Origin of the sequence: Algoriphagus sp. A40 (assembly GCF_002002735.1) — a bacterium.
Classification (GTDB): Bacteria; Bacteroidota; Bacteroidia; order Cytophagales; family Cyclobacteriaceae; genus Algoriphagus.
In genome coordinates, this window is record NZ_MUNY01000042.1 from 230686 (window position 1) to 288356 (window position 57671).

General features: G+C 44.2%; 51 protein-coding genes (2 of these 51 only partly in view). 20 read left to right on the plus strand and 31 right to left on the minus strand.

Features of this window, described 5'->3' with window-relative positions:
* Positions 1 to 140 carry the start of a hypothetical protein gene (locus tag B0E43_RS27330; protein WP_077347720.1) on the minus strand. 382 nt of this gene lie to the left of the window's left edge, so only the first 140 of its 522 coding nucleotides appear in the window; it begins with the start codon at positions 138 to 140; its stop codon lies beyond the left edge, outside the window.
* Positions 141 to 238: 98 nt separating this feature from the next.
* Positions 239 to 760 carry a gamma carbonic anhydrase family protein gene (locus tag B0E43_RS27335; RefSeq protein WP_077347722.1) on the minus strand — a complete coding sequence of 174 codons (522 nt, stop codon included), beginning with the start codon at positions 758 to 760 and terminating at the stop codon, positions 239 to 241.
* A gap of 133 nt (positions 761 to 893) precedes the next feature.
* Between B0E43_RS27335 and B0E43_RS27340 the strand changes: the two genes are divergently transcribed.
* The 8 genes from B0E43_RS27340 (at position 894) to secG (ending at position 8594) form a co-directional block, all read left to right on the plus strand.
* Positions 894 to 1616, plus strand: coding sequence for a YceI family protein (locus tag B0E43_RS27340; RefSeq protein WP_077347724.1), 723 nt, complete (start codon positions 894 to 896; stop codon positions 1614 to 1616).
* A gap of 61 nt (positions 1617 to 1677) precedes the next feature.
* Positions 1678 to 2928, plus strand: coding sequence for an anthranilate synthase component I family protein (locus B0E43_RS27345; RefSeq protein WP_077347726.1), 1251 nt, complete (start codon positions 1678 to 1680; stop codon positions 2926 to 2928).
* On the plus strand, positions 2918 to 4021 hold the full coding sequence (gene dinB, locus B0E43_RS27350; protein WP_077347728.1) for a DNA polymerase IV: 1104 nt from the start codon (positions 2918 to 2920) through the stop codon (positions 4019 to 4021). Before B0E43_RS27345 ends, dinB begins: the two co-directional genes overlap by 11 nt.
* Before the next feature lie 147 nt (positions 4022 to 4168).
* Positions 4169 to 5644 carry a tRNA (N6-isopentenyl adenosine(37)-C2)-methylthiotransferase MiaB gene (miaB, locus tag B0E43_RS27355; protein ID WP_077347730.1) on the plus strand — a complete coding sequence of 492 codons (1476 nt, stop codon included), beginning with the start codon at positions 4169 to 4171 and terminating at the stop codon, positions 5642 to 5644.
* Entirely contained in the window at positions 5641 to 6924 is a 1284-nt protein-coding gene (locus B0E43_RS27360; protein ID WP_077347732.1) for a sigma-54-dependent Fis family transcriptional regulator, read from the plus strand. The genes miaB and B0E43_RS27360 overlap by 4 nt, the downstream gene beginning before the upstream one ends.
* Positions 6911 to 7447: an LPS assembly lipoprotein LptE gene (lptE, locus tag B0E43_RS27365; RefSeq protein WP_077347734.1), complete on the plus strand. Its 537-nt coding sequence runs from the start codon at positions 6911 to 6913 to the stop codon at positions 7445 to 7447. Before B0E43_RS27360 ends, lptE begins: the two co-directional genes overlap by 14 nt.
* A 30-nt stretch (positions 7448 to 7477) precedes the next feature.
* Positions 7478 to 8224, plus strand: coding sequence for a hypothetical protein (locus tag B0E43_RS27370; protein WP_077347736.1), 747 nt, complete (start codon positions 7478 to 7480; stop codon positions 8222 to 8224).
* Between the two features lie 10 nt (positions 8225 to 8234).
* Complete coding sequence (gene secG / locus B0E43_RS27375) at positions 8235 to 8594, plus strand: preprotein translocase subunit SecG (RefSeq protein WP_077347738.1); 360 nt, start codon at positions 8235 to 8237, stop codon at positions 8592 to 8594.
* A 49-nt stretch (positions 8595 to 8643) separates the two neighbouring features.
* On the opposite strand, the gene B0E43_RS27380 is transcribed toward secG, so the two are convergent.
* The gene (locus B0E43_RS27380) at positions 8644 to 9351 is read right to left on the minus strand and encodes a hypothetical protein (protein WP_077347740.1); all 708 of its coding nucleotides are present in this window, start codon (positions 9349 to 9351) and stop codon (positions 8644 to 8646) included.
* 224 nt (positions 9352 to 9575) lie between these two features.
* Between B0E43_RS27380 and groES the strand changes: the two genes are divergently transcribed.
* From groES to B0E43_RS27395, 3 genes are all read left to right on the plus strand, one after another.
* Positions 9576 to 9854, plus strand: coding sequence for a co-chaperone GroES (gene groES / locus B0E43_RS27385; RefSeq protein ID WP_077347742.1), 279 nt, complete (start codon positions 9576 to 9578; stop codon positions 9852 to 9854).
* A 39-nt stretch (positions 9855 to 9893) separates the two neighbouring features.
* Positions 9894 to 11525 carry a chaperonin GroEL gene (groL, locus tag B0E43_RS27390; RefSeq protein WP_077347744.1) on the plus strand — a complete coding sequence of 544 codons (1632 nt, stop codon included), beginning with the start codon at positions 9894 to 9896 and terminating at the stop codon, positions 11523 to 11525.
* A gap of 172 nt (positions 11526 to 11697) precedes the next feature.
* Positions 11698 to 12084 (plus strand): response regulator, encoded by a 387-nt coding sequence (locus B0E43_RS27395; protein WP_077347746.1) that lies wholly within the window; start codon positions 11698 to 11700, stop codon positions 12082 to 12084.
* A gap of 6 nt (positions 12085 to 12090) precedes the next feature.
* On the opposite strand, the gene B0E43_RS27400 is transcribed toward B0E43_RS27395, so the two are convergent.
* The 9 genes from B0E43_RS27400 to B0E43_RS27440 all read right to left on the minus strand — a co-directional run bounded on the left by B0E43_RS27400 (position 12091) and on the right by B0E43_RS27440 (position 21590).
* On the minus strand, positions 12091 to 13215 hold the full coding sequence (locus tag B0E43_RS27400; RefSeq protein ID WP_077347748.1) for a serine hydrolase: 1125 nt from the start codon (positions 13213 to 13215) through the stop codon (positions 12091 to 12093).
* 3 nt (positions 13216 to 13218) lie between these two features.
* Positions 13219 to 14727: a S10 family peptidase gene (locus B0E43_RS27405; protein WP_077347750.1), complete on the minus strand. Its 1509-nt coding sequence runs from the start codon at positions 14725 to 14727 to the stop codon at positions 13219 to 13221.
* 126 nt (positions 14728 to 14853) lie between these two features.
* A complete protein-coding gene (locus B0E43_RS27410) occupies positions 14854 to 16131 on the minus strand; it encodes an amidohydrolase family protein (RefSeq protein ID WP_077347752.1) in 1278 nt (425 codons plus the stop codon).
* Positions 16132 to 16267: 136 nt separating this feature from the next.
* Entirely contained in the window at positions 16268 to 16675 is a 408-nt protein-coding gene (locus B0E43_RS27415) for a GNAT family N-acetyltransferase (RefSeq protein WP_077347754.1), read from the minus strand.
* A 37-nt stretch (positions 16676 to 16712) separates the two neighbouring features.
* Positions 16713 to 16994 (minus strand): GNAT family N-acetyltransferase, encoded by a 282-nt coding sequence (locus B0E43_RS27420; RefSeq protein WP_077347756.1) that lies wholly within the window; start codon positions 16992 to 16994, stop codon positions 16713 to 16715.
* Positions 16995 to 17071: 77 nt separating this feature from the next.
* Positions 17072 to 17491 carry a VOC family protein gene (locus tag B0E43_RS27425; RefSeq protein ID WP_077347758.1) on the minus strand — a complete coding sequence of 140 codons (420 nt, stop codon included), beginning with the start codon at positions 17489 to 17491 and terminating at the stop codon, positions 17072 to 17074.
* Between the two features lie 12 nt (positions 17492 to 17503).
* Positions 17504 to 18229, minus strand: a complete 726-nt coding sequence (gene kdsB, locus B0E43_RS27430; RefSeq protein ID WP_077347760.1) for a 3-deoxy-manno-octulosonate cytidylyltransferase — start codon at positions 18227 to 18229, stop codon at positions 17504 to 17506.
* 76 nt (positions 18230 to 18305) lie between these two features.
* The gene (locus B0E43_RS27435) at positions 18306 to 20768 is read right to left on the minus strand and encodes a polysaccharide biosynthesis tyrosine autokinase (RefSeq protein WP_077347762.1); all 2463 of its coding nucleotides are present in this window, start codon (positions 20766 to 20768) and stop codon (positions 18306 to 18308) included.
* A 3-nt stretch (positions 20769 to 20771) separates the two neighbouring features.
* Positions 20772 to 21590 carry a polysaccharide biosynthesis/export family protein gene (locus tag B0E43_RS27440; protein ID WP_077347764.1) on the minus strand — a complete coding sequence of 273 codons (819 nt, stop codon included), beginning with the start codon at positions 21588 to 21590 and terminating at the stop codon, positions 20772 to 20774.
* A gap of 288 nt (positions 21591 to 21878) precedes the next feature.
* On the opposite strand from B0E43_RS27440, the gene B0E43_RS27445 reads away from it, so the two are divergent.
* On the plus strand, positions 21879 to 22814 hold the full coding sequence (locus B0E43_RS27445) for a GNAT family N-acetyltransferase (RefSeq protein ID WP_077347766.1): 936 nt from the start codon (positions 21879 to 21881) through the stop codon (positions 22812 to 22814).
* A gap of 140 nt (positions 22815 to 22954) precedes the next feature.
* Here the strand turns inward: B0E43_RS27445 and B0E43_RS27450 are convergent, their stop codons facing one another.
* The 11 genes from B0E43_RS27450 to B0E43_RS27500 form a co-directional block, all read right to left on the minus strand.
* Positions 22955 to 24913 (minus strand): hypothetical protein, encoded by a 1959-nt coding sequence (locus tag B0E43_RS27450; RefSeq protein ID WP_254423370.1) that lies wholly within the window; start codon positions 24911 to 24913, stop codon positions 22955 to 22957.
* 4 nt (positions 24914 to 24917) lie between these two features.
* Entirely contained in the window at positions 24918 to 25982 is a 1065-nt protein-coding gene (locus B0E43_RS27455) for a dihydrodipicolinate synthase family protein (RefSeq protein WP_077347768.1), read from the minus strand.
* Positions 25982 to 26998 carry an NAD(P)-dependent oxidoreductase gene (locus B0E43_RS27460; RefSeq protein WP_174567128.1) on the minus strand — a complete coding sequence of 339 codons (1017 nt, stop codon included), beginning with the start codon at positions 26996 to 26998 and terminating at the stop codon, positions 25982 to 25984. The genes B0E43_RS27455 and B0E43_RS27460 overlap by 1 nt, the downstream gene beginning before the upstream one ends.
* Before the next feature lie 25 nt (positions 26999 to 27023).
* Positions 27024 to 28229, minus strand: a complete 1206-nt coding sequence (locus tag B0E43_RS27465; protein ID WP_077347772.1) for an Nramp family divalent metal transporter — start codon at positions 28227 to 28229, stop codon at positions 27024 to 27026.
* Between the two features lies 1 nt (position 28230).
* Positions 28231 to 29703 (minus strand): PQQ-dependent sugar dehydrogenase, encoded by a 1473-nt coding sequence (locus tag B0E43_RS27470; RefSeq protein ID WP_077347774.1) that lies wholly within the window; start codon positions 29701 to 29703, stop codon positions 28231 to 28233.
* On the minus strand, positions 29703 to 31169 hold the full coding sequence (locus tag B0E43_RS27475) for a BNR-4 repeat-containing protein (RefSeq protein ID WP_077347776.1): 1467 nt from the start codon (positions 31167 to 31169) through the stop codon (positions 29703 to 29705). The genes B0E43_RS27470 and B0E43_RS27475 overlap by 1 nt, the downstream gene beginning before the upstream one ends.
* Before the next feature lie 117 nt (positions 31170 to 31286).
* On the minus strand, positions 31287 to 32750 hold the full coding sequence (locus B0E43_RS27480) for a RagB/SusD family nutrient uptake outer membrane protein (RefSeq protein WP_077347778.1): 1464 nt from the start codon (positions 32748 to 32750) through the stop codon (positions 31287 to 31289).
* A gap of 12 nt (positions 32751 to 32762) precedes the next feature.
* A complete protein-coding gene (locus tag B0E43_RS27485) occupies positions 32763 to 36221 on the minus strand; it encodes a TonB-dependent receptor (protein WP_254423371.1) in 3459 nt (1152 codons plus the stop codon).
* A gap of 178 nt (positions 36222 to 36399) precedes the next feature.
* The gene (locus tag B0E43_RS27490) at positions 36400 to 37419 is read right to left on the minus strand and encodes a FecR family protein (protein WP_077347782.1); all 1020 of its coding nucleotides are present in this window, start codon (positions 37417 to 37419) and stop codon (positions 36400 to 36402) included.
* A gap of 107 nt (positions 37420 to 37526) precedes the next feature.
* Complete coding sequence (locus tag B0E43_RS27495) at positions 37527 to 38147, minus strand: RNA polymerase sigma factor (RefSeq protein ID WP_077347784.1); 621 nt, start codon at positions 38145 to 38147, stop codon at positions 37527 to 37529.
* Positions 38148 to 38323: 176 nt separating this feature from the next.
* Positions 38324 to 39337, minus strand: coding sequence for an LLM class flavin-dependent oxidoreductase (locus B0E43_RS27500; protein ID WP_077347786.1), 1014 nt, complete (start codon positions 39335 to 39337; stop codon positions 38324 to 38326).
* A gap of 195 nt (positions 39338 to 39532) precedes the next feature.
* Between B0E43_RS27500 and B0E43_RS27505 the strand changes: the two genes are divergently transcribed.
* Entirely contained in the window at positions 39533 to 39976 is a 444-nt protein-coding gene (locus B0E43_RS27505) for a DoxX family protein (protein WP_077347790.1), read from the plus strand.
* A gap of 141 nt (positions 39977 to 40117) precedes the next feature.
* On the opposite strand, the gene B0E43_RS27510 is transcribed toward B0E43_RS27505, so the two are convergent.
* From B0E43_RS27510 to B0E43_RS27540, 7 genes are all read right to left on the minus strand, one after another.
* Complete coding sequence (locus B0E43_RS27510) at positions 40118 to 42520, minus strand: ABC transporter permease (protein WP_077347792.1); 2403 nt, start codon at positions 42518 to 42520, stop codon at positions 40118 to 40120.
* Between the two features lie 340 nt (positions 42521 to 42860).
* Positions 42861 to 44672, minus strand: a complete 1812-nt coding sequence (locus tag B0E43_RS27515) for a serine hydrolase (RefSeq protein WP_077347794.1) — start codon at positions 44670 to 44672, stop codon at positions 42861 to 42863.
* A 132-nt stretch (positions 44673 to 44804) separates the two neighbouring features.
* Positions 44805 to 45548: a CPBP family intramembrane glutamic endopeptidase gene (locus tag B0E43_RS27520; protein ID WP_077347922.1), complete on the minus strand. Its 744-nt coding sequence runs from the start codon at positions 45546 to 45548 to the stop codon at positions 44805 to 44807.
* Between the two features lie 221 nt (positions 45549 to 45769).
* Positions 45770 to 46165, minus strand: coding sequence for a hypothetical protein (locus B0E43_RS27525; protein WP_077347796.1), 396 nt, complete (start codon positions 46163 to 46165; stop codon positions 45770 to 45772).
* 127 nt (positions 46166 to 46292) lie between these two features.
* Positions 46293 to 48299: a glycogen-debranching protein gene (locus tag B0E43_RS27530; protein WP_077347798.1), complete on the minus strand. Its 2007-nt coding sequence runs from the start codon at positions 48297 to 48299 to the stop codon at positions 46293 to 46295.
* A gap of 103 nt (positions 48300 to 48402) precedes the next feature.
* The gene (locus B0E43_RS27535) at positions 48403 to 50553 is read right to left on the minus strand and encodes an acylase (protein ID WP_077347800.1); all 2151 of its coding nucleotides are present in this window, start codon (positions 50551 to 50553) and stop codon (positions 48403 to 48405) included.
* A 210-nt stretch (positions 50554 to 50763) separates the two neighbouring features.
* Positions 50764 to 51651, minus strand: a complete 888-nt coding sequence (locus B0E43_RS27540) for an aldo/keto reductase (protein WP_077347802.1) — start codon at positions 51649 to 51651, stop codon at positions 50764 to 50766.
* A gap of 150 nt (positions 51652 to 51801) precedes the next feature.
* On the opposite strand from B0E43_RS27540, the gene pfkA reads away from it, so the two are divergent.
* Positions 51802 to 52779: a 6-phosphofructokinase gene (gene pfkA / locus B0E43_RS27545; RefSeq protein WP_077347804.1), complete on the plus strand. Its 978-nt coding sequence runs from the start codon at positions 51802 to 51804 to the stop codon at positions 52777 to 52779.
* A 1-nt stretch (position 52780) separates the two neighbouring features.
* Complete coding sequence (locus tag B0E43_RS27550; RefSeq protein ID WP_077347805.1) at positions 52781 to 53116, plus strand: hypothetical protein; 336 nt, start codon at positions 52781 to 52783, stop codon at positions 53114 to 53116.
* On the opposite strand, the gene miaA is transcribed toward B0E43_RS27550, so the two are convergent.
* A complete protein-coding gene (gene miaA, locus B0E43_RS27555) occupies positions 53104 to 54012 on the minus strand; it encodes a tRNA (adenosine(37)-N6)-dimethylallyltransferase MiaA (protein ID WP_077347924.1) in 909 nt (302 codons plus the stop codon). The two genes, B0E43_RS27550 and miaA, sit on opposite strands and share 13 nt — an antisense overlap.
* Positions 54013 to 54053: 41 nt before the next feature.
* Between miaA and B0E43_RS27560 the strand changes: the two genes are divergently transcribed.
* The 5 genes in view from B0E43_RS27560 to B0E43_RS27580 are tightly spaced (each overlapping or abutting the next) and all read left to right on the plus strand, a layout consistent with a single transcriptional unit that may run on beyond the window.
* Entirely contained in the window at positions 54054 to 54806 is a 753-nt protein-coding gene (locus tag B0E43_RS27560) for a response regulator (protein ID WP_077347807.1), read from the plus strand.
* Positions 54803 to 55180: a response regulator gene (locus B0E43_RS27565; RefSeq protein ID WP_077347809.1), complete on the plus strand. Its 378-nt coding sequence runs from the start codon at positions 54803 to 54805 to the stop codon at positions 55178 to 55180. The genes B0E43_RS27560 and B0E43_RS27565 overlap by 4 nt, the downstream gene beginning before the upstream one ends.
* Positions 55180 to 55458: a hypothetical protein gene (locus B0E43_RS27570; protein WP_077347811.1), complete on the plus strand. Its 279-nt coding sequence runs from the start codon at positions 55180 to 55182 to the stop codon at positions 55456 to 55458. Before B0E43_RS27565 ends, B0E43_RS27570 begins: the two co-directional genes overlap by 1 nt.
* Positions 55455 to 56219 (plus strand): MBL fold metallo-hydrolase, encoded by a 765-nt coding sequence (locus tag B0E43_RS27575; protein WP_077347813.1) that lies wholly within the window; start codon positions 55455 to 55457, stop codon positions 56217 to 56219. Before B0E43_RS27570 ends, B0E43_RS27575 begins: the two co-directional genes overlap by 4 nt.
* Positions 56219 to 57671: the 5' portion of an NFACT RNA binding domain-containing protein gene (locus tag B0E43_RS27580; protein ID WP_077347815.1), read on the plus strand. It continues 131 nt past the right edge of the window; only the first 1453 of its 1584 coding nucleotides appear in the window; it begins with the start codon at positions 56219 to 56221; the stop codon falls past the right edge of the window. Before B0E43_RS27575 ends, B0E43_RS27580 begins: the two co-directional genes overlap by 1 nt.

A 57671-nucleotide genomic window follows, 5' to 3' on the forward strand; every position in this document is an offset into this window, starting at 1 on the left:
TCCACCGAATAGGCGAATTTCAAATCCAATGCATATTCTTTGGGCATGAATGAGCTCAAAAGAATGTTGAACAAAAGAAAAAGACAAAACAGCAAAACGAGATTCTTCCCTTTGCTGAGAAATTGAAAAAGTAATTTCATATTTAAAAATTTCAGCTGCCCAAAAGTAACCACTAAGAAAAAAATGACAAAGGTTCCGGCCTTTTTATTTTTATTTTTTTAATGAAAAAATCCTAAAATCATTTTTCTAAATCAGTATACCACTCGGAATACATGGGATAATTTCTAGCCGTTCTAAGAATCACTTCCCTCATCTCAGGTCCGATCTCTTTCAGTTTTTTGGCTGGCATACCTCCATAGATAGAATTGGACTCGATGATTGTGCCTGCTAAAACTACAGCTCCTGCTGCAATGACCGAATCAGAATGCACCACCGCACCGTCCATCACTATGGCACCCATCCCGATTAATACCCGGTCATGAATCGTACATCCATGCACGATGGCATTGTGTGCGATTGATACCTGATTGCCAATATGAGTTGGAGCTTTTTGATAGGTACAATGGATCACAGCTCCATCCTGAATGTTTGTGTCATTGCCAATTCTGATTTCATGGACATCTCCCCGCACCACAGCATTAAACCAAACGGTACAGTTTTCCCCCATTACCACATCCCCTACCACAGTGGCATTGGGTGCCAGCCAGCATTTTTGTCCAAATTCCGGAGACTTGTCTCCCACCTTCATGATCAGTGCCATCGGCTGCTTTTTTTGTTGATTGAAAAAAATGTTTCCGAAAAGTAGAAATTTTAATTCTGACTTGAACTTTTTGAAACAGTTTCAGTTTACATGTATATACACACAATAATTCCATTCAATCCATCACAACAAAATGAAACTAACCAAACAAATCGGTCTCTTTGTGGCCGTTACAATGATTGCCTTCGCATGTGGGGCACCAAGTGGAACCGTAGAAACCTCTGAAGCACAAGAAGTGGCAGCAGGAGAAGGAAAAACACTTTCCCTGAAGACCGGTTCTTCAACTATCGGATGGAGGGGCTACAAGCCCGGTGGCGAGCATTTTGGCAAGATCCCTGCCACACAAGGCACGGTGACAGTAGCAGGAAATGAAATTATAGGCGGAACTTTCACCTTCGACATCACCGGATTGAAGATCGAGGATTTACCTGCAGAGGACGAAAACTACGGCAAACTTTACGGTCACCTTCAGTCTCCGGATTTCTTCGATGCTGCAAATCATCCAACTGCAACATTCGAAATAACCGCAGTAGAGCCATTTAAGGCTGGAGATAGTATCGCTGACAAAGAAGAATTTTCTTCGGAGCATACTCCAAAGCACGACTCTGAACTGACTCCAGCAAATCCTACCCATTGGGTAAGCGGAAACCTTACCATGAGAGGCACCACCAAAAACATCAAGTTTCCGGCCGCTATCAACTTGGCTAATGGATCAGTGACTGCCAAAGCAGGATTTAACATCGACAGAACCGCTTGGGGCCTGATGTATGGTGATGAATCAGGTGCTGCCGACAAAGCCAAAGACCAGTTCATCTACAATACCGTTTCTCTGGTATTGGATGTCAATGCCGAATAAAAATTAACTACCCGATGATTAAAGAGGGATTCTAAGGAATTCCTCTTTTTTTTGTTCTCAAATGAAAAACTACTCCCATTTTTATTCCTTCCCCAAAGCAAAACTACTCCCCCTTTTGCTACACTGGGGAGCTGGGAAATTTGACTTTTTGGCCTATTTCGAAGGGAATAGTCACGCCTATCCACGGGACCCGTTTGACAATTTGTTTTTTGCTGGGAATAAAGGGTTGCTGGAAAATGAATTGTTTGAAAACTCACTCCACAAAGAAAAAGTCGGTATTATAGGCTACGATTTCAAAAATCAGATTGAAAAGCTTGAAAGCAAAAACCCGGAGTTTTTTACGCTACCTGATCTTTGTTTCTTCGAACCAGAAATAGCATTTCAACTAACGGAATCCGGATTTTTCTCAAAAAACGGACTGCCCGATTCTTTACTTAAGGAACTTGAAACTTTTGAAATTCCCGAAAAAGGAAATCCCATTTGTTCAGTTTCACCACAAATCCCAAGGGAAATTTATCTGGAAAAAATCAAAATCATCCAGAATGAGATCCGGGAAGGCAATACTTACGAAGCCAATTTTTGCCAGGCTTTTTCTGGTGAATTTGAGTCCTGGGATCCCATCTCTGCCTATCTCAGGCTTAATGAGTTGTCCAAAATGCCATTTTCGGGACTATTTAAAGCAAAAAACAAATGGCTGGTTTCGGCCTCACCTGAGCGGTTTTTGAAAAAATCAGGTCAGCAGCTCATCGCCCAACCGATCAAAGGAACCGTTCAAAGAGGCAGAAATGAGGAGGAGGATACGGCCAATCGAGAAATCCTCTTATCGAGTGAAAAGGAACGAGCCGAAAACCTAATGATCACTGATCTCACCCGTAATGATTTGGCTAGGGTTTCAAAAACCGGATCAGTCAGGGTGGAGGAACTTTTCGGGATTTATCCTCTACCAAGGGTTTTTCAGATGATCAGTACGGTAAGTTCGGAGGTCAAACCCGATATCACCTTTCGCGAAATCATCCAGGCCTCTTTCCCGATGGGCAGTATGACCGGAGCACCAAAGATCAGCACCATGGAAATTATCGAACGAGAGGAAAGTTTTCGTAGAGGATGGTTTTCTGGTGCATTCGGCTGGATCGATGAAGATGGGAATTTTGATTTTTCCGTGGTGATTCGATCCATCATTGCTGATTTGGAGGCAAAAAAGCTCTATTTTGGAGTGGGCAGCGCGATTACAATAGACGCCTCAGCTGAGCAGGAATACGAGGAATGCGCGCTGAAAGCCCAAGCCATTTTGGAATTGCTCAGTGGAAAATAACCAGGAAAACTCTCCTCCCATTCGAAAAATCATCCACGTGGATATGGATGCATTTTATGCTTCGGTAGAGCAGCTGGATCATCCGGAATGGCGGGGAAAACCCCTGGTTGTCGGAGGGAATGAAGCCCGTGGAGTGATTGCTGCAGCAAGCTATGAAGCCAGAAAGTATGGGATTTATTCGGCAATGTCCTCGGCGCTTGCTGCTAAGAAATACCCTCAATTGATTTTTGCCAGACCGAGATTTGAGCGATACAAGGAAATTTCACTTCAGATCAGGGAGATTTTTTATGAATACACTGACTTGGTCGAACCGCTTTCTTTGGATGAAGCATTTCTGGATGTGACCGAAAACAAAGCCGGAATTAAGTCTGCCATCCTGATTGCCAAGCAAATCCGGGCCAAGATCAAAGAGAAAACAGGACTCAATGCCTCGGCCGGTGTCAGCTACAATAAGTTTTTGGCAAAAACCGCCTCAGACTTAAATAAGCCAAACGGTCAGGCGGTGATTTTGCCTGAGGATGCGGAAGTATTTTTGGAAAAGCTGCCCATCGGGAAATTTTTCGGGATCGGAAAGGTGACTGCTGAAAAAATGCAAAAGCTAGGTATTCATACCGGAAAGGATCTGAAAGAATATTCCTTGCAGTTTCTCACCAAGAAATTCGGAAAATCCGGCTTACACTACTTCAATATTGTGCGGGGAATCCACCTGTCTGAAGTCCAACCACATCGAGCCAGAAAGTCGCTCAGCGCAGAAAACACCTTTGAAAAAGACCTGATCACACTTCCAGAAATGGAAGAAAATCTCTTTCCCATTTTTGAGGAGGTGATTCGAAGGATCGAAAAAAGTGGAATAAAAGGCCGGACAGTGACTTTGAAAATTAAACATTCTGACTTTACACTTCAGACCCGCAGCAGAACTCTTGAACAGTATCCTGATAAAGATACTTTTTGGGAAATAGCCCTAGAATTACTCCATCAAGAAGAAATTCTGAAACCCGTTCGACTATTGGGGCTTGGGTTGTCCAACCTGAATATTACCGAAGAACAGGTTCATTTTGGAGAGCAGTTGAAGATTCCTTTTGAACTAGAGTAGGTCCTTTTCCATTTTCCGGAATAATTCCAACCGGTTTTCTGCCATTTTGTCCGCATTTTCGTAATTTTGCAACCTCATTGAATCCTTTTGGGTTTGTTAGACTTCAAACCTGAGTGATTACCCCAATAGACAAGAAAATTCCAGTTCATGGATCTGATTAAAGATATTGACATTATTACTGCAGAGGAGGCCCAAGCCTGTGATTTCAAAACAACTGCTGACGAAAACACCGGTAAATCCAAAAAACTATACATCGAAAGCTACGGCTGTCAGATGAATTTTTCCGACTCGGAAATTGTCGCTTCCATCATGAAGGAAAGTGGTTTTGATACGACTTCCGACTTTGAGCAAGCCGACGTGATCTTTTTGAATACCTGCTCAATCCGGGAGAAAGCAGAGCAAACCGTCAGAAAACGCCTCAGCCAATTTCAAACAGCCAAAAAGAATAAGCCTGAGCTGACCATCGGCGTGCTCGGCTGTATGGCGGAGCGATTGAAAGAGAATCTTTTGACTGAAGAAAAAATCGTGGACGTGGTCGTAGGACCGGATGCCTATCGTGACTTGCCAAACTTGATTTCTGCAGCAGAAGAAGGTGAAAAAGGTGTCAATACTTTCCTTTCCCGTGAAGAAACTTACGCAGACATTGCTCCTGTGAGGTTGAACTCTAACGGGGTTACTGCCTTCATCTCGATTATGCGAGGTTGCGACAACATGTGTTCGTTTTGTGTGGTGCCTTTTACCCGTGGCCGTGAAAGAAGTCGTGATCCTCATTCCATCTTGGCAGAAGCTCAGGATTTGTTTGCAAAAGGATACAAAGAAGTGACACTTCTGGGTCAAAACGTGGATAGCTACAAGTGGTCTCCCGAGGAAAACAACAAAGCCCGGCTGAATAAAAAAGAAGACGAAGTCACTGAGGTAGTCAACTTTGCCAATCTTTTGGAAATGGTCGCTCAAGTCAGCCCTTACCTAAGAGTTCGCTTTTCTACTTCGCACCCCAAGGACATCACAGATGAAGTTTTGTACACGATCAAAAAGTACGATAACATCTGCAACTACATTCATCTTCCAGTCCAAAGCGGCAACAGTCGGGTTTTGGACCTGATGAACCGAACCTATGATCGGGAATGGTACCTCAACCGCGTAAAAGCTATCCGCGAAATCCTCGGTGAGGAATGCGGGATTTCTTCTGATATGATTACTGGATTCTGCACCGAAACTGAAGAAGAGCATCAGGACACCCTGTCTTTGATGGAGATCGTGAAATACGATTTCTCATACATGTTCTTCTATTCGGAGCGTCCTGGAACTTTGGCTGCAAAGAAATTTGAAGACGATATTCCCCTTGAAACCAAAAAAAGAAGACTCGCCGAAATCATCGCCAAGCAGGGCGAATTGTCCTTTGAAAGAAACAAACTCGACCTCTATCAGGAACAACTCATTCTGATCGAAGGAACAGCGAAGAAATCCGATCAACAGCTGAAGGGTCGAAATTCAGCCAATAAAGTGGTCATCATCCCTGCTGACAAAGCAAAAAAAGGCGATTATGTGCGAGTGCGAATTTCGGAAGTATCTCAGGCTACTTTATTCGGTGAGGTATTGGAAGTTAATCCGGTCTTGGCATGATTACACCCCAGGAAATTCAAAGCGTCAAGCAGCGATTCGGAATCATTGGAAATAGTCCCCTGCTCAACCAGGCCATTTTGGTTGCAATGCAAGCCTCTCCTACCGACATGACGGTGCTAATTACTGGGGAAAGCGGAAGCGGAAAGGAAAGTTTTTCCAAGATTATTCACTCTCTTTCTCTAAGAAAGCATGGGAAATTCATCGCGATCAACTGCGGTGCCATCCCCGAAGGAACGATAGATTCGGAGCTTTTTGGTCACGAAAAAGGATCTTTTACAGGTGCTCACGAAGCCCGAAAAGGTTACTTTGAGGTGACGGACGGAGGTTCCATATTTCTTGATGAAATCGGTGAGATGCCACTGGGAACTCAAGCCCGCTTGCTCCGCGTCCTTGAAAATGGAGAATTCATTAAAGTAGGTTCCTCGAAAGTTCAAAAGACAAATGTTCGGGTCATCACCGCGACCAACGTCAATTTGCTCAAGGCTGTGGAAAAAGGAAAGTTTCGGGAAGATCTCTATTACCGACTGAATACGGTGCCAATTTATGTTCCCCCATTGCGTGAGCGCGGTGAAGATGTAGTGCTGTTGTTCCGCAAATTCACCGGGGATTTTTCGGAAAAGTATAAAGTCAGACCTATCAGTCTTGACTCTGAAGCACAAACAGCTTTGATGCGCTATGCCTTTCCGGGCAATATCCGCCAGCTAAAAAATATTGCAGAGCAGATTTCCCTGTTGGAAGAAAACAGGGAAGTTAATGCTCCGACCTTGGCCAAGTATCTCCCTGCGGATGCTGCCAGACTCCCGATGGCTTTGGGTTCAGGAGGATCGGATCATTCTGAATTTTCTGAACGGGATTTACTTTACAAAGTCCTTTTCGATATGAAAAAGGACATGAATGACCTCAAAAAACTGGTTCTGGAATCCTACCAAAACGGAGGAATCAATTCCAATATTATGCAGAAACATCAAGGGCTTTTCGAAGACCTTGATTCAGGTTTTTCCCAAAAAGAAGCAGTGGAAAGTGGATCATCTTTCCAGGTTCCTTTGGTTTTGGAAGCCCAGAAAAATGCTTCCATGAACAATGAAGATTACGAAGAGGACGTTATTGAGGACATTGTTCACGAAGAAGATGACAATTCGCTTTCTCTGGAAAAAAAGGAAAAAGAGATGATCCTCAAAGCCCTCCGAAAGCACAATAACAAAAGAAAATACGCGGCAAGTGATTTGGGGATTTCTGAGCGGACGCTTTATCGAAAGATCAAACAGTATGAAATTGAATAGGCGTTTTGTTTCATTACTGACTTTGGTTTTGCTGGGTTTGCAGGCCTGTTCGGTCAAGTACAGCTTCACCGGTACCAACATCAATTACGAATTGGTGAAGACGTTTTCGGTCGAAAACTTCTTCAACGATTCCGGTGGAGGTCCTGCCAACATGGAGCAGCGATTTACAGAAGCCATCAAAGAGTATTATCAACGGAACACCCAGCTTGAACTGGTCCGGACAAATGGCGATTTGCAGTTTGCGGGTGCAATCAGCAGGTATTCTCTGACGCCACAAGCGGCAGTTTCCAGCGGTGACCCTAATCTTCCTGATCGAGCCGGCCAAATGCGGCTGACTATTTCCGTTGATGTGGATTACATCAACCTTAGCAATGAAGAGGAAAATAAAAAGCAGACCTTTTCCTTCTTCAAAGACTACGATCCACGCAACGTCACCTTGCTGGATGTGGAAAATCAGCTGGTAGAGGAAATTTTCGAAGTAATCATCCAGGATATTTTCACCGCTACAGTAGCCAACTGGTAATTTTGCTATATTCAATCCAAAACCCGGAAAGTGAACGCAACCCAATTCCTTGACTTAATCCAAAAGGCTGACAGGCTTGAAAAAGCCGATTTTCTTCAGCTCAAGAAAGTGCAGGAGAATTTCCCCTACTTCCAGATTCCGCATGTGTTAGCTGCGCGGTATGAATTTTTGAAAAGTGATGGAAAAAAGAGTCAGTTGCTGGCGCAGGCTGCAATTACAAGCCCGAATAGGATTTGGCTGAAAAAACTGATTGAAAAGCCGGTTTCCGAGGGTTTTCATACTTCCCAAATCAAGGTAGACTTTCTTCCGGAGGATACTGAAAACGGCCAAAATCCTGCAAAACGCACCGAATCCCTCAAGAATCTGGGGATGCAACTTAAAGGTTTGACTCCGGAAAATGATGAACCAAAAACCGAACCCGCCAAGCGAAAAAAACGCCCCGTTCACAAAGATGATCTGATCGAAACCATCAAGCGGAGAGAAAAGCGAGTAATCGTGGACACTAAGCAAAAAGAGCAGATCGATATGATCAAAGCTTTCAGCAAAAAGGAATTCAAACTGGCCACGATAAAAGAAATCGAAGCCAATCAAAATACCGAAAACCTGGCTGAGTCCAGCACCAAACTCCACGACAACCTTATGTCAGAGTCATTTGCCAGGATTTTGATCAATCAGGGAAAAAAAACCATGGCCCAGGAAATTTATGAGAAGTTGATTTTGAAGTTTCCGGAGAAAAGGGCTTACTTTGCGGACTTAATTGAAAAACTGAAAGAATAATTAACCTCATATGTTTACAGTATTGATTACTATTATTTTGATTTTGGCAGTGTTGCTGATCCTGGTGATCTTGGGCCAAAATTCAAAAGGCGGTGCCGGCGCGGCATTTGGAGGCAGTGCTTCCCAGATTATGGGAGTGACCCGTACAGGAAATGTCCTGGAAAAGGCCACCTGGGTTTTGGCAGTGTCTATTCTGGTTTTGTCTTTGGCATCTTCAGCGTTCTACACCAGCAGCCAACCAAACCAGTTTTCTTCTCCAAACATTGAAAGCGCGAAGCAGCAGGTAGTTGCTCCGGCATTCGGAGAGCCAAGCCTTCAGCCTGCCACAGACACCACTTCAACTCCAGAAGCAGATACCACAGGAAATTAATCCTTCTATTAAATCCAAAGAAAAAAATCCCGCCGAAAGCGGGATTTTTTCATTTTATCTGCTGCAAAACCAAGCGCTTGGATATAGGAATCAAGGTTTCTTCAATAGGAACACAATGGGGACTATGAAGCCTCCAAGTAGCCGGATTGGGCAGTTCTTTGACCTCACGGATCAGTTGCATTTTTAGCTTTTCAAGGGTATTCACCAAAGTCTTCTGAAAAATCCCGACCAGCCAAAAACTGATACTCCGGAATTTTTCACCAGCCATCTGAAGGAAATTTGATTTGTACCGAAATGCATGAATATCAGAACGGGATTCCTGAGTAATCAGGATATATCCTTCCCGATTGTAGATCGGCTGGATTCCCACCGGTTCAAATTCAACTTGCTCCTCCACAAAATTGTAAATGGATTTTCCATCCTCAATCTGAGAGGCAATTCTAGGCAAAGCATATTCAGTGATTTGGGAAATTTCCTTCATTATCTCCCCGTCTTCTACCTTAGGTTCGAATTGGAGTTGAGCATTTTGAAGGTCAATTCCATTGAGAGCTTTGGGAAACAACTTGCTCAATTCGGTTTTGCCTGAAATCAATTCATGCAAAACCCGATGATGATCGATCAGGTCTGACAGCATTGGATACAATTTGACAGCCTGAAACTCCCTATCGGCTTCCTGCAAATAAGCCAGCAATTGATACTTCTTGTACTCGAAATCGATCAGCCCTTCGGTGATCCAGTTCTTTGGTAATGTTTTCATAGGTGAAAATGGTTTGACATAAAATACGGAATTCTGACATTTTTTACATGTTTATGAGAAAATTTGACAGGCTTTTTTGACAAAAATGTAAGCCAGTGACGGAAAAATGCAGAGCAATTACAGCCGATTTGTCAGCCTTTTTGGCAAAAAGACCCTTGGCACAGGAAGTGCTAATAGGGCAATAGCGTTTTAATCTAAAATCTAACCTTAAACAATTTAATACTATGTCAAACGTAAGCATCAAACCTCTTGCAGACCGAGTTTTGGTACAACCAGCTGCAGCAGAAGAGAAAACTGCTTCGGGACTTTATATCCCGGACACTGCCAAAGAAAAACCTCAAAAAGGAACTGTAGTAGCAGTAGGCAACGGTAAAAAAGATGAGCCCTTGACTGTAAAAGTGGGAGACACTGTTTTGTACGGAAAATATTCCGGTACCGAACTTAGCGTAGAAGGTAAAGATTTCTTGATCATGAGAGAGTCTGACATCTTCGCTATTCTTTAATCAACCAATCAAAATCAACAACTGAAAACTTAAAATACCATGGCAAAACAATTGTTTTTCGATACTGATGCTAGAGACCGTCTGAAAAAAGGCGTGGATGCATTGGCAGACGCAGTAAAAGTAACTTTGGGACCTAAAGGTCGAAATGTCATCATTGACAAAAAATTCGGAGCTCCTATGATCACCAAAGATGGTGTGTCCGTAGCTAAAGAGATCGAATTGTCTGAGCCAATCGAAAACATGGGCGCCCAGCTTGTGAAAGAAGTAGCTTCTAAAACCGCAGATAATGCAGGTGACGGAACTACTACTGCCACAGTTTTGGCTCAGTCTATTTTCAACGTTGGAATCAAAAACGTAGCTGCCGGTGCAAACCCAATGGACCTCAAAAGAGGTATTGACAAGGCTGTAGCTGCAGTTGTAGCCAGATTGAAGGAAAACTCCCAACCAATCACTACTTCTAAAGAGATCGCTCAAGTTGCCACTGTATCTGCCAACAACGATGAAGAAATCGGTAAGATGATTTCTGACGCGATGGACAAAGTAGGAAAAGACGGTGTCATCACTGTTGAAGAAGCAAAAGGAACTGAAACTGACGTAAAAACTGTAGAAGGTATGCAGTTTGACAGAGGTTACCTTTCTCCATACTTTGTGACCAACACTGAGAAAATGGAAGCAGAATTGGATCAGCCTTTCATTTTGATCTACGACAAGAAGATTTCTTCTATGAAGGAATTGCTTCCAGTTCTTGAGCCAGTAGCACAGTCAGGCAAGCCATTGTTGATCATCTCCGAAGATGTAGACGGCGAAGCTTTGGCGACATTGGTTGTGAACAAAATCAGAGGTGCTTTGAAAGTAGCTGCTGTAAAAGCTCCGGGCTTCGGAGACAGAAGAAAAGCAATGTTGGAAGACATCGCTATTTTGACTGGCGGAACAGTAATTTCTGAAGAAAGAGGTTTCAAATTGGAGAATGCTACTCCAGACATGCTTGGAAGAGCAGAGAAAATCAACATCGATAAGGACAACACGACCATCGTAAATGGTGCCGGTGATCCAGCTGCAATCAAAGGCAGAATTGCTGAGATTAAAGCCCAAATCGACAAAACTACCTCTGACTATGACAGAGAAAAACTTCAGGAAAGACTTGCCAAATTGTCTGGCGGTGTAGCAATCCTTTACATTGGTGCTGCTACTGAAGTAGAGATGAAAGAGAAGAAAGATCGTGTAGATGATGCATTGCACGCTACAAGAGCTGCCGTACAAGAAGGAGTTGTTGTAGGTGGTGGTGTTGCTCTGGTAAGAGCTGCTGACGCACTTGCAACACTTAAAGGCGAGAATGAAGATCAGGACACTGGTATCAACATCATCCGTCTGGCGATCGAATCTCCATTGAGAACTATCGTTTCCAACGCTGGTGGCGAGCCTTCTGTAGTGATAAACAAGATCAGAGAAAACAAAGGAAACTACGGTTACAACGCTAGAACAGATGTCTATGAAGATCTGTTTAAGGCAGGGGTTATCGATCCAACTAAAGTGACTCGATTGGCTCTTGAAAATGCCGCTTCTATCGCAGCGTTGTTGTTGACTACCGAATGTGTAGTTGCAGACGTGAAAGAAGACTCACCATCTATGCCTGCCATGGGTGGCGGACATGGAATGGGTGGCATGATGTAATCCAAATTCCATCAAAATTGAAAGGAGGTCCAATGGGCCTCCTTTTTTATTTACCTGATTTATAGGGTTTGTATGGTTACCAAAATAAAAACAGCGCAAAACCTTTCTTAGGCAATTGGAATAATTGTATTTTGGTATAATTGCACGACTTAACACCCGATATCAAATTTTAATGGTTCGCTTTGATGCTGTTTTTTTAGTAGACGATGACCCCATCAATAACCTGATCAATAGGCGACTCTTGGGCAAAACTGGCATTAGTGATCGGATTGAGGAGTTTTTGGGGGGAGAAGATGCACTTGAAAAAATCAATGAGCTAAAACCGGAGGACAGCCTGATTATTTTTTTGGACATCAATATGCCTGTATTAAATGGCTGGGAATTTTTAAACAAATATCTGGATACCTATTCACATCGGAATGATAAAATAATTATCCTTTCGAGCTCCATCGACTTTCTGGACAGACAAAAAGCAAATGGATATCCAATCGTTTCTGGTTTCCTGGAGAAGCCTTTGACTCTGGAAAAGATCAGCAGTCAAATGGAACAGTATACCTGAGTTACATTAGTCCATTACCTTATCCAGCCGCTGCCAGATATCCCTCATCATCAAAAATGGCACAAGCGCATCGCCCCCTGAACTTCCCATTCTGACTATTACGAGATTCTGGGAAGGAATAACCATCAAAAACTGTCCGTTTTTTCCCATCGCCTGATACATATCAGCCGGGGCTTGAGGAATTAAAGAACCGGGAATTACAGTCTGAGGTCCTGGAACCATATAAGAAGCTTTACCATTCAGCCAGGTCAGGTATCCATAGCTCAGATTTAAATTCTGGGAAGTTTGGGACATTTTTTCAAAAAAATCCCCTGACCAAATGGCTGTTCCATTCCAGTTTCCCTCTGCAAGCATCAGCAATCCAAACCGTGCAAAAGATCTTGCATCAGAATAGAAGACATTGTTCAATCCGGTTTGTTGCCAAAAACCCTTCATTCCAATTTTGTCACCCAATTTTTCTTTGAAATAGCTTTGATAATCCTTGCCTGTCGCCTTGACTACCACCTTCTCCAGCAAAGTGTATGTAGCATTGTGGTAACTCCAGCGGGTACTAGGCTTTGCAAGGTATTTCAGATTTTCAGGAGCTGGATCATCCAGATTTTCAACCTTATCGTCAATTCCAGTTGTCAAATTGATGTGATGAATCAAGCGGATATCTCGTTCCTGATTTAAAGACATTGAAGTCCAGCCTTCTCCTAAATACTTTTGGGTTCGGTCATCGATGTCCAGCAGCTTTTCCTGTTGTGCAATCCCGACCAAAGTCGCTGTGAGGGTTTTTCCAGCGGAGGCCCAATACCAATAGGAGTTTTGGTCCATCTCTCCTACTCCAGTCAACTTGGCACCCCAATATTCCTCCACCACAATTTTCCCGTCTTTCAAAATGATAAAAGCCCGCGTGTCCTGAGTAGGCAACCAGGCAAGCAATTCAGCCAGTTCGGTCTGATTCCATCCCAATTCAGCTATTGGCTTTTCCTCCCAAACAGAGGATTCATTTGGAGGAAAATAAAGATCGGACGCTGGGTTTGGTGCGGGCTTTTGTGCCTCTGCGCAACTGAAAGCAAGAAAAGCCCAGCATCCAAGTACTATTTTGAACAAAGTGAAAAGTCGAAAGAAAGGAAGGCCGGACTTCATGGATTATTTTCTTAGAGTGCCTTCAATGAATTTCTTCAAATCCTCACGGAAAAGTTTTGCCGAAGGCAAATGGGTGTACATCATGTGACCTGCCTCGTAATACGTCATGATGATCCGATCAGTGGCGGACTTGGGCAGGTCAATATGAGAAATCGAGTGCTCGACCCCATGAAAAACAGTAGCCAAATCATAATACCCATTCATAATCAGAATTTTGACATTCGGGTCTTTACTCAAGGCATCAGTCATTTCCGGAACGGTGGTCACCGCGGCATCGGCTCCCCAGTAGTTGTTGCCCTGATGCTTCCAGTCCCACTTAAATCCCTCTTTTGAATAGGCCGAAGTGGCATAAAGCAAGTCCTTGCTTACCCCCAGGCTACCGTGAAAGTAGTCCAAAAAGCCCATCGTGTAAGCTGGTGAAATTGCATCACTTTGAGGATCTGTGAATGAATTCATAGACATAGGATCAATATTGATCCCCTTGTATCTGGAATCCAACCGGCCTACAGTCTCGCCACCGGAGCGAAGAAGCTCCTGAAAGTACTCTCCCGAATTGAGTTTGAGGTCTGCTCTTTTCCAAACTTCCAAGGAAATCCCGGTGTAATCCTGAAGCTTTTGTGCCACTGCATTTTTCTCTTCTTCCGAAATTCTGTTTCCTTTATAGAGGGCGGGAGCATAATGATTTTCAGTAAAGTTTCTCACTTCCTGAACAAAAGTCGGCAAGTCTGAACTCTTATTTGCCAATTTATCATGGTACCAGCTTGTAGCCGCCATGGTCGGCAGGTAAACGATGTAAGGCAAGTCTTCGTTCGGAGCAAAAAAGAGGGTACGCAAATCAAACACCGCCGAAACCATAATTACTCCATTGAGCGCATAGCCATTTCCAAGTAGGTAGCTCATCACTCCCGCATTTCTAAAAGTTCCGTAGCTTTCACCGAGAATGTATTTTGGGGAATTCAGACGGTCGTGGGCCTTCAGAAACTGCATAATAAACAAGCTAATGCTTCTGATATCCTGATCTACGCCCCAAAAATCAGCTCCTTTTGCCTCCCCTATCGGAACACTTAATCCAGTCCCCACTGGATCCATCATTACAACATCTGCTACATCCAGGATCGAAAATTCATTGTTCACCAACTCATAAGGTGCCGCTTGATTGTAATTTGGGTCGTCAACTACAATTCGTTTGGGGCCCATGATTCCCATGTGAAGCCAATAGGAGGAGGAACCCGGACCTCCATTGTATGCAAAAACTATGGGACGGTTTTTCTCTGGGTTTTCTTTGAAATAAGCCGTAAAACCAAACAGCGCGATAGGCTTGTTGTTTTCGTCTTTGAGCTCCATCGTTCCTGCTTTTGCGTTGAGGCTGATGGTCTTCCCATCAATCGTGACAGACTGCTTGGATTCAAAAACCTGGGCTGTCGGCTGAGGGGCCGGAGTCTGCTCTTTTTTCTCCTGAGCCATCGAAACACTTCCTAAAAATAGGAAAACAAGTAAAAATCGGACTTTCATACTGCTGAGATTTTTGGTGGTTGGATTGAATTAACTGGTTGCAAGATTATCGAGTTGTCAGGCTGAGCGAAGTCAAAGCCGGACTAAGCGGGCTTCGACTCCGCTCAGCCTGACTCATAAACCTGCCTACTGCTTATAGATTTTCCCTTCTTTCATTACAAAAGTCACGTCTTTCATGGCTTTGATATCCTCGTCTGGATTTCCGGATACGGCAATGATATCGGCAATTTTCCCAGTCTCGATGGTTCCTAGTTTTTCCTCAATGCCCAAAAGTTGAGCGGCATTTAGCGTGGCAGATTGAATGGCCTCGAGATTTGGCATCCCAACCTCGGTCATGTAAATGAACTCCCGGTAATTTTCCCCGTGGGGAAAAACCCCAGCATCCGTTCCAAATGCGATTTTCACACCTTTTTTATAAGCTTTGGCAAAAGTTTGCTGGATCTGTGCCCCGATTTGCATGGCTTTGTCCCGAACGACCGGAGGGTAATACCCCGGAATTTTGGCGTATTCAGCCGCTGACATTCCTGCTGTCACGGTGGGAACATACCAAGTCCCGGCGGATTTCATCATTTCCATGGTCTCCTCGGTCATCATCGTACCGTGTTCGATGGAATGGATTCCAGCTTTAACTGCTCTTTTCATTCCTTCATCTCCATGTGCATGGGCTGCCACATGAATTCCAAAATCCTTGGCAGTCCGAACCACAGCATCGAGCTCATCCTGTTGAAACTGTGGTGCTGAACCGTCTCTGGCCACTGATAACACTCCCCCGGTTGCAGTCACCTTGATCACGTCTGAACCGTACTTTACAGCTTGACGAACTGCCTTTCGGGCATCAGCTTCTCCGTTGATCACCCCTTCATCCGGTCCCGGATCCCGCATCAGATCCCTTCGGACTCCATTGGTCGGATCAGCATGACCACCTGTTGGAGCAATGGATTTTCCTGCTGTATAGATTCTCGGACCCACAACCAAACCGCTGTTGATGGCATTACGCAAAGCAATATTCACCCCCGATCCGCCGAGATCCCGAACGGTCGTAAAACCAGACATTAAAGTTATATGCGCATAAGGCAAAGCCTTGTAGGCAACATCTGCTTCATTGTCCCGGAAACCATCCAGATAGCGGGTTGGGCTGGTTTGACTTTCGATATGCACGTGCATGTCCATCAGACCAGGCATAACGGTGGCATTTTTGAGATCAACCGTTTTGTCTTCAGTTCCTCCGCTTTGGTAACCGGACGATACCGAAAGAATCTTATCTCCTTCCACCACAATCGTCTGTTCGTTCAGGACTTTCTTGGTTTTCACATCGATCAAACGACCTGCATGGATGTAAGTTTTTTGGGCAAAAACTGAAAGGGAAAGCATCAGGACAACGCCTGAGAGTAAAATTTTCTTCATGGGTAATAGGATTGGTGGTTGTGCTAAGTAAGATAAACCAATATTCGAGGATTGAAAAACCGTGCAAAAAAATGAAGCAGGTGAAAAGACGGAAGACTGTATCGGGAGACCTTTTTAAACTTTACCCTTTAAATTCTTAATTCAATTCCTCTCCAGGTTTCAACTGGTAGCAGCGCTCATGAAGCTGAAAGCCCAACTTTTGGTAAAAAGGTTCTGCATCTTCAGCGGCAAAAAGGAACAACCTTGCTTCGGGGGCCAAATCTCTGGCAAACAGCAGGATTTTTCTGCCGACTCCTTTTCCCTGATAGTTTTTCGCAACTGCTAGATCCGCGATGAAACACCGGTAGCAGTGATCTGTCAATCCTCTTAAAAATCCGACAAGATTTCCTTTTTCACGGGCCGTCACGATCAGATTTGACCCTTCGATCATTCGCCAAAGGTGGCCTGGATCATCCATAGGCCTTCGTTTTCCCAGACCAGAATCTTGGAGAATAAAAACATATTCCTCTAAGTTGATGCTCGACTCTACCTGAATTGTCACCATAGGATTGTCGGTAATTTCAACAATGAATTATCTGAAACTAATTTAAGACATCCTGCAAATCTTGCCGCTTTTTGAATGTGGCATTTGCAAAAGGACAAAGCGGAATGACTTTGATCCCTTCTTTTCGCACAAAATCTACCAAGGCTTCCAACAATTTCTCACCTACCTTTTTTCCTTTTAGGATTTCGTTTACTTCGGTATGCTCGATAATCATCTTTTTTGGCCCAGCCATCACATAGACCATTTCGGCTATGCGTTTTTCGCCTTCGGCAACAAAAAAAGAGCCTCTTCGGCCGTCAGATTGATGCTGAATTTCCATTTTGAAGAGTTAAGGGTTAATCGTTAAAGGTTAAGGGGTGAGAGTTAATCGATAATGGAAGTTCCTGGTTCTTAAAATCAGCTCTTCGTTCTTCCTTCCACAATTCCATCATACTCCTCATCTATAGGTTCCCAGAGTTCGATGCTATGACCATCCGGGTCTAAAATGTGTACAAATTTTCCGTATTCGAAAGTTTCAATTTCATCCAAAATGGTAACGCCTTCTGCTTTCAATTCTTCAACCAATTCGGTCAGATTTTCAACCCTGTAATTGATCATAAAGTCTTTTTCGGAGGGTTTGAAATATGTCGTGTCATCCTTCATCGGTGACCATTGGGAAAAACCCATCTTCTCAGGGTTCTCACTGCTCCGCCACTCGAATGTGGTTCCGTAGGCATCCGTGTTCAATCCCAGATGTTGTTGATACCAAGTTTTGGTCGCATTGGGATCTTTTACTTTGAAAAAAATCCCACCAATACCAGTTACACGCTTTTTCATGATCGATCGCTTTTAGAGTATACTTTTCAAAAAATTCCTTGCACGTTCAAGGTCCTCTTTGGTGTCAATGGCAATAGCGTGATGCTCGGTTTCCACCATTCGGATTCTTACTCCACGCTCGATCAGTCTCAGTTGTTCCAGCATTTCGATCTGCTCCAGGCGACCTTTGGGCCAGGATGTGAATTCCTGCAAAAGTTCTCGTGTGTAAGCATAAACACCGATATGTTTCCAATAAAAAATATCCTCTGTCCGCTCTCTGTTAAAAGGAATCGGGGATCTGGAAAAGTAGATTGCATTATGCTTTTCATCCAAAACTACCTTAACTGTGTTGGGATTATAGGCCTCGTCTTCGGATATCCGGCACATCAGGGAGGCCATTTTCACTTTGGGTTTTTCAAAAACAGCAACCAAGTCCTGCAAAGATTTGGGATCCTGAAAAGGCTCATCTCCCTGAACGTTTACAATCAAATCAGCATCGACCTGTTCCAAAGCTTCGGCGATCCTGTCAGATCCACTTTGATGAATCTTTTTGCTTAAAAACACATTTCCGCCTAAATCCAAAATCTGTTTCTCGATTTCCTTGTGGTCGGTTACCACCCAAACTTCATCAAATACTCCTGTTGCATAGGTACTTACATAAGTTCTTTGAATCACCGAAATCCCTCCGAGGTCTTGCACCAATTTTGCCGGTAACCGGGTGGAGGCATATCTGGCAGGAATGAGGGCAGCTTTTTTCATATTTTATCAGGAGGATTTTAAGCAGGCAAAAGGAATGGTTACATTTTATTAATTCAAATCCACTTGGGATACAATTTTATTTTAGCCTAAAAACTTTTTTTATCGTTCTTTTCAAGTCAAAAGAACTGGCCTTTTTGATTTTCTTTTTCTTTGTTTCTAGATCGTCACCATAGTAATTGTACATATATTTATTGTTTTGGGAATACAGGTAGGTATTACCATAACCATAATTATATCCTTCATAGTGGTATCCAGAATTGATGATCCCATTAAACACACCATAGACATTTTTCACCTGCTTGTTATTAAACAAATCATTGATCATTACAAGGTGGTCTTTGTTCGTGTAGTTTTGTCTTACCACATAGAGATTGATGTCAAACAAACGCATCAAATCTATCGTCTCGGAAACCAATCCCATTGGCGGAGTATCGAAAACAATGATATCAAATCGCTCTTCCAGGTAGGTTAAAAATTCTAATAGCCGGGGAGTCTGCAAGAGCTCCGCAGGATTAGGGGGAATAACTCCTGAAGGCACAAAAAACAGGTTTTCCTGCTGTGTCGGAAAGATTATGGATTCAGAAGTTGCTTTCCCAATGAGATAAGTGGACAAACCTAATTTATCCGAATGGCCAAAATAAGAGGCAAGTTTAGGTCTTCGTAAGTCTCCGCCAACAACCACAGTTTTCTTGGATCCCAAAGCCATGGCTGAGGCAAGATTGAGAGACGTAAAAGTTTTCCCTTCACCGGAAACAGAGGAAGTGACCAGAATTTTTTTAGTGCTTTTGCCAGAAGCCAGATAGGTAATAGCAGACCTTAATGATCTGAAAGATTCTGCAACAGCCGATTTGGGGTGATCCAAAACCACTTTGTTGGTGTCTTTTGTACTGTAACCGACCACTCCAAGTTGAGGAATCATGAAGTGCTTCTTCAAATCCCTCTGATCCTTAATGCTATCGTCGAACATATCTCTCAGCACAATAAACCCAAATGGCAACAATAAGCCCAAGGCCAAAGCCAAACCATAATTTTGTGTTTTCTTGGGGAAAACCAGGGTTCCTTTCTTGGCCAGATCCAAGATGGCATTGTCCGAAACGTTAGCTGCCCGGGCAATTCCTGCTTCTGCGCGTTTCTCCAGAAGATAGGTGAAAAGAGACTCTCTTAGCTTAAACTCCCGGAATATGCTGGTGTATTTGGATTCGGACTCGGGCAAAGTGGCAAACTCGGCATCATACAGCCGGATTTCATTCAATATTCCAAGCTTTTGCTTTTGGGTATTTTCAATTAGGTTGACCACATTTTCAAAAAGCGCATCCTGAACTTTTTCCATCTGCACGTCAATCTTGACCACCTCCGGGTGATTTTCATTGACTGTGGCCAGAAGCTTTCTCCGATCCTGTGAAAGTGTAACCAATGTTTGGATCAGCCCATTCAACAAGGGATCAGGTACACCAATGATGGAGGGAGCAATGACATCTGAGAAATCCTTGCTTTTACGCTCCATGTAGAGTCGAATCTCTTCGAAATACTGAAGCTGAAAGTCCAGTTCGGCATTCCGTTCATCCAGGGTATTCATTTTACCCAGAATGTTGGAAAACTCGGCAGATACATCCAGCAATTTATTATCGACTTTAAACTGCTGAAGTTCACGTTCCTTTTCTTTCAGGGAATCCTCTAAAAACCCCAATTGCTCCTCGATGAAGTTGATGGTGTTTTCCTGGATTTTATTTTTCTCCTTAAGATCATATTCGATGTAGGACTGCATCAGGGCATTGATATAATCCCTTCCTTTTTCTACCACTTTGGTGGTAGTGCTCAGTCTCAAAACAGAGGAATACTCATTTTCCATGGTCACATTTACGGACCTTGCCAGTCTTTCCTCCAAAACCGTTGGATTTACCAGCCTGAAGAGAATCAATTCCCCAATTCGGGAAGGGTTTACAAGCAAGACCGTAAATTTGGAACGGGCGGTTTCGATCTCCTCACCAAACGTATAGGTTTTGTTGTAGACCGATTCGTCACCTGCAGCCTGTACAGCGTTGAAGTCCATCAATCCCAATTCGGCAGGCATTAATTTGAAGGTCTTTTCGGAAAGAATTTCAAGTTCAACTGGGGTTTCGGTCACCTGCAAATGATTCCAATCTACATCAATCCTTACTGGTGACCGGTCATAGAGCTCGATGTCTTTGATGTTGGTTTTGGCGAAGTACTCGACATCAAAATGCAACTTGTCCAAAGCTTCCCGTGCCATGTTTTTCGACCTTAATCTGAGAATGTCATTTTCCAGATTGATCCCAGCGTTGAAAATATTGGAACGGTCAAGGATCCTGGATTCAGGTGTGCTGCTGTTTTTGATCACCAAGGATCCAGTAACTTCGAATTCATCCACCGTATAGCGATGGAAAAGAAACGTAGCAGTAACAAAAAGTATAGTAAATAAGATATACCAAGGCCAATACCGAATGTATTTGGCGATCACATACCGGATTTCCAGCGCTTTTTCTTCGTTGTCTAATTGACTGAGATCGAGCTTTTCCATCACTTATAATTCCCCACTTACCAAATTTACAATTAAAAGTATTGATGCCAGCAATCCAGCAAAAAGCGCCAAAGATGCTGTTAAATTATCTGCGGTTCCGATTTGCCGGATTTTCATCGGTTCCAGATACAAGATATCATTGGGTTGGATAAAATACCAAGGGCTGCCCAGAATGGCACGGTCATTTAGGTTGATTTGGTGGATTTTTGTCCCTTCTCCATACTGCCTGATCAGGAAAAGTTTATTCTTTTTTGCCAAAAGGGAGGTTTCTCCCGAATTGGCAAGGGCATCAAAGATCGTCGCCCGGTTTTTATAAATAATTTGTACCCCAACTGAATTGAACTCTCCCAAGGTAGTATACCGGATACCTGCAATTCTCAATCGGACAAAAACATCCTCCTTAAAAAAGACATTGATTTTTTCCTGTACCAGACCTTTTGCCTGCTCTTCCGTCAAACCTGAAATCTTGATTTTACCCAATTTTGGAACTTCAACCATTCCATCTTGGTCAATCGAAAATCCATTCATGTACATGGGATCACTGCCTTGGCCTCCCCCTCCTCCAGCTCCGATTCCCTGAGATTGAGTAGATCTCTGGAAGGTAAATCCCTCCACCAATTCAGGCTCTGCGCTGGCAAAATCTATCTGTACGATGTCAAAAGGCTGCAAAATGTACTTGTATTCGACTTCTGCAAACGGGATAAACTCATCCAGATCGATGGCTGTACTGTCTGAAAGGTTTTGCAAATAGGTGATCCGTTTATTGCTGATGCAGGAAGTTGCCAACAGAACTAAACCGGCAAAAAAGAAAATATGCTTCATTCAGGATAATTTGAACTCTTGGATCAAATATATAGAAATATCGGGATTGGAAAACAGGGAATTCTTAAAGATCAAGTTGTAAATTTTAGGGCTATACTTCCTGCTCACAGAGTTCCGGACTATTTTGGCAATGCCCATCTTCTCTTGATTTCAATGAAAAAAAATGATGATTTGAAATCCTTTTCTCTCGATTGATTTCTTCTGGAAAAGTCAATGAAGGAAAAACTTTCCCATAAATCCAGAAAATAGATTTTTCTCAAGCCGATATTTTCCCTTTAAATTCAGCCTATGATAATTCGCAAAAGCAATGAAAGTGATATCCCTCAAATCATTGAGCTGCTGAAAGTCTCTTTGGGAGAAAACCTGATTCCCAAGTCCGAAAAACTTTGGCAATGGAAACATGAGGCCAATCCTTTCGGGAAATCTCCGATCCTACTTGCAGAGGAAAAAGGAACGCTTGTAGGTGTAAGAGCATTTTTGCGATGGGATTTTTCAGAAAACGGGAAAATAATCAAAGCTTGTAGAGCTGTGGATACGGCCACTCATCCCGATCACCAGGGAAAGGGAATTTTTCAAAAACTGACTCTTTCCCTAATTGAGGAAATCAAAAACCAAGGCATTAATCTGATCTACAATACACCCAACAGCAAAAGTACGCCCGGTTACCTTAAGATGGGCTGGGAAAAATGGGGGAAACTACCGCTCAAACTCAACTTTCACCTAGCGACCTCCGGCAAAATGATTCCGGTACTTTCCGATTGGAGCAGGGTGGAAAACTTGATCGAACGAATTGAATCATACAGTCAACAAAACATTGGAATTTCAACCAGGATTCTTCCAGGTTACCTTCTTTGGAGGTTTCGGGACAATCCTCTTTTCCAATACCAATTCCTAAGCGATGGAGAAAGTTACCTCCTGATCTATCGAACCAAAGAAGGGAAAATGGGAAGAGAGTTCCGTATTTGTGATCTTTTCACAACAGGTCAGCTTACCGACAATCAGACAAACGAGCTTAAAAATTCCCTGAATCAGCGGATCAAAAGCTCAGGAGCAAGATTTTCATCTTTTTCAGGCCTTATTTACCCCAATCAGAAAGTCCTCGAAATGGGAATGCTGCCAGTTTTGAATATCGGTCCATTGGTGACTTTGAGAAAGTTACACGACAAATTCATCCCTATGAACCAATCTTGGAACTGGAGTTTGGGAGATTTGGAGGTGTTTTAAGGTTTTCTCTTTAGAGATTTAAAAATCAAAATTCGGCGGGTTTTCATCAAAATACAGAAATCATATATCTCTTAATTCCGCCAAAAAAGGAAAACGCGCACCATCAGCGCGCGTCTTTCCACACAGGTAAAGCTTGCCAGCTAGGGCCTGTAAGACCACAATTCAGTTCCTCTTTTGAAAAAGAGCCTACCATCCTGACCCATGACGAGTAAAGCTGCGTCCTTAGTCAGTTGAGTGATTTCAAGTGTCTTCGGATCAAGCTTAAACAGCTTCTCCCAGTCTGTCCCGTAGATATTTCCATCCGGATGGAGAACCAAAAATGCGCTTCTCCAGATATGACTTTTGAACGGAGGGAAATCATAAAGCTTTTTGGTCGAAACTACTTTCCGCTTAGCTGAATCAAAGATAAAGAGCGTACCATCTCCCATTCCCCAAAAATTCCCGTCAGGACCTTTGATAATTCCGGTCAAGGCAGAAGCGCCGGGCACAGGAACTGTATCAAACAACTTCTCTCCTGTGGCAGGATCCCAACCAAACAAAATCGCTTCCTTGGTTTCCGGGGCTTTGCCCAAACCTCCGGAAATGGTGGTCCCTCCCAACACATAGGAACCCGTATAGGCCACAGAAGAAATGGACTGCTTGGCAATCGGACTGTCGAAAAACTTTAGCTCCTCCTTTGCCAAATCATAAGTTGCCATTGCACCACCGAGTTTGCCGTACTCCGGGATCATCCCGAAGACTACCTGCTTACGATCAGGAATACTGACTTGCGCAAATGCCCGGCTTTGCCCCTCTTTTTGGCCGAGAAACTTGGGGTTGCCTTCCTTGGGTTTCCATTCAGATTTCATGTCATAGACATAGAATTTCCCTTTGGGATAAATCCCGAAAAAGAGCTGATCGCCCTGCACTGTCATTGCCTCGGTTTGGTCCAAGCCAGGCAAAAAGGTGTGCGTTCCTGTCTTGGGATCGAAGGTTGCATTTCCTCCAGCCAGATAACCACCAGACCAGATCTTGCCGTCCGGTGCAGTCAGCAGGGAATGGATCGGAATCGGTTGACCGGGGATTTGCAGTTTGGTCTTCTCCAAAGAATTGTCAGCCGGATTGAAGGTGAAGAGATTGGCTCCGGAAGTCAGGAACATGACTTTTCCATCTTCCGTGATTTTGAAGGTGTTGGCAGTGCCGACCTCTTGGCCCAGAACTTCTGCCGTGGACACATTTTTGGCAGGATCAAAACGCTTCAATTCTGACTTGGAGGTGAAATACACGGCCTTTCCCGCGGATTCTCCGGCGATGGCCCGCATGTCCATGCCTTCGATCTCCTGTTCAAATTCTCGGGTTTTCAGGTTGTACACCAGCGTAATGCTTCCGTTGGTGATCAGGGCAAAAAGCCGGTCATTTCCATCCACTCCCGGAACGATTTCCAGCCCGTACACAAACTCAAAGTCCTTGAATTTTTCTGGAAGCAATTCCTTTTTTTCTCCGGTTTTCGGATTGATTTCTATCAGATGGGCTTTAGATCCCACACCGGCATAGAGAATTCCTGTTTTGGGATAAAAAGCAAGGCTGCGGACGTAATTTTCATTTTCTACCAAAGCTCCTTTGCCAACATCCGAAAAACCGTCTTCCGGATGATACCTAAAAACCCGGCAACCCGGATAGGTGGTGCCAAAGACTTCCCCGTTTTCCCCGGGTGTCAAACTCCAGAGGTAGGTTTCACCCTCAAGGACCACACCCAGATCGGTAACCTCTTTGGTACCGGGAATGTGAGAAAACAGGCTTCCATTGGCGCCGGGAGCATACAAGGTTCCGTCTGAGGATTGCGCCAAATCCCAGGCTCCATCTGCCTTGGGAAGGGCCTGATCCATGATCAGTTCCTTGGTTTTTACATCATATCCAAGCAAATGGGCAGGTTCGCCCCGCACCACAGTGTAGACCAGATCATTTCCGTTCTTGTCTTTTGCAAAAACACTTCCCTGAATCATGGAAGCGAAAAGCTGGGGACCGTGGTTGGTAAACCGGGTGGTGTCAACTTGGGCAAAACCCAAGGTTGAAAAAGAAGTCAGTAACACCCATAATACCAGCGATTTAAATAAGTTCATGTGATTAGATTTTGTCATTTTTCAAAAATTCAGAAACAAAGGCATCGTCATTCAGATGCGGATAGGCCTGATGCACTCGGTCGATTTCTTCCACCTGTCCTTCGGACAAAACTTCTTTTGGATTGAGGCACCAGATCCCGTCCAGCAAGCCCTGACTTCTGAGCATCTCATGCATTCCAGGAATACATCCATGAAAATGATGAGCGGGGTCAAACATGGCGGCGTTAACGTCGGTCACTTCCACTCCTTTGGTCAAAAGTCTGGACCAATCTTCCGCGGAGCCGCCGCTTTTGCAGGCTTTGATTTCGGCCAAAAGCTCCACCGCCTTTTGGGTATAGACTGCCCAGTGTCCCAATAAGCCTCCGACAAACTCTTTTTCGAAGATTTTCCCATCCACTTCAAAACGGTAAGTGGTCAGCAGATCCGCCACGATGTTATCGTCGTTGCCGGTGTACATGGCAATCTCGTTGCGACGGCTACTTTGGGCGACTGCCCGCATCACGTCAAGGGTTTGGTAGCGGTTGAAGGAGGCACATTTGATGGCCTCGACATTTTCTATTTCAGCAAATTCTTTCCAGAAATCGTAGCTAAAAATCCTACCGCCAACCGAGGGTTGCAGGTAAAATCCAAAGACCGGAATGATCGCTGCCACTGCTCTGACCCGCTGGAGAATTTCCGCCTCAGTCCATGCTTGCAATCCGCCCATGCTCAGTAAGCCCATGTCATAACCATAGTCCACGGCTAATTGAGCCTCAGCTTTTGCTTGTAAAGTTGGACCACAGATTCCTGCGACTTTGAGAAAAGGTTTGTCAAGTTTTACCGCTACAATTTCTTCAGCGGCCCATTTCAGAACCGTTTCATACAGGTTGATCTGCGGGTCCCGGATTTCAAACTGGGTGGAATGGACACCAATGGCGATCCCACCTGCCCCACTCGCCATGTAGTAGCGACTGAGTTGTCTTTGCTTCGCTTCATCGATGCTCCGATCAGCCTTCAGGGCCAAAGGATGTGCAGGAATGACTGTCCCCTGAAGCAAATGCTGTTTCAATTCTTTACTGAGCTTGTTCATCAAAACTTCCCTCCTCTCTCCTGAAAATGGGTGGCTTTGCCAAATTCTTCCCCTCCCTGGGAAATCCAAGTGGCCGTGATGTCAATGATCTCACGGACTGTCACTCTTGGATATCCAAAAATCCGGTGGCATTCGGAGGCATTGTTTAGGAGTGCAGTTCCGGTAGGTTCGTTGATGAATTTGGGTTCATTGTTGAAAATTCGCCCAAACTGGTTGGCTATCCATCGCACAGAAAGGATTTCCGGCCCGGTGACGTTCAGGATATTCGCAGGAGACTTACAGTGAAGAAGTGATCTAATCGCGATCTCATTGGCATCACCCTGCCAGATGACGTTGACGTTTTCAGTCTTCAAGTCGATCTCCTTTCCACTCAAGACCGACTTTGCGATCTCCATCATGACTCCGTAGCGGAAATCCACGGCGTAATTCAGCCGGTAGATCAGCGTCGGAGTTTGGTTCTTTTTGGAGAAATATTCAAAAATCCGCTCCCGGCCCAGGCAGGATTGAGCGTACTCTCCGAGTGGCTCAGGGGCGGTTTCTTCGGACGGGCCTCCGGAAGTCACCGGCACAAAAGGAAGGACATTGCCGGAGGAAAATGCCACAATATTGGAATCTTTGAATTTCTCCGCTACACGGCCAGGGAGATAGGCATTCATGGCCCAGGTAAAACCCTCGTTTCCGGTCGTTCCAAACTTATTTCCTGCCAGATAGATTACATTTTTCGCCAGAGGCAAGGCCTGCAACTCAGAATCATTCAGCAAGTCGCAAGAAATCGTATCAATGCCCGCTGCTTCCAAATCCGCTTTGGCCTTTTGGTCTGAAAATCTGGAAACGCCGATGATCTTTTTTTCCACTCCTGCAGCTTTTGCAGCTGCTACGGCCAGTTTACCCATGCTCGGGCCCATCTTTCCGCCAATTCCCAGCAGGATGATATCCCCTTCAATTTTTGCCATATCGGCAATCAGCGCCGGAGAAGGTGCCAAAAGTTCTTTTTCTAATTGAATTAAGTCTTTCATTATTGTGATTTATTCTGAATGAAGTCTATTTGATAAAGAGCTCGTTGAAATTCCAGACGGCCAGGCCTGTCAATAGGATCAGCCCGATCGCTCCGAAGATTTTTGCAAAAGGTGAATTGACCCGAAGGCCCATGATGCTGCGGTCATTGGCAATGACATACATCGCAAAACCGATAAAAGGCACCAGGAAAATGGTCACGCTCTGCGCGAAGATGATCAGCTCAAGTGGCAGCTTTCCGAAAATCAGCGAGATACTGGCCCCGCAGGCCATCACCAAAGCAATCAAAGCCCGCACTGCTTTTGAACTCAGTCGATTTCCAAAACCCAAAGCATCCCCCAAAAGACTTCCGCCCACTGTTGCATTTCCGACCAAGGAAGAAAATGAAGCTCCAAACAAACCTGCTAAGAACAAATGGGCGGCATAGGATCCAAACAGGGGCTCCAGGGCTTTGGACATTTCCGATGCGCTGTTCACCTTGATTCCCTGAGGATTCAGAACCGCTGCGGCACAAATGATCACCACCACACTCATCACTCCCAGGATCAAAATCCCGGTGGCACTTCGATTTTTGGCCTGCTCCTCGACTCCGGGTTTTTTACTTTCCTGAACCAAATAAGATTGGTAAAAAGCCCCGACAATGGAAAAACAGGAAGCCATAAAGGCAATCAGCAAACCGGTAGAACCGATAGGAATATTCGGTACAAAACCGCCTGCAATACCGCTGAGAGAAGGTTTGCTGAGAAATAACGTAGTCAGGAAAGAGAACAGCATCAGTCCAACCAAGGCGATCATGAGTTTTTCCAAAGTCTTGTAAAAGCTCCCGAAAAAGAGAAGGCTCACTCCCAACAGATTAAACACCAAAACCCAGATCCAAGTCGGGGTGCCGCTTGCTTCCGCCACTGCAATTCCAACTCCGATAGAATTCCCGGCCTGAAAAGAAGTCGCTACTAGGAAAACTCCCAAACCGATGATCACGCCGGCCGTTTCCCCCCATTTGTTCCTGATCTGGGAAAGCAAACTCACCGAACTGCTCAGTCCGATCCTCGCTCCCATATTGGTGAAGATCAGCATGAAGAAGATAGCCACAGCCACCACCCAAAGTGTGGAGTAGCCATATTCTGCGCCGAGCCGGGAAGTGATGGTCATCTTGCTCGGGCCAAAGACAAGGGCAGCGGTGATGATTCCTGGGCCAAGGCCTTTCAGCAATTTCAGGAGTTTATTTTCTGTCATTTTATCTGTTTTCTTCAATTTGATCAGCCTTAATTTCGGAAGCCTGATTTCCCCACTGTTTTCTGATATAACTTAGGATTTGGGCTGCTTCCTGATTACTGAGAAAACCAAATGCCGGCATCTGATTTTTCCCTTTCAAAACGATCTGAATCAGAGCTTCCGGATCTCCCTCGACCAAACCGGAACCTGCCAAGGCCGGAAAGACCTCCGCAACTCCGCTTCCGTCTGCTTTATGGCAGGAAGCACAATAGTTCAGATACAGCTGCTCTCCGTTTAAGATAAGCGATTCGGATGGTTTACTTACTTCCAAAGGATTCGAACTCAGGGTATCTGTAACACTGATTTTCAATATCTTATCATCTCCTGCCAGCGGAAATCCCGGTTGGGGATTCCAATCTTTGTTGCTGGTGCTGAGGTAGATTTCACCGTTTGGTCCAACAGCTACATCGCGGAGGCGACCGTAGTGATTTTCAAAGAGGATTTGCTCTTCTGTAATGGATTTCCCATCCTCGCTTAGCTGCAGTATCCTTAGACTTTTTCCCTTCAGGGTTGTCAAAAGCAGGGAATTGGTCCATTCAGGAATTGCTTTTTCTCCGTAAAATGTCATCCCCGCTGGTGCAATCACTGGAGTCCAGGATCTGATGGGTTCGATGCTTTGGTTCGCTTGGGCAAATTCGACTTCTGTGTCCAGATCGTGTTTTCCCTCGATCTTCGGCCAACCGTAGTTTCCTTTTGCCTGAATCAAATTGATCTCATCCTCGATCGCATCGCCGTGCTCGGAAGTGTAAAGCAGTCCTTTGTCAGAAAACACGAGTCCCTGCATGTTGCGAAAGCCTTTTGCCCAAACGAAACTCGTCGGATCGGGATTGTCAGAAGGGATGGTTCCGTCCGGGTTCATTCTCAGGATCTTCCCATTGAGCTTCTGTACATCTTGTGCGTAGGTAAAATCATGCGTATCACCAGTCGCCCAATAGAGTTTTCCGTCTGGCCCAAAAGCCAGTCTTGAGCCGTTGTGGGAAGTTCCGCCTTCGATTTCCAAGAGAAGCTCAGGTTGAACAAGCTGGTCATTTTCAAACTTATACCTGAAAAGTCGACTCGTAATCAGGCTGTCATTTTTGACGGTATAGTTCAGATAAACAAATGGATTTTGACTAAAATCCGGGTGTACTGCCATGCCCAAAAGTCCGGAAGTCCGCACTTGCCAGACATCAGAAATGAGCAGCATCACTTTTATTTCTCCTGTTTCCAAATTGATTCTGGAAACTTTTCCCTCCTGCTCTGCCACCCAAAGAAAGCCTTCAGAATCCACTTCCAAATCCCAAGGCACGACCAGAGAATCAGCCAAAACTTCCACTTTCAAGCCCGATTCACTCAGACGCACCGTGTCTAGTTGGACAAGTTGAAGAGGCGGAAGCTTCTCTTTACAAGAACCCCAAAGGAGGATTGAAAAAAGTAACAGGCTAAACTTTCTCATTACTTTTTGCTGGATTTTTTGACTTTGACTGGCTTTGCAAAATCTTCCTTCATTTCAGCGGGAAGCTGATAAACCTTTCCTTTTTTGTCCGAGAAATATAGCCGGGATATTGACTTTTCCCGTCCATGTCCATCTGCCCAAAAAGCATAAAAATCATCGTGAACATTGACCGGGCGGCGGGCATAAGAATGGTTGAATTGGCTATTGGCCGTCATCTGTTTGGACTTCCAGGTTTTACCTTGATCCTTACTCGTCCAAAGCACCATTTCGCCACCGGTATTGAAGGCCTGAGGGCCAGTGGCCGTTGGTCCAACAATTCTCCAAACACCATTTTCATCGATGTAGAGCGAACCCATGTCGTAGTTGTTGTCGGACTCAGTGACCGGCAAAATCTCCCAGTCCGAACCGGTGAATCTTGCCGTATGCCAAGTCCTGGGGCCTTTTTCAGGTCCAGCCTCGTAGCCCTTGCTGGTCACATACAGGATCACCGGATTTCCGTTCCGGTCAAAAGTCAGGTCATTGATATAGACCAATAATCCTTCTGAAAAATAGTCTTTGACCATGGCAGGATTTTGAATGTCTTTCAGTGGGATTTGGATCTTCTTTCCATCGGCAGTTTCCCAGCTTTTCCCAAAGTCTTTTGTTTGGATGTAATACAGATTCGTGCGATAGTTCAACCCGTTTTCACCCTCTTTGACCGGGTGAAAATTAAAGGAAGTTCCGAGTGTATTCCCGGACTGTCCACTGGTCTGGTAGTGTCCTTCTTCGATGATCGCTAGGTCTTTCCATTCGGAATAGGCAATGCCATCCTCGCTGGTCATGAATCCGATCGTACGTCTGGGCTTATCGGACTGACCCGGAATCACCTTTCGGTCATAGTGTGTGAAAAGGTTGATAAATCCATTGCCGGGCTGATACCAACTTTGGAGGTAAGAAAAATTGTTCATTTCGACGGTTTGACCTTCTTCCTGTTTGGTTGCCTTTACCTGTTCAAATTCAGAAATGTCGTAAGGCTTTTTGCTTTTATGAATGTATGAAGGACTGTTGGTGCCATGTGCAGTGGAAAAAATCCAGATAAATCCACCACCATCGATATTCATGACGGGATTGTCATGGGCATTGTCAGTCTCTTTGTCCAGGACGATGGTGGGTTTGGATACCATTCCGGTTTGATGGTCGAAATAAGAGATCATGTGCAGAAGTGTATTTCCCGAAGGGTCAGTACCACCATAGCAAAAAAAGGTCTTGTCCACTCCGGCTGCATAGACCGAAAAAGGGTAATGATTGGCCGGATAGGTTCCTAAGCCACCGCTGTATTTATAGACATATTCGTCATTGGAGGGCTGATTGCTGTACCAGATTCCACGGTAGCCAGTATCTTGGCTGTTGAGCGTCAACGGCTGCTGTGCAAAAAGGCAAAGCGATAGCACACACCCAAAAAACAGGGTTAACAGATACTTTGTCATAAAGAAATCGAATGAGTCTTTTACCTAAGACAAGGAAGGAAAAAAGGGGCTAAAACTTTTTGATATTCAGTCACTTTTTGAAAAAGCGATCCGAGTTTTAGCCCCAATTAAATCAAATTAATAACCCGGATTCTGGGAAATCATAGATGGATTGATATCCACCTGGCTTTGAGGAATCGCCAACAAAACATGATGTGGCTGCATTCCATTGTCAGCCAAAACCGCAAGCGCTCTGTCAGTTCTGACCAAGTCAAACCAACGGTGACCTTCAAACGCAAGTTCCACTCTTCTTTCCTGCTCGATAGCCAAACGGAAATCGGCCTGGTTGGTAATCTGAAGTGCAGGATTTGCATTTGAGAAGGTTTTCACAGGCAAACCAGCACGGGTTCTGATCTGATTGAGGTACCCAAATGCAGGTCCGTCAGCTACAAATCCCTGTTCGTTCAACGCTTCTGCATACATCAAAAGGACATCTGCATATCTCAACACGATCCAGTTATTGTCACTGTCCAAGTTTGCTGCGGGAGTTCCGGAATATTTCACCACGTAGTTGTGGAGAGTTGTTTTACCGCTGAGCACATAGCTGTTTTTCATGGAAGCTGCTTTGCGTAAATCATTTGCTTCAAAAGCCGCGTCCATTTCTGCAGTGGGAATATTTTGTCCCAAGGGATTTCCCACAGCAACTACTGCAGTACCTGAACCGATTGGTGCAAACTGATTGGTAAACGGACTTCCTTCGCCATTTGCACCGCTTTTGAACTGCACCTCAAAGATGGATTCAGCGTTGTTTTCGGCAGTAACTCCGAAAATTCCCGCATAAGTCGGCATCAGTTTGTATTTGGTCTGTGCAGCTTCGTCAATAACCTGTTTCAGTTTCTGAGCTGCCAACGTCCAATCCTTTTTTGTAAGGTAAACTTTTCCCAACAAAGACATCGCAGCACCTTTGGTGGCACGTCCAGCCTCAGCTGCGACATAGGTGTAAGGAAGAGAACCTTCAGCATCCACCAAATCAGCGATAATCTGCTGATAAACTTCCTCAGTAGTAGCCCGTCCATAATCGTATCCTTCCTGAGGATTGTTGATCACTTTAGTCACCAATGGAACATCCCCATAGATTCGGACCAGGTTGAAGTACATCAAAGCTCTCAGGAATTTGGCTTCGCCGATGTACTGTACTTTGAGCGTAGCATCCATTGTTACTGCCTCGATCTTTTCGATCACGATATTGGCTGCCTGAATCCCCTGATAGTGGCCTGTCCAGGTGGTATTGCTGATCGAGGTCACCGGTGTGTTGGTGAAGTTGTCGATTGCCTGAAGGTCAGCACCTGCATTGGGATTGGTGATTTCGGTATTGTCCGATCTCAGGTCGCCCATCACATGGATGGAGGAGTAGTATTGTCCCCCATACTGCAAGGAACCATAGACTGCCGTCAGGGCATTTTTCATATCCTCAGCAGTCTTGTAGAAGTTATTACTGTTCTGCTGGGAAATCGGAGCCAAGTCTAGGAAATCATCGCTGCAAGCTCCTGCAGAAAGCATCACAATTGCTCCAGCTGCGATTAATATTTTTATGCTTTTCATAAAGTTTTCAGATTAGAAGCCAACATTTAAACCCAACATAAACGTGCGTGCCAAAGGATAGCCACCCGCATCAACTCCCGGCACCAATGGACTTCCACCTTGCGCACTCACTTCAGGATTGTATCCTTCGTAGTCGGTAAAAGTGTAGGCATTTTGTACTGTGAAGCTCAGTCTCGCGCTGGAGAGTTTTGCTTTTTCCAACAAAGAAGCTGGCATGTTATAACCCAATGTGATATTTCTGATTCTCAAGAAGGAACCGTCTTCAACAAAGAGGGAAGTCATGTTGTTGATTACTGTGCTGCCTGCATAGCCATTGAAGTTTCTGTCGATCATCGGAGACTTGCCGTCACCCGGATCCTGCTCAGACATCCAGCCGTTTGCGGTACTCGACAGGACATTGTACAATCCTCCATAGTTACCGTAATACCTTCTGGCGACATTGAGTACCTCAAAGCCCTGAACTCCCTGAAGGGTGAAAGCGAAATCAAAGTTTTTGTAAGAAAAACTGTTGGTCATGCCCCAGGTGAAATCCGGGAAAGGACTGCCAAGAACTGTTCTGTCATCGGCAGTAATCACACCGTCACCATTCACGTCCTCAAACTTCAATTGACCTGGTTTGGATTGAACCGTTCCGTTGCCATTCTTAATCACTGGGCTGGAATCGATATCCTGCTGGTTTTGATAAACACCCAATACATTATAGCCAAAATAGCTTCCAGGTTCAGATCCGATTTCGGTGATGTGTGTCGGAGCAGAAGCTGAAGTCACCTGTCTGGAGATGATCGGTGAACCGTCAGGTCCCAAAGCCAAAACTTCAATGTTGTTGGTTGAGAAGTTCAAGTCGGTTGTCCATTTCAAGGCACCTACAGTGTTTCGGCTGGTGACGGTGAATTCAAATCCTTTGTTTTGGATTTCCCCGATGTTCTGCAAAGCTGTCGCATAACCTGTCAAAGTTGGGACTGGCACGTTGAGCAAAAGATCGGAAGTCCGCTTGTTGTAATAATCAGCAGAAGCATAGATTCTGTTTTGCAACAATCCGATTTCAACTCCGATATCGGTTTGGCTGTTTTTCTCCCAGCCCAATTTGCTGTTTGGGATATTGGTCAAGCGGATACCGTTGCTTACTGTGCCGCCGTTCATTCCCAAAGGATAATTTTCGATCCCGGTCAGGCCGATAGAACCGTAATTGGTGATGAAATTATTCCCGGTCAAGCCATAGCTGGTTCTCAATCTCAGTTCAGACAGCCAATCCACGTCGCTCAGGAAGTTTTCCTCAGAAAGTCTCCATCCCAGGGAAACGGATGGAAAAGAACCCCAACGGTTATCCTGTCCAAATCTTGAAGAACCGTCACGACGGAAAGTCGCCGTCAGCAAGTATCTGTCGTCGTAGTTGTAATTGACACGGGCGAGGTAAGAGATCAAAGCCCATTCTTCTTTTGTCGAAGTTGCACTCGTGATCAGACCTGCAGCATTGATGGTTTTGATGTTGTCATTGGCAAAGTTGGTACCTGTCATGCGACTGATTTCCATAGCTTCCTGCTGCACGGTGTAACCCAAGACTGCATCAAAATTGTGCTTTCCGATGCTTTTGTTGTAGCTCAGGGTAAATTCAGAAAGCCAGTTTCTGATCTGCGAGGTTCCGTTTGTTCCAACTGCAGGTTTGGTCGGATTGACGCTGTTTGGGTTGATGATAGATGAACTGAAAATGTCCTCACGGAAATTACGGATATCCGCACCGACAAGGGCTTTAAACTTCAGATTGTCCACGATTGAAAACTCTGCGAAGGAAGTCCCAAGAAGTCTGAGGTTTTGCTGTTCGTGAAAATATTCCTTGGCGATTTTCACAGGATTATCAACTTCTGAAGTTCCGATTCCCTGCCCGGTGATCTTGGTATAGTTTCCAAATTCATCATAAGGAGTAAGATGCGGTCCTGCGGTAATGGCCGATTGGATAATCCCCCCACCCTGCCAGTTGCCTTCTGCAAGTGACTGGTTGGAGAAAGTATAAGAAGGAGTAATGTTGGCTCCAACTTTCACCCTCTTGTTCATTTGGGATTCTACATTGACTCGGAAAGAATAGCGCTTCAAATCTGAATTGATTATTACCCCATCTTGGCTCAAATAACCACCGGAAACGAAATATTTGGTCTTGTCATTTCCACCCGAAAAATTCAACTGGTAATTGCTCATCTGAGCTGTGCGGAAGATCTCATCCTGCCAGTTGGTTCCTTCTCCAAGGGACTCAGGATTGCTGAATACCTCCGGCAACAAGTACATCACATTATTCAGACGAACTGAATTGGGATCAGAAGCCGAGCGGCCGGGACCTGAATTCACCCAGGCGTTGTTTCTGGATTCGTTGATGTAATGGGCAAATTCAGTCGCATTGAGCACATCCAAGGTTTTTTCAACTTGTTGAACTCCGGTGCTGATGCTGAAATCGATTTTGGACATTCCTGATTTCCCTGATTTGGTGGTAATCAAAATCACCCCATTAGAACCTCTGGAACCGTAGATCGCTGTCGCTGAGGCATCTTTCAGTACCTGGATGTTGTCGATATCGTTTGGATTGATCGTGTTGAGCGGGTTGTTTCTCTGGTCAAAATCATTGGTCACCGGGAAACCATCCACCACATAAAGTGGCTCATTTCCGGCACTGAGTGAACCTGCACCACGGATTCTGACAGAAGCTCCTCCTCCCGGTGCACCGGTTGCCTGGGTAACCACCACGCCGGCCATTCTGCCTGCAATTGCTTGGTCAATACTTGCCACAGGCTGATCTTTGATCTCTTCGCTGCTGATCGCGCTTACTGCACCGGTGATGTCTTTCTTTTGCAAAGTACCATAACCCACCACGACAAACTCCTCCAGGTTATTTTCCTCAGTCGCCATCACTACCTCCAAAATTGAAGCAGCTCCTACGATGATCCTTTGACGCTGCAATCCTATAAATGAAAAAATCAAGGCTTGGCCTTCTGCAGCCTCAATAGAAAAATTTCCGTCAATATCCGTAACCGTACCGGTAGTAGTCCCTTCCACAAGCACGGTGACACCGGGTAAAGGCGATCCAGTCTCATCCTTTACAACTCCGGTGATCTTTGCCCGTTGAGCTTCAGTTTCCACGAGTTTGGTTCCAGTCCCATTGGAGATGACACTGATCGTATTGTTGACTTGCTTAAAACGGAGGTTGGTTTGCGTAGCAATCTGATAAAGATGCTCCTCCACTGTACCTGATGTCTTTGCGAAATTCAGACCGGACTGGCCTTTTACAGCAGATTCTGTGTAGAAGAAACTGAAGTCAGTTTTATCTTCAATTTCTTTGAAAAGCTGAAGCAGAGAATAGCTTTTCTTTTCCAGTTTGAGGTGGACCTCATCGATGCTTTTTACCTGGGCCGTGGTCGTGCTGGCCATCAGGGGGCTCAATGTCAGACAAAGGATCGCCACACCTCTGACTAGTAGCTTAATAGACATGACTATTAATGGTATTATTTTTTTCATATTTTAGGGTTGTAAGTTGAAACATTATAATACCCCCGGATGACAGACCGCTAAGCTTTAGTCCGTGGGTGCCGTGTTTTGATTTTCACAGGAGCGTATTCACAGTACGTTCCTGTTCTTTTTTATGTCCTTTTGATATCACATAGGCTGTTCAGTTGAATTTGACGACTACTTCTTTATTGTTCAGTTCATACTCAAAATCCATCGAAGCACTCAGCACATGCAGGACATTTCGCAGGCTTTCGTTGCTGTCGAAAGTCCCCGTTGCCTTGAGCTGCTCAGGATTACCGATTACCTGAATTTTGACCCCATACCATCGTTCGAGGATTGGGATCATTTCTTCAAAAGGAGTTTCCGCAAACCGCAACACTCCCTCTGTCCAACTGATTCTGTCTGAAACTTCCACCGGATACTTGCTCAATTCCCCGTCCCGAAGAGACAATAAGGACTCCTCTCCCGGATTCAGATCAAGTGATTTATTTCCTGACTTTTGATTCAATCTAACTTTTCCAGTCACCAAGGTGACTGCCACCTTTTCTTCTTGATTGAAAGTCGAGATGTTGAATGAAGTACCCAAGGCAGTGGTGAGAATACCCTTTGCCTCGACAGTAAATGGATGTTCTTCGTCTCTGGCAACTTTGAAAAAGCCCTCTCCTTCCAGTTCGATTTGTCTGTTGGTCAGGAAATCCTCGGCGTAGGTTATTTTACTTTCAGAATTGAGGTAAACCGTGGAGCCATCCGGCAGGTTGATTCTTGTCTTTTGTCCAGCGGGGTTTTCGCGAACAATCATCTTTGGGCCAGCAAAAGAGATTTCAGGCGGCAATTCAACAGATTTGTTGAGTTCAAAGTAGAACAAGGCTGATACGCCAAGAACCAAAAGAACGACTGCGGCCTTGAGCCAATGAGGGAAAAGTTTTTTTGAAGGCTTGGAATCCTGAAGCAAATGCGGCTTAGAATAGCCATCTTTTGCCTGGTTGATTTTTTCCCAAAGGGGTTTGGAATCCCAATTCTCGGTTTGGTGACTTCGGATTTTTTCCGACCAAACCTGCAATATTTCAGCTGACAAAAATTCCTCCGCCTCAGAAGAGTCAAGCCAATCGAGGAGTTCCTGAGCCTGTTCTGAGGTCAGTTTTCCTGCAAAAAAATCATCTATACGTTTCTTGTGATCCATCTGGAGCTATTTACTGGTACATATAGCCTCAGGATGGAAAAACTACTCATGGACTTTCGAAAAAAATTCGCTCTTTTTTCAAAAACCCGGTAAAACCTATGGAAAACTCAGTCTAATACCTGATATAGTAAGGTCTGCAGGGACATTGCTAAAACACTTAAGGAAATGATTTTCAGCTTAACCAGCTTCTCTTTGACCGCTTTTGTGGATCTGAAAATCTGATTTTCCACCGTCCGTCGCGAAAGATTCAGCTTTTCAGCAATTTCCTCTACGGAGAGATTTTCAAAATGGCGGAGTATAAAAATCTGTTTTTGTCCTGCGGGTAGCTGTTCGATGATTTCTTCGGAAATGTGGTAAAACTCCGAATAGATCAACTCCTGTTCCGGGCTGCTGTTGCGTTCAAATTCGTAAAGCGGGATGCTGTAGTTTTGGAAAGCAAAAAATCGGGCTTCCTTTTTGGCTTTTTTGATCACCAGAGATCTGACAATGGAGATCATGTAGGCGTTGATGGAAAGCTGGGGATCCAGCTTTTCCCGCTTCTTCCAGATTTTCAAAAACACCTCTTGGACAATTCCTTCTGCATCTTCGTGAGAAAGGTTCATCCGGCGCGAAACATGGTAGATTTTTTCCGAAAACAATCCATACAACTTTTCAAAGGCTTTTTCGTCGCCTTTGGACAGGTCAGAGACCAATTGCTGATGTGGATGTGCTTCAAACTCGCTTGCCATGTATTTTTAATACCCTGTCTCAAAGCAAGCAATTAAACTTTAACCAACAAAAAAAATTCTAATTCCGAGGAGAAATGAACCCTGGTTGGCAAAAACCTAAGAACTATTGTCTGACAAGGTGGTTTTCGGCTACCAAAATCTCGGAAACCTGCATTTTTGAGCCCCTGGTCCCGAAGTTAAACTTTGGCTATGCTGATTTCCCGAATAGCATTTGCTGTAAGCTCAAGGGATTTTAGCCTTGCTTCATGGTCAAATATATTGGTTGTGATCATCAGTTCATTGATTCCGGTAAACTTTACCAATTCTTCAATGCCTTGAGAAATCCTGTCCGAAGTGCCAACGAAGGTCACCGCCATCATATTTTCAATCGCCGCCCGCTCGGACTCATTCCAAACCTCACTCATATCTTCCACCGGAGGCATCAATGGATAGGATTTTCCACGGATAATCCCAAGTGCCATTTGGTAGAAAGAGGTGGAGAGAAACTGAGCTTCCTCATCGGTATCGGCTGCAATGACATTGATACAGGCCATCACATATGACTTGTCCAGATATTCCGAAGGCTTGAAATTATCCTGATAGTACCGCACTGCCTGTACAAACTGGGAGGGTGCAAAATGGCTTGCAAAAACGTAAGGCAAGCCCCTTTCGGCCGCTAAAACCGCACTGCTCATGCTGGATCCCAATATGAAAATCGGCACTTCCAATCCCTCCGCAGGAAATGCTCTCACATCAGACCGTGAATTGGAAAGGGAAAAATAACGCTGCAAATCTTCCAGGTCATTCGGGAAATCCTGGACATTTTCCTGGCGACCTCTTCGGAGTGCATGGGCAGTTTTTTGGTCCGTTCCCGGTGCCCGACCCAATCCAAGGTCGATTCTTCCGGGGAAAAGCGTTTCAAGCGCTCCAATTTCCTCAGCCACCATCAATGGGCTGTGATTTGGAAGCATAATGCCACCAGAACCAATCCGAATTGTCTGCGTACCGGCTGCGATATGTCCCATCAAAACAATTGGGGAAGAACTGGCGACATAGGCCATGTTATGGTGCTCGGCTAGCCAAAATCTCCAGAAACCCAGTTTTTCGGCATGTCTTGCCAGGTCCAAACTCCGCCGATAAGCATCTGCTGCGTCGAAACCTTTTTTGATAATAGCTAAATCAAGAATTGAATAGGGAATGGTGGTTTGCATAGGAAAATTCAAACTAACGCTGGATTTGAAAACCCACTTGGAAAGGAAATCGTTCGGGCTGGGGTGTCCAGAAATTGATTAAAAAAATGATTTTTTTGAGACCGAAAGCCGACCTGACCTAATATACAACTCTGAATTCCAAGCCTTTTGTAAATTTTTATTTGTAAATTATTGGGGTACAAAAACCCAAAAGCCATGAATGCAATAACCAAAATCGAACATTGGGCAGACACACATCATCCCCAATGGATTGACTTTGTCCGCGTCATCCTCGGACTGTTTATTCTTTATAAAGGAATCCTGTTTATATCCGACACTCAAGCCTTGCTGTCGATCATGAAAACTGCAGATTTACAGTTTGTAAATCTCGGGCTTGCGCATTATGTGGCATTTTCCCATCTGGTTGGTGGAATTTTGATTGCCATGGGATTGGTCACACGATTTGCCATTTTGTTTCAGATCCCGATTTTGGTTGGAGCAGTATTCTTGGTCAACATCCAACAGGGTTTTATCGCTGTGTCCAACAATACGGAATTTGGTATTTCAGTAGCGGTTCTGATCCTTTTGATCACATTTTTGATCTATGGATCAGGTAAATTTTCGGTTGATAACTGGATGAAAAGACACCCAACCTGGTAAGGAAAACCTACTATTTTCGCTGCAGTTTTTTCAAAAAATTAAAAAAGTCTGATTCATAAAAAATGCCCCTGGAATTTCGCTGGGGCATTTTTTATGGTTTCTACTGAATTTTCTCAGCCAGACATCAAATTTATTTTCTCCTCATTCATAAGCCAATGACTTCACGGGATTGATCAAAGCGACTTTTAGCGTATGGATACTCACTGTCAAGATCGTAATCACTGCAACTGTCACGCATGGAATTGCAAAAATCCACCAGGACAAAGGAATTTTGGTAGCAAAATCCTGAAGCCAGGAATTCATCACCCATGCCGCAAGCGGAATTGATAAAATGATAGCAATGCCAATAAGAATAAGAAATTCTTTGGTGATCAGCCTCAACAATCCTGGAAGGGAAGCTCCCAAAACTTTCCGGATTCCAATCTCCTTAGTCCGCTGGATCGCAGTAAGTGAGGAGAGTCCAAACAGTCCCAAACTTGCAATAAAAATGGCGAGAATTGAGAAAATACTGAAGATCGTCCCAAACTGTTGGTCCGCCTTGTACTGCGAATTGAAATGCTCATCCAAAAAGAAATATTCAAAGGGATTTCCCGGGAAAACTTCTTTCCATTCCGCCTCAACCTGAGTCATCAGACCATCGATGTTTTGAGCGTTAACCTTGACGGAATAAAATCCATTGGGGGCATCATTGTACCTGAAAATCATGGCATCGTATGATTTTTTGAGAGATTCCTGGTGGTAATCTTTCAAAACTCCCACGATTTTAAAGGTATCTCCCCAGAAAAATATCCGGTCATCAATTGCTTCTTCGGGAGTGGCAAAACCCATCAGTCTGGAGGCTGATTCATTCAACAGGACATTTTGATGCTCATTGACTACATCATCCGAAAACTCCCTACCGGTCACCATTTCCAAACCGAAGTTTTCGAAAAAAGCCCCATCAGACATGATGACCCGATATTGGTTTTGTTCATCTTCGCCTTGACTTAACCTCCGGATTCCTCCGGCATTCCATCCGGGTTGACTTCCCGGCACAGATGTGGATGCCGTCACCGAAATCACATCAGCCAAAGCTCCAATGTTTTGCTTGAATACCTGATACTTCTGCTTGTAGGTAGAATCGGTGACACTGGGTGAATTGAGCACGAGGGTCTGTTCGATATTTACGCCCAGGTCCTGATTTTGCATGAAATCCAATTGCTTATAGACCGTGAAAGTCCCCACCATCAAGGTAATGGAAGCGATAAACTGGGTAATAACCATGCCTTTTCTGAGCCATACGCCATTGTCAGTGTTTTTGAATTTCCCCTTCAATACTTCCACCGGACGGAAAGAGGACAAGACAAAGGCCGGATACAAACCTGACATCAGCGCTCCCGAAATAATCAGCACAAACAAAGCCAGCCAAAAAACCGGTTGCAGAAACAGCTGATAGCCGAGCTCTCTACTGGTAAGCCCACTAAACCAAGGAGTTAATAAAACAGCCAAACCCGCCGCAAGCAACACTGCAATGATGTTCAAAAACAGGGATTCAGTCAAAAACTGCTGGATAAGCTGCGATCGATAGCCTCCCATTACTTTGCGTACCCCAACTTCCCGGGCCCGCTCAATTGATTTGGCAGTGGATAAATTGACGTAATTGATCCAGGCAATGATCATAATCAACAGCGCAACGACCGACAAAAAGTAAACCGACTGCCGGTTACCGTTTGCTTTGAATTCCATTATATAATCCGAATCCAAATGAATATCCGCCACAGGCTGAAGGTGAAATTCAATCCCGGAATTGTATTGCTTTAATTCCTCTCCATGCTGTTTCTGAACAAAATCGGGAAGTTTGGCTTCAAACGCCTTGGCATCTATGTTTTCCTCCAGAAGGATATAAGTAAGAAATCCATCCCAATCCCAGGTCAAGAATTGGTTATCCGAAAGTTTCTCCATAGTGATAAATGAACCCAAAACATCAATTTTCATGTGGGTATTTACCGGGAGATCTTCAAAAACACCGGAAATTTCAAACTCCAAGTCCCCGTTTACCTTCAACGTTTTGCCCATCGGATCCTCATTCCCAAAATACTTCTTGGCCAAAGATTGTGAAACCACCATTTTGAAAGGCTCTTTCAAAACAAGCGAATCAATGCCTTCGATCAGGTTTATGGAAAACACCTCAAAGAAATCCTCTGAGGCGAAATACAGGTGTTCTTCTTTGAAAAAGGTATCGCCGGTCGAAAGCGTAGCTGCCCTGTTGGTCAGTCGGGTGTAGGCTTTCACTTCAGAAAAATTAGCCTTCAAGTCCGGACCGATTCCCGCAGCCCCGGCAGCCCATTGGGTGGAAAGTACTCCCTTGTCGTATCGGTCTTGCTGAATCCTGAAAATCCTGTCCTTTTTGTCCAGGAAATTATCATAACTCAGTTCATGCAGCACAAATTGGGTGATCAGGATGCAGGCCAACATCCCTATTGCCAAGCCGGAAATATTGATAAAAGTAAAAACCTTGTTTTTGGAAATGTGTCTCCAGAGGGAAGTGAAATAGTTTTTAAACATCGAGTTTTCGGGTTGAAAATGGGAAACCTACACCAAATGCCTTTCACTCCCCATATCTGTACCGAAATAAAAATCACAGTCTGGAGCCATGAAAAGATGATTTTAGAAACTTGGAAAAAATAATATCGGACAGGATTGTCCGAGAGCGGGCAAATACTCTTGGGTAACTGGATTGAAACCAGTCCGGAATTTATTGCCGGATTTCAATAATCTGGAGTGCAGCCTTTAACACCTTACAATCCCATTTTCACTGGGAGTTAAAAAGGTGTCCGAATTCAATCCATCACAAAGCGAAATCGCTTTTCTTCATTGGAATTGGGAATAGCCAAATCCTGCCAGCTCATTTCTTATTTTTTAATTCCGCTATCTTTTCCGCTGCATTAGTGTTTTTGGGATCAAGATTCAGGGATTTTTGATAATTCTCCAGAGCCAAATCCCGTTCTCCCAATTTCATACAGGCTTCAGCATAGCTGTCATAAACATTGGGACTATTGGGATAGAGTATCGTATTTACTTTGAAAATGTCCTGTGCCCATTTCAATTGGTCTTGGTTCAGGAATTGATATCCCATGTTATTCAGATTGTCTTCGGAGACTGTGGGATCATTTGGATTCAGCTTTTTCAAGGCCTGATATTCTTCCAAAGCCCTATCGAACTCTCCCGATGTCAGAGTTTCAATCGGGATTTTTTCACCCTGGTCCAATTTCACCAAAGTTGCGATTACGGCTTGATCTCCCGGATCCAACAATTGCATTTCCATCTTTTCAGTTTCCGCGTTAGTTCTGAATTTAATTAGCTGATTGTTTTCCCTTCGGACATAAATGCTGTCTGATATCCTGATTAGTTCAGAAGGATCTTCTCCCAAGCTCTTTCCAAATAGTAGGCTGTCTTTTTGAAAGATTTCAATCAGTCGGTTTCCATCTATTCGGTAACGTCCTGCAATCTGACCCACTAGCGTATTATCGAGTTGCATCCTCTCGTAAACAGGGACATATTCATCCCATTCATAAGTCAATGCCACCGAACGGATCAATTCAGAAATAAAGTCCGGATGATTTGAATTGGTCAAAACCACCACCCCGTATCCCTTGTCCTTGTGGGCAATCAATTCACTGGAGAACCCTTCATCCCACCCACCGTGTCCAAAATAGGTTTCGTCTTTCATTTTTGTCAGAAAAAAGCCAAGCCCAGTAAAATCCTCCACGAATGGAGTAAGCATTTGGGTGGTCCCAGCCTTGGAAAGCACCAGTTCAGGCTCACCTTTCAAGGTCTGCTGAATGTTGACTGCAAATTTGGCAAGGTCTTCTGCCGTGGTCCAAAGTCCCGCAGCGGCCATTTCCGGATAGGTATGCCTCTTTCCTTTTGTCATGGAGCCATCCGGCAAATAGCCTGTTGCCGCCATTTTCAATTGCTCACTTTGGAGGGGTTGGTCATAAGTACTGTTGTTCATTCCCAGTGGTTGTAGCACCAGTTCCTTCATTAGTTCGGGAAAAGGTTTTCCTGCCACATCCATCATCATTTGTTGCATGATGGTATATCCTCCACCGGAGTAGCGAAAACTTTCCTCGGGTTTTTTATTGACAAAAATGGTTCCCGAATTAGCCGGAGGCGTTCCGTTCAATACTTCCACCAAAGTGGGAACCTGTAGGTCCGGACTATAGCCCAAAAAGCCATGGACAGTTACTCCACCGGAATGGTTGAGGAGGTTTTTCAGGGTGACTTTCTTCTCTTTGGTAAATTCACTGTCGGGCAATTTCCAGGATTTCAAATAAGTATTCACATCCTCTTCCAACCCGATTTTGTTTTGCTCCACCATACTCAAGGCGCCATAAGCTGCTACCGGTTTACTGATCGAACCCGCCTGAAAAAGTGTTTCTTTGGTAACAGGAGATTTGCTCTCCTTGTCCATTACTCCATAAGTTTTGGTCCATTCGATTTTGCCGTCATAAATCACGGCTATGCTAACTCCAGGAACACCATAATGAGCCATCCGTTCCTCAATTGTCCAGGTCGAGTCCCCATTGATATAGATGGGCTTCGTGAGACTGGATTCTACTTTTTTGATTTTATCCTCAATGGACTCCGATTTTGGAGCCTTTGAGCACGATTGGAAAATAATCAGGGCAAAAAGAAAGAACAGTTTGTTTTTCATAAACTCAATTTTATTTAGTCAAACATTTTCAGAATCAGATGTATGAAATTCCATTGGCCAGCATGGAACATCCTGAATAACACAAATAGCCACAACTTTTCACAATTGCTCCTCTTCACTCAGAATTCCTCCTCACAGAAGGTAAAAGATACTATAAATCATACCCAGATTAAATGCTGAATGACAGATTATTGCACCTAAAATCGAACCGGTTTGCTTTTTAAATTGAATGAAAAGCAGGCTTACCAAAAACATTGCCCCTACCCAAATCAGAGCGGGAATTGTATAAAAATCCCAATTGCCTGCAATAAAAACCAACCCAAAATGTGAAATGTGGGTTAGGGAAAATGCAGAACTATCCACTACAGAAGCATATTTCTCACCGATTGAATTGGCAAAACTTGAATGGACAATTCCCCTGAAAAACAATTCCTCCCCTATCGGACTAAAAGTCATTCCCACTAATGCCATTATTAAGAACAAAATCTGCTTGTCATTCGGAGATATTCCGGCTGGAATATTATAGGATTTGCCAATGTACACATACCAGTTTTCGTAGGATGTTCCGTAAAGGCCCTCTCCAATCCAAAAAAGAAGCAAGCTGGCACCAAGGCCCGCGGCAAAAGCAATCAAAAGTCCCCTATATCCAACAGGCTTGCTTAAACCTATTTTTCTCCTGCCATATTCGCTTAAGAAAATAAAAGGGGCCAAAGCAGAAATCAACATGACCATACCGATGGCATTGTAATTTCCGGTTTCATTTGCATTTAAGACCAATAAAAATCTCGGAATACAAACTATCAGAATCAGAAAAAGTCCAAACTTCCAATTGAACTGAAAAAACCTATTCCAAATTGGTTTTAATTCATTTTTCATTTGATGCTCGATCACATTTTTGTCTGGATTTTTTAATTTTCGACCAATTTTTCGCCTATTCATTCAAACCATTCACTCGCTGTTCCTATTCGGTGGTATAGACTTGATTGAATTGACCTTGATTCTTTAAAAACTCGGAAAAACATGGGCATGCGTTATTATTCAAAAATGAGTCATGATGCCAAAGTTCTTTATGTAAAATCTCATGTACTTCTTACTATTTATTCCACAGGATTGGCACCCCTCTCCTTATCCAAAATAAACACCGTACCTGCAGGGTCCATAATCCAATGGTTTTCCTTGGGAATTTCCTCCAATTCATCGCAGGTCTCAATCCCGTTTTGTCTCAGGTATTCTACCGCATTTTCTATGTCCGGAGTCCTCAATTCCAGCCAAGTTTCTGAATGTGTATAATTTTCCACACAGTCCAACCACAGGATGTTATTACCGAATTTTACCTCATGAGTTCGGGAAACGGTAGAATTGGTGATTGGCTTTTCGGTTATTTCCAGTTTCAAAATATCCCTATAAAAGGAAACTGTTTTTTCATATTTGGATTTGGGGATCTTCACTGCAATATTAATCCCTCCGGAAAATTTCACATTGTTTTGATCCATTGCGTGTTAATTTGATTTCTTGAATACTTCATTTCTTGCCTACTAAATTTACTAAAAAACCAGAAGGACAAATCGGATGAAAAAATAGGAAAGACCTCTATTCCATAAAGTTCCAAACACATCAAACCTAAGATTCCAATATTACAATAGAATGCGCCTTGACTTGAAAATGTGACTCGGTCACAACTGGTCCCTTGCCCCAATCAAAAATGTCCTCTGGGGAGACTCTGTTGGTATCCACCCAAAGTCTCCAGTTTTTCCCGATTTCCTTGCTTGTGGGCAATTCGAATTCAAGGGTCTCTGAATAGGCATTGATCATGATATGCATGGAAGTTTCCTGGCTGAATGATTCCACACTGAACGCAATTGAATGGGAATGATCCGACCAATCCGGTGCATTCAGTTTTATTCCATGGTAAGTGATCCGTCCTTTCTCCAACAACTCCTTTAGGCTCATTGCATTTTCGACTTGGCTTGATTCCCGACTGAGTCTTCGGGCAATAAGCATTTTGACGAATCGAAAAAGACCTTGATTTTCCTTGACTAAATCCCAATCAAACCAACTTAGCTCATTGTCTTGGCAATAGGGATTGTTGTTTCCCAATTGAGTCCGCTTGACTTCATCTCCCATCGAAATCATAGGTGACCCCACAGCCAAAAGCACCGTAGTGAAAAAATTCCGTATTTGCCGTTCTCTTAAGGCTATTATGCGTGGATCATGGGTTGGACCCTCCACCCCGCAGTTCCAGCTCAGGTTATCATTTGCACCATCCCTATTTTCCTCTCCGTTTAGTTGGTTCCGTTTTTGGCTATACGAAACCAAATCAGCGAGCGAAAATCCGTCATGGCAAGTCACAAAATTGACGCTTTGCTCTGGTTCTCTGTCCTGATGTCCATAGAGATCAGGGCTGCCAGTCATTCGACTGATGAATGGTTTGATCGTCCCCTTGTCACCTCTCATGAAACTCCTGACATCGTCCCTGAATTTCCCGTTCCACTCTTTCCAACTGTCTCCGACAAAGCTTCCTACCTGATAAAGCCCTGCTGCATCCCATGCCTCAGCAATGAGTTTGGTTCCTGCCAGAACCGGATCTGATTCGATATCCCAGAGGATAGGCGGATTTTCCAGCAAATGGCCTTTTCCGTCCCGGGACAAAATCGAGGCAAGGTCAAAACGGAATCCATCCACATGCATGTGTTTAACCCAAAAATGGAGGCTATCCAAAATCATTCTTCTAACCATCGGCTGATTGGCGTTCAGGATATTTCCACAGCCTGAATAATTTCTGTATTTGGATTTGTCTTCCTCAAGAGAATAATACATTCGGTTGTCTATTCCTTTGAATGAATAGGTCGGGCCGCCCTCGCCCCCTTCGGCGGTATGATTGAATACCACATCCAAAATCACCTCAATCCCGGCCCGATGAAGGGCCTTGACCAAGTCCCGAAATTCATCCAAAGCATGGACAGGATCCTGTTTGCTCGAAAACTCTTCGTGAACTGAAAAAAATGAAACAGGATTATACCCCCAATAATTGGTGCGACCATCATCAGTTTTTGGATCAAATTGAAATACTGGCATGAGTTCCACTGCCGTAATCCCCAATTCAAGCAGATATGGGATTTTCTCAATCATTCCGGCATAGGTTCCAAGCTTGGATTTGCTTACACCTGAATTGGGATTTTTGGTAAACCCAGACACATGCATTTCATAGATGATGGTTTGGGAAAATGGCCTGTAAAGTGGCAAATCTCCTTCCCAATCGTAAGCATGGAGATCCACGACCACACTTTTTGGACATTTTTCCGAAAAAGCCACCGCTTTCGAATAAGGATCAAGCAATACTTTGGACGAATCAAACCGGTGTCCTCTGTCAGGATCATAGGGTCCTCGCACCCGAAAGCCATACAATTGCCCGGCTTTGAGCTCAGGCACAAACACATGCCAATAATGGTAGGTTTTGTTTACCCGGGGATCCAATCGGATTACCGTTTCAGGTTCCTGGTCTTGCCTGGAATTAAAAAACAAAAGCTCCACTCCTTCCGCATGCTTAGAAAACAAGGTGAAGTTTACCCCTTGATCACTAAAGGTAGATCCTATGGGAAAACTCAAACCAGGAAGGATAGTGGTCATCTGCGGATTTTTCCAACTAAACTAGGTCCAATCGGCGGGATTTGTGCTGACAAAAGTCAGGAATATAAAAATGAAATAGTCCAGACCTCTTGCAGACTATCAATCAGTTGCGTTTTCCGGGATGATATCGTTCGGACACCTTCATTTCAACATCTTCTTTATAAAATGCCACTTCCTTGAAATTGGCATCGGCGTACCGCTGGGCCTGATCAAAGAAATGCGGGGATGCCGGATCGGCGCTTTGTCCGCCGGCAAGAATGGTTTTGGCTTTGACTTTTTCTCCAAACTCCACTAATGCCACAAAGCTGTTGCCGCGGTAGCCATAAAGCCGCTTGGTTCCCTCATAAGTTTGTGCGCCAAAGGCAGCCAATGCTCCCCAATTTCCAGAAGCCATACCAACTGGAATATATGGAGCGTTGTCATCGTATTTCAAATCGATCGCACCCGAAAGTCTCTGGAAGCGGTTGATTTCGCCCCAAGGAGTATTCCAAGTGCCAAAATCAGCATTCATCTGGGCAAGGGTACTTTCAAAAACCTCCAAAATCTCACCCTGTGTTGGGACTTTGGCATCAGGCATCGGATTGATGAAGCGGCCCATGCTTCGGAAGGTTCTTTGGTAATTTTCCCCGTAAAAGTGTGCTAAAGACATCGCCACCGATTCTTTGGAAGTTCGGTAATCCCAAGCTTTTAAGAGATCCAAAATTTCCTTGTGATCCGCTTTTTCACTTTTCTCCAAAGCTGAAATTAATTCCGGCATCAGGTATTCAAATGCCGGCAAATAAGGATCGTATGCCAGCTGAAGGAAGCTGTCCAGGTTCAGTTTTTCGACCTCTTTCAACACTTTCATGGCATGAATTCCCCGGAAGTTTTCCGTGTCAGGAGCCATGTATGCAGGGTAATTTTCTCTTTTCGGACTGAACTCAGCTGCTGCCGTGAAAGGTGTAGAATTACAGTTTTGGATCCAACCGTTCCCCGGATTGAGGATCAGAATACTTTCGTCCACAGTATGAAGTCCCAGCCAATCCGTGGCCGGATTGCTGCCGTCAACAGGCTTGGAAAAGTCAAACTCCGGATTTCGCTTTGGAATAAAATTGCCGTGGAAGTAGGCAATATTCCCCTCGGCATCCGCAAAAACTGTATTGTTGGAGGAGTTGGTGCGGATATTCATCATTTCCTTAAACTCCGCATAGTTGTTCATTTTGGTCCGGGTATAGCTTTGGGACAAAGCACTGACCGGATCCCAGTTGATTTTGGTGGCAACCCATTTTTGACCGGACTTGTGTGTAATCGGACCGTGATGAGTCCGGTAAAAACTAAACTCCTTTTCCTTCAACTGGTCGCCATCTTTGTACTTCAAGGTGACTTTTTGCTCCTCCACATCTCGCAATTCCTCGCCGTATTTGTATTGAATTTTGTTTTCTGACTCTTCGATTTCTTCTTCAAATTCATCCTTGAAATCCACAAAAGTAGAGGTGTGAATCCAACCGGTTTTCTCATTGAAACCCTGATAAACAAAGAATTGTCCCCAAGTCACGGCACCATAGACATTTAGTCCCTCCTCGCTAACTACATGCACTTCCGGACGAAAATAGAAGGAGGTATGGGGATTGATCAACAACATGGCATTGCCGGATTCGGATAAGCTAGGCGCAATAGCAATTCCGTTTGAACCCTGTGGCTCAGCCAAAATATCGGCTTCATTGAATGCCATCGCATCCTCATTTTCATAGAATGCTTTCAGCTTTTCGGTAGAAATGCTTTCGATATCTCCCCCGATTGACCCTTCGAAAAAGAACATCGGCATCCAGGGTTCATAGCGGGTAATAACCTGAGGATTTGCTTCCGGATGGGTATGAAGGTAATAATTGACCCCGTCGGCAAAAGCCACACAAAGCTCCTTGAGCCAGTCCGGAGCAGTTTCATAGGCGGCTTTCGCTTCTGCTTCAGTCATAAACAAATTGGCGCGAAGATCAGAATAAAGGGCGTCCTCACCTTCCAATTCGGCAAGTCTGCCGATCGCCCAGACGTAATTCCGCTCGACTCTCCGGAAATCATCCTCACATTGAGCGTAAAGCAGGCCAAAAACTGCATCTGCATCGGTTTTCCCATAGATATGCGGCACACCAAAATCATCCCTGAGGATTTCCACACGTGCTGCCTGCGCCTCCCAGCGGCTGAGTTCATCGGATGGGTTTTGGGTTTGACAGGAAAAAAAAGCGACAAAACTTACAAGGAGGGTAAATCTCTTAAGCATAGGATTTGGGTGAAGTTTGGATCGAAAGTAAGTGATTTAAGCAGCCCTACCAATGACGTATTTGATTTTAAGGTGGCCAAATTGTGTCAGTCCGAGCGGAGTCGAGGACCCTTCGACTCCGCTCAGGGTGACCACAATCCTGCTTTATGGCAAAATTACCGTCATTTCTCTTTTATAAATCCCGAATTTTTCCGACTCGCAAAGGCTTTGTTACCGATGGTCTTGGTATAGATTCGGTGAAAATTTCCGCTTCAATTCCTGGATCAATTCATCCGGTACAGCTTGACTTTCCTCATATCCTTTTGTTATTTTCTCAACTTGCTCAATCGAACTCGCGCCGATTACTAGCGAGCCAATTGCTTTTTCCATCAGACCATATCGTATCAAGACAGCTTCTGGACTAAACCCCAATCTGTGGATTTCAGCCTTGATCTCTGCAACTTTTTCTTTTGGAATATCCAAAAAACCAGTCAAAGGTTTGTCTAATAATATCCCCTTTGCTAATGCGCCTCGGACCAATACACGGGTTTCCGTTTTCTCCAATAGTGGAAAAACCTCCTCCTCAGGCCTGCGATCCAGCGGATTGTATTGCATCATAATCGTGGCGGGAGGATTCATCGCCATGACTTTTCGGATCACATTGGGTCGGATGGATGAAATTCCAAAAGCACAGATTTTCCCTTGTTCCTTCAATATCTCAAAAGCCTCAAGCGTATCTTGCCATGGATCATCCAGTGTACCGCCATGAAGCTGATACAGATCCAGGTAATCAGTCCGTAGCCGCTTTAAGCTTTCCTCAATGGCTTTTAAAATATAGGCCTTCCGGGGATTCCAAGACCAGGCAGTCCCGGAGGAATTCCATTGGTTTCCGACTTTGGTAGAAATTAAGACCTGTGATCGTTTTGCCTTTAATGCCCGGCCTAAATTATCTTCGCTTTTCCCTTTTTGGTACATGTCGGCTGTATCAAAAAATGTTATCCCAGAGTCCAAGGCTTTATGCAGGATTTTTTCAGCTTCAGAAAAATTCTCCGGCAGAGACATACAGCCTAAGGCAATTTCGGGCAATGGAAGTATTCCTGATCTTGAAAGTTCCGACATTGTTTTTTAGTTAAATTTTTTACTCCCTTGGCTTCAATTTGTTAATGAGTAGATCTTAACCCTTCTGCCTAATTTCGGTTTCAATTTTGAAATTCCGATAAGGTATTCCTGCTATTATCTCTATTTTTGGTTCGCCTAAAACCTATAACCATGAAAAAAATAGCCGTTTTTACTTCAGGAGGAGATTCCCCTGGAATGAACGCCTGTATCCGCGCGGTAGTCAGAACCGGAATATACAGAGGACTTGATGTATTTGGTATCAACAGAGGATACGAAGGGATGATCGAAGGTGACATCTATCAGATGCATTCACACTCAGTAAGTAACATTATCCAGCGAGGAGGCACAATGTTAAAGTCCGCCAGATCAATGGAGTTTAAAACTCCGGAAGGAAGGAAAACCGCCTATGAAAACCTCACCGCACTGGGAATTGAGGGACTGGTAGCCATCGGCGGAGACGGGACTTTTACGGGAGCTAAAGTGTTTTTCGAGGAATATGGTATTCCCACCGTTGGTTGTCCGGGTACTATTGACAATGATATTTACGGAACCGATTATACGATCGGATTTGACACAGCAGTGAATACAGCCTTGGAGGCAATCGATAAAATCAGGGATACTGCGGCTGCACATGATCGAATTTTCTTTGTAGAAGTAATGGGCCGGGATGCCGGTTTTATTGCCATAGAATCCGGGATCGGTGGAGGAGCCGAATTTGTCATGGTTCCCGAAACCCAAACTGATCTCAACACCGTAGTCGAATCACTGAACAGACACAGGGAAGGAATCAAATCATCCAGTATCATCGTAGTAGCCGAAGGGGATGATCTCGGCAATGCCGGACAAATCATGGCGATGGTCAAGGAGAAAATCGACAATCCGTCCAAGGAATTCAAATTCACTACTTTGGGACATATCCAACGTGGCGGTGCTCCTACTGCCCGTGACAGGGTATTGGGAAGCAGATGTGGGATGGGTGCCGTGGATGGGCTATTGGCGGGAAAAACAAACTGCATGTCTGGAGTGATGAACAATGAACTGGTATATACTCCATTTGCAGACTGCATCGGTAAAACCAAGTCCATTAACCCGGATCATCTTGCATTAATAGAAATTTTAAGTATTTGATATGGGATTTATTCCTCTGTTTTTGACAGTAGGCGGTGCTTGCCTGCTTTTTTTCCTGACTGTAAAAAATGCGATGCAGCGAAAGCTCAATTTCCAGCGTGATCTTTTTTCCAAACTTGGCTTGGATCATCCCGAACTCGGATTGATTCTGGGAGAAATAGCCGATCCGGAGGTTGTTTTGGAAAGGTTGAGAGAGTCGGAAAAGGAGAGAAAAATCTCCAAAAAAAGCTTTGAACTCATCCGTCAACTAAAAATCAACAAATACCAATACAACAACCTGATCAAAAAAGCGCCTTACAATTGGGTGGCAAAAATCAGTGGATTTCAGCCTATCTGAGTTTCAATCCAAGTCATGATTTCGTCCTGCTGATCGGGGTGAAACCACTTGATCTCCGAATCCCGACGAAACCAGGTTAATTGTCTCTTGGCATATCGTCGGGAATTTCTTTTCAAGAGCCTGATGGCTTCCTCTCTGTCGTATTTTCCTTCCAGGTATCCGAATATTTCGGAATAGCCGACCGTCTGCAAGGCATTAAGGTGCCTTTTCTCAAAAAGGGCATCGGCTTCGTCAAAAAGTCCCGCCTTTATCATTTGATCCATCCGCAAATCAATCCTTTGATAAAGCTCCACCCGGTCTCTTTCCAGCCCGATTTTGATGATGTTGAAAGGTCTTATTACTTTTTGCTTTACCCTAAAACTGCTGAATTTTAATCCTGTGCCCCGAAAAATCTCCAATGCGCGCATCAGCCGCTGCGGATTTTGTCTGTCCACCTGCTGGTAAAATTCCGGATCAACTTTTTCGATTTGGGACTGAAGCCATCCTAAACCTTTTTCTTCAAATTCTGAGATTATAGATTTCCGGATTTCCGGGTCCACATCCGGAATTTCGTCCAGACCTTTGGTGATTGCATCGGCATAAAGCCCAGAACCTCCTGTCATAATGGCTATGGAATTCTTCCTAAAAAGATCCCCCAGGATTTCGAGAGCATCATATTCGAATTTTCTCACATCATATTCATCCTCAATCGAAAGAGAATTGATTAGATGATGCGGCACTTGCTGAAGTTCTTCAGGAGTGGGTTTTGCCGTCCCTAAATTCATTTCCCGGTAAAATTGCCTGCTATCGCAGGAAACAATTTCGGTATTGAATTTTTTGGCTAGATTTAGACAAAGGCTAGTTTTGCCCACTGCGGTTGGGCCAACTATAAGAATTAGATTTTTTTTATCCGCCAAGAGTTTGAATTTTGAATGGGTCAAAAATCCAAAGGAAAGTCATGAAAAGCAAAACGGTATTAATCGTGGATGATAATGACCTGAACAGAAAGCTTTTTGAAAATCTGATCGGACAGCTGTTTTCATTTGAATCTGCCAAAAATGGAATTGAGGCAGTCGAGCTGGCAAAAAAGGGAAGTTTTGATCTAATTCTCATGGACATCCAGATGCCTCAGATGGACGGCATCACTGCCATGAAAAAAATCAGGCAAGAAGGCTTATCGAATTGTCCCATTTTGGCAGTGACGGCTTATGCTGAAGAATCAGACAGAACCAGCTTTTTGGAACAGGGATTTGATGATTTTATCACCAAGCCGATCCGGCCCAAAGAATTTATTCTGCTTATCCAGGATTATCTGAAAGGGCAAACAGGTAAATCCAAATCTCAAAAGAAGCATCAAATTGAAATTTCAATATTGGACAAGGGAATTCTTGGGCAGTTGCTCAAATACAATTCCAAGGCTGCGATCCAAAAAGTATTCAAGGATTTACTTTTGGAATGTAAGGAAACAGAATCCCTTATTGAAAATTACCAATCGGATAACAACTTCTCAGATCTTATAGACAAGATCCACACGCTGAAAGGAAATTCTGGGACTTTGGGTGCGATGAGCATTTTTTACGCTGCTATGAAAGCAGAAGAATTTGCCAGAAAAGGAAATAATCCCGAATTCGATCTGGAAATAAAAAATTTAAAAAATCAAATAGGGCAATTCCGTAATTATCTAAACCAAGAACCTATTTTTGACAAATGAGTGAATCAAAGAAAATCCTTGTTGGAGAGGACAGTTCCATTATCATCAACCTGACCAAAAACGTACTGGCTTTTGACAATTTTCAGATGAAAGCCGCCCGCAATGGGAAACAAGTCCTTGAGCTTTTGGAAAAAGAAGAATTTGACTTGATACTGATGGACATCAGTATGCCAGTCATGGATGGAGTGGAATGCACCCGGCAGATCAGGGCACTTGCTGATCAAACCAAAAGTAAACTTCCGATCATTGCAATCAGCGGAAACATCCACAATTATACCCCGGAGGAATTCCGCAGACTTGGTTTTGATGATTTTCTCCAAAAGCCGCTTAACTATGACAAGGTACTGGCTACAGTCAAAAAATTCCTGAGCTGATGGGGATCAAGTACACCAAGCATTTTTTGGACAAAATGGAGAACCTTTTTGCAGCCTCTGAATATATTTTGAGGTACGAAAAGGGCAATTTCAAGTCTGGCTACTGTGTACTTAAAGACACCAAAATCGTCATTGTCAACAAATATTTTCCACTGGAAGGAAAAATCAATGCGCTGATTGACATCGTCAATGAACTGAATTTTGACACGAAGGATTTCAAGGGAAAAACCAACCAGGATTTTCTGAACGAACTCCGACAAACTTCGCTGAAATTTTGAAAGTCAATTTTCTTGGAACCGGCACCTCTCAGGGTGTTCCTGTGATCGGATGTGAATGCAATGTTTGCAAATCACTGGATTTTAGGGACAAAAGATTTCGAACTTCCATTTATGTGGAAGCCAAAGGGGTCTCACTGGTCGTGGATACCGGGCCGGACTTTAGAATGCAAATGCTCCGTTCAGGAATAAAAAAACTTGATGCCGTCCTTTTTACCCACGAGCACAAAGACCACACTGCAGGGCTGGATGATATCCGACCCTTCAATTTTTCCCAAAAAATGGACATGCCGGTTTTTGCCAGGAGGCATGTATTGGACCAGATCAATCGTGAATATTCCTATATCTTCAGCGACAAAAAATATCCCGGAGTTCCGCAGGTAGAATCCATCGAAATTTCCGAAAACGCATTCCATGTCAATGGCCTGGTAGTGACTCCGATTCCGGTTTTACACTACAAATTACCGGTTTTGGGGTTTCGATTCGGAGACTTCAGCTACATCACCGATGCCAACTTCATTCCAGATAATTCCATGAAACTGCTGGAAGGCACTGAAGTTCTTGTTCTAAACGCCTTACAGATCGATCCGCATATTTCTCATTTCACCTTGGATGAAGCCGTTCAAATGGCCAGAAAAATCGGAGCCAAACAAACCTATTTCACCCATATTTCCCATCGGCTGGGACTCCATGACCAAATCGACAAAGGGCTCCCCGAGGGAATCGCCTTGGCCTACGATGGACTGGAGTTAACTTTGGATTGATGAACCTCAATTACCATTTCCTAAAGTACCTGGCCCCAGCCCTGAATTCGGAATTTTCAGGAAGTCAAATCCACGCCTGCTTTTCTCAAAGTAAGGACGAATTAATCTTTGAGACTGAAGGAGAAAATGGGATACGTTTTATTCGGGCTCATTTGCTTCCACCGCAGATATATCTCAGTTTTCCCGAGCAATTTCATCGGGCCAAGCGAAACAGCATCGATTTATTCCAAGAGTTGATCGGAGACACTATTGAGAAATGCAGCGTTTTCAGCTTTGAGAGGGCATTTTATTTTGACTTAGGTTCTGGAAAAAAGTTGGTTTTTAAGCTTCACGGCAATCGGAGCAATGTCCTTTTGTATCAAAAGGACGATAAAAACCCTTCCCTTCTTTTCCGGAATGAAATCCGGGAAGACAAAGAATTGGATTGGAAAACCCTGGAAAATCCTCTCGATCTTGGCAAAGAAAGGTTTTGGCAATTGGAGGGAAATGCTTCATTATTTCTTCCCACACTTGGTACTCTTCCCCGTGCATGGTTGAAAGAGAGAGGATATCCGGAATCTGAAATTGAACAAAAATGGGCTTTAATGCTTGATTTGCTCGATATCCTGGACACTCCCCTTTTTGCTTTAACAGAAAAGCAGGGCGAGGTACATCTGAGTCTTTTGCCGGAATCTAATCCAATCAAGACCCTTTCTGATCCGATCACAGCCAGCAACGAGTTGTTCTATTTGGCTTTGGTCAAGGGAAACTTTGATAAGGAAAAAAACTCCCTGCTCAAAAGCTATCAGGATCAGCTGAAAAAGACAGAATCTTACATTCTGAAGTCCACTTCAAAACTTGAAGAACTTAAAAATTCCGCATCTCCAAGCCAGCTTGCAGATGTGATCATGGCCAATCTTCATGAATTTCAAAATGGCAAATCAGTGGCTGAGCTCTTGGATTTTTATACCGGAAACCAGGTAAAAGTAACTTTGAAACCCAATCAAAAGCCCCAACTTCTTGCCGAATCCCTTTACCGGAAATCCAAAAACCGTCAAATCGAACTGGATCAGATCGAAAAAACCATCGCATCCAAAGTCAATCTGAGGGCTGAATTGGAGCAAAAAATTCAATCCATACTGGCCATTTCCGACTTTAAAGGACTCAAAATTTATCAGAAAACCCACAAAGAAGACAAAGCCATCACCAAAGAAGTCACCGGATTGCCGTTCAAAGTTTTCGAATTTGAAGGATACACGATTTGGGTTGGTAAGTCTGCCAAAGACAACGATGAAATGCTCAGAGGCTTTATCCATAAGGATGACCTTTGGCTTCACGCCCGGCAAGTTCCGGGATCTCATGTGGTGGTGAGAATGAAAGGGATGGCTGTTTTACCAAATACTGTTTTGGAACGGGCAGCAGGTTTGGCTGCTTTTTATTCCAAATTCAAAACTGAAACCCTTGCTCCCGTGA

Bases quoted from the DNA above. Each gene is read 5' to 3' on its own strand.
- miaB (WP_077347730.1), top strand. From the start codon at position 4,169: ATGGATCTGATTAAAGATATTGACATTATTACTGCAGAGGAGGCCCAA.
- B0E43_RS27515 (WP_077347794.1), bottom strand. From the start codon at position 44,672: ATGAAAAACAAACTGTTCTTTCTTTTTGCCCTGATTATTTTCCAATCG.
- B0E43_RS27335 (WP_077347722.1), bottom strand. From the start codon at position 760: ATGGCACTGATCATGAAGGTGGGAGACAAGTCTCCGGAATTTGGACAA.
- B0E43_RS27345 (WP_077347726.1), top strand. From the start codon at position 1,678: ATGAAAAACTACTCCCATTTTTATTCCTTCCCCAAAGCAAAACTACTC.
- B0E43_RS27505 (WP_077347790.1), top strand. From the start codon at position 39,533: ATGAATGCAATAACCAAAATCGAACATTGGGCAGACACACATCATCCC.
- B0E43_RS27455 (WP_077347768.1), bottom strand. From the start codon at position 25,982: ATGAACAAGCTCAGTAAAGAATTGAAACAGCATTTGCTTCAGGGGACA.
- B0E43_RS27360 (WP_077347732.1), top strand. From the start codon at position 5,641: ATGATTACACCCCAGGAAATTCAAAGCGTCAAGCAGCGATTCGGAATC.
- lptE (WP_077347734.1), top strand. From the start codon at position 6,911: ATGAAATTGAATAGGCGTTTTGTTTCATTACTGACTTTGGTTTTGCTG.
- B0E43_RS27550 (WP_077347805.1), top strand. From the start codon at position 52,781: ATGGGATTTATTCCTCTGTTTTTGACAGTAGGCGGTGCTTGCCTGCTT.
- kdsB (WP_077347760.1), bottom strand. From the start codon at position 18,229: ATGAAAAAAGCTGCCCTCATTCCTGCCAGATATGCCTCCACCCGGTTA.
- groL (WP_077347744.1), top strand. From the start codon at position 9,894: ATGGCAAAACAATTGTTTTTCGATACTGATGCTAGAGACCGTCTGAAA.
- B0E43_RS27405 (WP_077347750.1), bottom strand. From the start codon at position 14,727: ATGAAAGTCCGATTTTTACTTGTTTTCCTATTTTTAGGAAGTGTTTCG.
- B0E43_RS27410 (WP_077347752.1), bottom strand. From the start codon at position 16,131: ATGAAGAAAATTTTACTCTCAGGCGTTGTCCTGATGCTTTCCCTTTCA.
- B0E43_RS27570 (WP_077347811.1), top strand. From the start codon at position 55,180: ATGGGGATCAAGTACACCAAGCATTTTTTGGACAAAATGGAGAACCTT.
- B0E43_RS27415 (WP_077347754.1), bottom strand. From the start codon at position 16,675: ATGGTGACAATTCAGGTAGAGTCGAGCATCAACTTAGAGGAATATGTT.
- B0E43_RS27540 (WP_077347802.1), bottom strand. From the start codon at position 51,651: ATGTCGGAACTTTCAAGATCAGGAATACTTCCATTGCCCGAAATTGCC.
- B0E43_RS27400 (WP_077347748.1), bottom strand. From the start codon at position 13,215: ATGAAGTCCGGCCTTCCTTTCTTTCGACTTTTCACTTTGTTCAAAATA.
- B0E43_RS27535 (WP_077347800.1), bottom strand. From the start codon at position 50,553: ATGCTTAAGAGATTTACCCTCCTTGTAAGTTTTGTCGCTTTTTTTTCC.
- B0E43_RS27565 (WP_077347809.1), top strand. From the start codon at position 54,803: ATGAGTGAATCAAAGAAAATCCTTGTTGGAGAGGACAGTTCCATTATC.
- B0E43_RS27465 (WP_077347772.1), bottom strand. From the start codon at position 28,229: ATGACAGAAAATAAACTCCTGAAATTGCTGAAAGGCCTTGGCCCAGGA.
- B0E43_RS27495 (WP_077347784.1), bottom strand. From the start codon at position 38,147: ATGGCAAGCGAGTTTGAAGCACATCCACATCAGCAATTGGTCTCTGAC.
- B0E43_RS27490 (WP_077347782.1), bottom strand. From the start codon at position 37,419: ATGGATCACAAGAAACGTATAGATGATTTTTTTGCAGGAAAACTGACC.
- B0E43_RS27510 (WP_077347792.1), bottom strand. From the start codon at position 42,520: ATGTTTAAAAACTATTTCACTTCCCTCTGGAGACACATTTCCAAAAAC.
- B0E43_RS27480 (WP_077347778.1), bottom strand. From the start codon at position 32,750: ATGAAAAGCATAAAAATATTAATCGCAGCTGGAGCAATTGTGATGCTT.
- B0E43_RS27560 (WP_077347807.1), top strand. From the start codon at position 54,054: ATGAAAAGCAAAACGGTATTAATCGTGGATGATAATGACCTGAACAGA.
- B0E43_RS27500 (WP_077347786.1), bottom strand. From the start codon at position 39,337: ATGCAAACCACCATTCCCTATTCAATTCTTGATTTAGCTATTATCAAA.
- B0E43_RS27475 (WP_077347776.1), bottom strand. From the start codon at position 31,169: ATGACAAAGTATCTGTTAACCCTGTTTTTTGGGTGTGTGCTATCGCTT.
- B0E43_RS27485 (WP_254423371.1), bottom strand. From the start codon at position 36,221: ATGTCTATTAAGCTACTAGTCAGAGGTGTGGCGATCCTTTGTCTGACA.
- groES (WP_077347742.1), top strand. From the start codon at position 9,576: ATGTCAAACGTAAGCATCAAACCTCTTGCAGACCGAGTTTTGGTACAA.
- B0E43_RS27470 (WP_077347774.1), bottom strand. From the start codon at position 29,703: ATGAGAAAGTTTAGCCTGTTACTTTTTTCAATCCTCCTTTGGGGTTCT.
- secG (WP_077347738.1), top strand. From the start codon at position 8,235: ATGTTTACAGTATTGATTACTATTATTTTGATTTTGGCAGTGTTGCTG.
- B0E43_RS27435 (WP_077347762.1), bottom strand. From the start codon at position 20,768: ATGGAAAAGCTCGATCTCAGTCAATTAGACAACGAAGAAAAAGCGCTG.
- pfkA (WP_077347804.1), top strand. From the start codon at position 51,802: ATGAAAAAAATAGCCGTTTTTACTTCAGGAGGAGATTCCCCTGGAATG.
- B0E43_RS27425 (WP_077347758.1), bottom strand. From the start codon at position 17,491: ATGAAAAAGCGTGTAACTGGTATTGGTGGGATTTTTTTCAAAGTAAAA.
- B0E43_RS27380 (WP_077347740.1), bottom strand. From the start codon at position 9,351: ATGAAAACATTACCAAAGAACTGGATCACCGAAGGGCTGATCGATTTC.
- B0E43_RS27420 (WP_077347756.1), bottom strand. From the start codon at position 16,994: ATGGAAATTCAGCATCAATCTGACGGCCGAAGAGGCTCTTTTTTTGTT.
- B0E43_RS27450 (WP_254423370.1), bottom strand. From the start codon at position 24,913: ATGAACTTATTTAAATCGCTGGTATTATGGGTGTTACTGACTTCTTTT.
- B0E43_RS27530 (WP_077347798.1), bottom strand. From the start codon at position 48,299: ATGACCACTATCCTTCCTGGTTTGAGTTTTCCCATAGGATCTACCTTT.
- B0E43_RS27340 (WP_077347724.1), top strand. From the start codon at position 894: ATGAAACTAACCAAACAAATCGGTCTCTTTGTGGCCGTTACAATGATT.
- B0E43_RS27520 (WP_077347922.1), bottom strand. From the start codon at position 45,548: ATGAAAAATGAATTAAAACCAATTTGGAATAGGTTTTTTCAGTTCAAT.
- B0E43_RS27525 (WP_077347796.1), bottom strand. From the start codon at position 46,165: ATGGATCAAAACAATGTGAAATTTTCCGGAGGGATTAATATTGCAGTG.
- B0E43_RS27395 (WP_077347746.1), top strand. From the start codon at position 11,698: ATGGTTCGCTTTGATGCTGTTTTTTTAGTAGACGATGACCCCATCAAT.
- B0E43_RS27440 (WP_077347764.1), bottom strand. From the start codon at position 21,590: ATGAAGCATATTTTCTTTTTTGCCGGTTTAGTTCTGTTGGCAACTTCC.
- B0E43_RS27445 (WP_077347766.1), top strand. From the start codon at position 21,879: ATGATAATTCGCAAAAGCAATGAAAGTGATATCCCTCAAATCATTGAG.
- B0E43_RS27460 (WP_174567128.1), bottom strand. From the start codon at position 26,998: ATGAAAGACTTAATTCAATTAGAAAAAGAACTTTTGGCACCTTCTCCG.